This is a genomic window from Nostoc sp. T09 (genome assembly GCF_002154695.1).
Taxonomy (GTDB): domain Bacteria; phylum Cyanobacteriota; class Cyanobacteriia; order Cyanobacteriales; family Nostocaceae; genus Aulosira.
Genome location: NZ_MTAV01000078.1, coordinates 1 through 57671 on the forward strand (window position 1 = coordinate 1; position 57671 = coordinate 57671).

Here is a 57671-nt window from a genome sequence, read left to right on the forward strand (position 1 = left end):
ATAAACCGCCGTCACCCTGGAAGGGTGCGGCTAATTGAACAAAGCCCACCTGCGTGGGCTTAGAAAATTTAGCCCACGCAGGTGGGCTTTGTACGTTAGCCCCAGGCTTACAGCCTGTGGGCGGTCTTTTGGGTAAGCCAGAGAAGTTAAGTTGACACCAATGAGCAATGCTAAACCCTTACCCACGTGAGCTTTTGGGTACTCCTTGAAACTCAGGTCGCTGGGTTTTGCCTGTGTAGCCGCGATTTCCCATCGCCCGGTGTTTTTAATACATTACGGCAGATTATTTTTCACCCAATTATGAGCAATTTTAATTCCTCGGCTTTCCATTGTTTGGACAAATAAATCTGTTGGTAGTGCCGCTTCTACAGGTGCAACTCCTGGGTTTTTCAGTTTACCTTCGAGCAACAATTGGGCGATACTACCTGTGCCACAACCAGAAGCTAAAGCGGTATTTTCATGTATTAAATCTGCATAATAAAGGGCTGTTTTCCCATCTTTTTGCCCTGTGACTTCTGCACGCACTGCTACCCCAATTCCTGTAAAAGGATTGGTCACATCTGTCATAAAATGACTGACATGAGAGAGAAACTCAATCATAGCTCGACGCTGCATCAACCATTTAGGGAAAATATGCGCCGCTATCCAAGTCATGTGATTATAAAAGTCGGGTACTGAACCAAATTTTGTAATTACAGTTTTCACTGAAGGGAAAGAATGCGGCATGGTGAAAGTTTCTGGCATATCAAACCAGTAAACCCCAGTACGTCCATAGGGAGATGCAAAATTAATCATTTCCCTCTCACTATATGGTTTAACTACTTGCCAATTGCCATTAATCCAAGCTTCAAAAGGATATTGCAAACCTAAAAAAGTTGTCCGCATAACTGTGATGCCAGCACCACCAGAACCAGAGACTAAATAACTAAGATGAATTTTTTCTGGTTTGTCGAATTGCTCAACACATTGGCGTACCATGCTGTTAGAAATGCCTGGAAAAATTCCAGTGTTAATAATTGCCGTGACATGAGCAGCGGCAGCTTGTTCGTTATACTTTAAAGCCTTACTAGTATAAGAACGATGATCGCTGACATCTAGATAATTAACGCCTTGTTCAATGCAAATTTGTAAAACATTAGTGTCTCGGTAGTGAAAGGGACCAGCACAGTGGATGACTAAATCGGAATTAGCGATCGCCTCGCGCAGTTTGTCCACTTCTGCCAAGTCCAACACCAAAAACTGCACCTGCGTTCCTAAAGTCCAGTTGTTTTTAGTACTGAGCCACTTGGCATCTTCGTCCCCCTCAGCCACTGGGGAACGTCCGGTAATCGTAATTTGTGCTTGGGTGTGGGTGGCCAGATCCTGAGCAACACTGCTACCAATTCTCCCCCTGCCTCCAAGAATCAAAATGCGGTTTGTCATGAGTAATGCTGGTCAAAACTAGATTTATTGCACCAATTTTCAGTTCTGCTTGTCATCAGCAACAAGTAAGACCTTGCCTATGAAACAGGTAATAGTCGAGGATCTCGAAGAGAGGGGAGTGTAGGAAAGGGTGGAGAGTATGGGGAGAAATGGGACAAGAGGCAGAAGATATAACTATTTCTTCTTGACAAATGACCAATGACGAATGACAAATGACCCTCCAATCAATATATGGTTAACCCCCCAAAAATCGGGTGCCTTTATTATGAGAATTTTTGTAAAGTAAAGATAAGTAAAGAAAGTGCTTTAACCAAAATGGCTGCTTTAAGCTTAGAGGAAATTTCTGTTCAGCTAGAAAGTCCGAACCTGCGCGATCGCATGGTAGCTCTTGCCAATCTGCGCGATGTTGCGTCTGAAGATGCCGTACCTTTAATCAAAAAGGTATTGGATGACGAATCTCTGCAACTGCGATCGATGGCAATTTTTGCTTTGGGAATTAAACAGACACCAGAATGTTATTCAATTTTGGTAAAAATTTTAGAAAATGACCCAGATTATGGTATGCGTGCTGATGCTGCTGGGGCATTGGGATATCTAGGTGATGCCAGAGCCTTTGAGGTGCTAGCACGGGCGTTTTATGAAGATACTGATTGGCTAGTACGCTTTAGTGTGGCAGTTTCTCTAGGCAATATTAAAGATCCGCGTGCCCATGCCATTCTGATTCAAGCATTGGATAGTGAGGAAGTCATCTTACATCAAGCTGCGATCGCCGCGCTAGGAGAGATTAAAGACATTGAGTCTGTAGATATGATCTTGCGCTTTGCCCAGTCAGATGATTGGTTAGTGCGGCAACGTCTTGCAGAAGCCTTAGGTAATCTTCCTACTCCTAAGAGCGTCTCAGCCTTGAAATACCTAGAAAAAGATAGCCATGCTCACGTTGCTGAAGCAGCAAGAATTTCTCTTAAAAGGCTCGAAGCTATAGACAATCAAGCCTAAGCGCAAATCAAGGCTAACAAAGTATAAACTATAAAGGATGAATATCCCTACCGATTTACCAAGTTCTGACTTCATCCTTTAAACTTCAGACTGCTTTAGGCAACACCTCCTGCTACCTTTTAATAAGTGGGATTTTCAGAATTTTGATGCAGAGTAGTTTCAATCATGAATATAGAAGAGTTTTTTGAGTTGAGCGCTGGTAAATGGTTTTCCCATCGCACCAGTCATCATTTGGCTTTTAAGCAATCCGAAGACGGTAAGTCGGATATTACCATTGAGATGCTGCCAGCAGATCATCCAGAGGTAATCAAGCTGTGCCAACAGTACGAAATTAACCCCAGTGGTGCTTCCTGTGGTGCGAGAGTTACCTGGAACGGCACTATGGAATGGGATGAAGAAAAACACAGTGGCTCTACTGTGTTAGTTTCAGTACCTGATGAAGATAACCCCAACCAAGGCAAGTTACTGCGGGAAATGGGTTATGCCGAAAAAGCTCCAGTCGCCGGAAGCTATAAGATGGGCAGTGATGGTGCTTTGACACTAACTACAGAGTATGAAACTATGTGGTCTGAGGAACGCCTATGGTTTGCTAGCCCCAACTTGCGGATGCGAGTCAGTGTCCTGAAACGCTTCGGCGGCTTTAGTATGGCTTCCTTCACATCTGAGATTCGCATGGGTGGTGGTCCAGCAAATGTGAAAACATCAGAGGCGGCTAATACAGCATCAAGTTAGTTGTATTAACGGACTTGTAATTCAACAATATCCAAATGGTAGGGGCAAAATGTTATATTGTGCCCTTACCATTTGGTCTACTGATTTTTTATTAACTAAGCGATCGCATACAATAATCTATTACAGTGCAGCAGAAATAAACATACAATTCACAACAGCTAAAAAGCCTGAAATATAATTCTTTTAACTTTTGACTTCCAAAAAGCAGTACTAGCCCCTACCATAAAAAAAGAATGAACCCAGAGAGATTGGCAAGACTGCGGGATTTATGCCGGGATGAAGCGGCATTTGAACAAATCAAGCAGATCCTGGGCGATGAAGTCCTAAAATCAGAGCATAAAATCAATCAGGCAAATTTCCAGGTACAGCGGCAAAAAGCATTATTCCGTGTAGTTACCCGCCTGCGGGAACCAATAGACTTAGAAACTATTTTTCAAGCTACGGCTACTGAAGTGCGCCAACTTTTAGCCGCAGACCGAGTGGGTATGTTTCGCTTCTACCCAGATTCCGGTTGGAATGATGGGGAATTTGTTTCTGAGGATGTAGATCCTGCTTTTCCATCTGCCATAGCGCAAAGAATCCATGACCACTGCTTTGGGGAGCGGTTTGCAATCCATTATCAGCAGGGAAGAATTCAGGCAGTTGCAGATATTCACACTTACGGGCTGAGTGATTGTCACATTCAGGTTCTAGCTCAATTTGAAATCAGAGCTAACTTAGTGATACCCTTGTTACAAGGTAAGAATCTTTGGGGATTGCTGTGTATTAACCAATGTCGTGCTCCACGAGAATGGCAAGCCACAGAGATTGAGTTTGCTACCGAAATTGCCAGCCATCTAGCCGTAGCTCTCCAACATGCAGAACTTCTTGCCGATGTACAAGCAGAAGTAATAGAGCGTCAGCAGGCCGAACAAGCATTACATTCCTTAAACCAGGGAATGCAACGGGCAATGATTGAACTACAGGCAGTAAATAGAGAACTAGAAGCTTTTAGCTACTCCGTCTCTCACGATTTACGTGCCCCCTTACGCAGTATTGATGGCTTCAGCCAGGCTCTACTGGAAGACTACCAAGAGCAGCTAGACGAAACAGGACAAAACTACCTCCGGCGAATTCGGTTAGCTACTCAGCGAATGGGGCAATTGATCGATGATCTCCTGAATCTATCCCGGTTGATGCGTAGCGAGATGCAGCTAGAACCAGTAGATCTCAGTTTGTTAGCAAAAGTAATCTACGCAGAGCTACAGGAAAGTCAGCCAGAGCGACAGGTCGATTGTGTCATTGAACCAGGACTTATAGCTCAAGGAGATAGCCGACTGTTACAAATGATGTTGACGAACTTACTTGATAATGCCTGGAAATTTACCTCCAAGCACACCCAAGCTAAAATTGAGTTCGGCACAATGTCTCAAGAAAGCGGCATTCCCATCTACTTTGTTCGAGATGATGGTGCTGGCTTTGATATGGCCTACGCCAACAAGTTATTTGGCCCCTTCCAGCGGCTACACAGAATAGATGAATTTCCTGGAACTGGAATTGGGCTAGCCATAGTCCAAAGAATTGTGCATCGGCATGGTGGGCGAGTGTGGGCAGAAGGAGTTGTAGAACAGGGAGCTACTTTTTACTTTACATTAGTAGCAGATGAGGCTGGAGCATGAGCGTGAGCAATAAAATGATTTTACTGGTAGAAGACAATCCTGATGACGAAGCTTTAGCTATCCGAGCACTCAGGCGCAATCATATCAGTAATGAAATAGTAGTAGCTCGCGATGGTGTAGAAGCTCTTGATTACCTATTTGGCACTGGAGTTCATACTGGCCGGGATATCAACATTAAGCCCACTGTAATTTTGTTGGATCTTAAACTACCCCGCATCGATGGCATGGAAGTATTGCGTCGTTTGCGAGGAGACAAACGCACTAGCTTGCTACCTGTAGTGATCTTGACTACTTCCAGCGAAGAAAAAGATTTACTTAATAGTTACAGTTTGGGGTGCAACAGTTATATCCGCAAACCCGTAGATTTTATTCAATTTACGGAAGCAGTCCGACAGTTAGGAATGTACTGGTTACTAATGAACGAAGCACCGCCCATTTAGAGAGTTAGTCAAGATGCTCCCCCACCTGCGTGTTTTGATTGTTGAAGATTCGGAAGATGATACCCTCCTACTTGTTAGGGAGTTGCATCGCAGTGGCTATACTCTGAACTATGTTCGAGTCGATACCGCAGAGACAATGCAAGCAGCCCTAGATCAACAATCATGGGACATAGTGATTGCAGATTACAGTCTGCCTGCCTTCAGTGGTTTAGATGCCTTGAAACTCCTCCAAAGGCGAAAGCTGGATTTACCATTTATCATTGTCTCCGGTACTATTGGTGAAGATATTGCTGTCGCTGTCATGAAAGCTGGCGCTCATGACTATCTAATTAAAGGTAACCTCACCCGCCTTGTACCTGCGGTCGAACGAGAGTTGCGGGAAGCTGAAGAACGCTACAAACGGCATAGTGCAGAACAGGCTTTTCAAGAAAGCGAAGACCGCTTCCGCACACTCTGCTCCTCGGCTCCTCTGGCCATTTTCCAAACTGATTCCAAAGGGCGACTTACTTACAATAATCCGTTATGGTATGAAATTTCCGGCTTCAGCGAAGAGGAGAGTTTAGGCGACGGTTGGACTCAGGCAATTCACCCGGAAGATAGAACCAAGGTTTTTCAGGATTGGGAGCGGACAGTATCTGAACAAAGTACCTGGGTTCACGAATACAGACTCTTGACGCCCCAAGGTGAGGTCAGATGGGTGCGTGCGCTTGCCAGCCCGATGTACTCCACTGAAAGCCGATTTCTGGGTCATGTAGGGACAGTTGAAGACATTACCGATCGCAAACAAGCAGCACAGAAAATCTACGAACAAGCAGCGCTGTTGGATATTTCCATAGATGCGATCGCAGTTCGTGACCTAGAAAATCATTTTTTATTTTGGAATAAAGGTGCGGAGCGCCTTTATGGATGGACGACAGCAGAAGTTTTGGGCAGAAATGCTGCTCAATTTTTGTGTAAATATGCAGAAACTTCGCCACCGTTTCCGGAAATAAAGACAATATTAGCTAAGAATGGTAAATGGCAAGGCGAGTTACAGCAATTTACAAAATATGGTCAAGAAATCATCGTCGAAAGTCGCTGGTCACTGATGCGCGATGAAGCTGGTAACCCTAAATCTATTCTGACACTCACTACCGATATTACTCAAAAAAAGCAACTCGAAGAACAATTTCTCCGCGCTCAACGGCTGGAAAGTCTAGGTACTCTTGCAAGTGGTATTGCCCACGACTTCAACAATATCCTGACTCCCATTTTGGCAATTGCTCAACTGCTACCTCTCAAACTCCCCGACTTTGATGAGAGCACTGAGCAACTGCTGCGGATACTAGAAGGAAGCGCTAGGCGAGGAGCTGATTTAGTCCAGCAAATTCTGTCTTTTACACGAGGTGTGGAAGGCCGTCGTTCTATCGTCCAAGTGCGACATTTGCTTTCAGATGTGGCGCAGGTGGCTCAACGCACCTTCCCCAAATTTATTGAAACCAGAACTGACATCACCCCAGATCTGTGGACAGTTTTTGCAGATGCAACTCAACTTCATCAAGTGCTAATGAACCTATGTGTTAATGCTCGTGATGCAATGCCCGATGGCGGTATTCTGAGGATTAGTGCGGAAAACCTTTGCATTGACGAAAACTACGCTAGTATGCATGTCGATGCTCAAGAGGGTTTTTATGTTGTCATAACGATCGCTGATACTGGCACGGGTATTCCACCAGAAATTATGGGGCGGATTTTTGAACCCTTTTTTACTACCAAAGAAGTCGGCAAAGGAACAGGTCTAGGGCTTTCTACTGTCATGAGTATTATTAAAAGCCACAGTGGTTTTGTGACAGTTTACAGCGAGATAGGACAGGGAAGCTGTTTTAAGGTTTACTTACCGAGTAGAGAAGCTACCGAGACTAAAGCAGTTACCAATACAGAATTGCCAAGCGGTAATGGTGAATTGATTTTGGTAGTAGATGACGAAGTCTCAATTTGCCAGATCGCTAAGACTACCTTAGAAAGCCATAATTACAGGATTTTAACTGCGAGTGATGGTATTGGGGCCCTTGCACTTTACGCTCAGCATATGGATGACATCAGCGTAGTGTTAATAGACATGATGATGCCAGTCATGGATGGTGCTAGCACAATACTCATGTTGCAACGCATGAATCCAAAGACACAAATTATTGCCATGAGTGGAATCATGGCTTATGAGGCTGCTGCTCAAAAGAAGAGCCTTGGTATCCGAGAATTCTTGCCAAAACCCTTTACAGCCCAAGTACTACTTAATACGTTACATGAGGTTCTTTCGTAAGCAGGGGTGTAGGGGAGATGAGGGGAGAATAGCAATTTTACTAATGCCCAATGACAAATGACAAATGACTCTTAATACTATTCAAATTCATCAACTGTGGCAGGAATATGAGGCTTTGTATCGTGAGCAGTATTTCGCTCATACCACTTCATTAATGGAGTGGTGCTAATTCCATGCACAATCACAGAAACTACAATTGTAGTGTAAGTTATCCAAGCAATTTGCTCAGCGGTATCACCTTTTAAGCCATTACCAAATGCATAGGCAAGATAATATAAAGAACCAACACCACGAATGCCAAACCAGCCAAATAACCAGCGAGTTACTGGATTCAAAGTTCGACGATAGGAATTTAGAGGACGTTTGCCTATTGTACTAATCCAAACACCCACAGGTCGGATTACAAAGAATAACAACACTATCACCAACAAAGATTGAGCCGCATAATTGAGCATTGGCTGTAATAATAATATCGATCCCAATAGCAAAATTGTCCCGACTTCTAGGAGTTTTTCCAGTCGTTCAATAAATCCTAGTTGTGCAAGTGATTTGTCTGGATTATGGTAACTACGTTGAGTAACTAAACCAGCAACAAATACAGCCAAAAACCCATAGCCATTAACTATTTCTGTCAGAGAATAAGTCAAGAAAATAATGCTGATGGCGATAAAATCTTCCATTACATTATCGGCAGGACGTTGCTTTTGAATCTTTTTATCAAGCCAAACTACTGCTTTAGCAACAATAATTCCCATCACTATGCCAGCAGCGATCGCCCAAATTAAATCAACTAATAACCAACTTTTCAACCAATTATTCCAGTTGCTATCTTTTAGGGCATAAATCCCAAAATAAACGAAAGGGAATGCTAAAGCGTCATTCAAACCACCTTCCGAAGTTAAACCAAAGCGCAACTCATCTTGATCGTTGGTATCGGTTAGTTGAACTTCTGAGGCTAGAACTGGATCGGTCGGTGCAAGAATTGCTCCCAATAAAATAGCTGCACCCCAATCCAGTCCCAGAAATAATTTGCCTACAACAGCCAGAGCCAAAATTGAAATTGGCATCAAAAACCCGATGAGGCGAGCTGTAATATCCCAAATTCCTAATTTGAGAGGCCGCACTATTTTTAAGCCACAGCTAAATACAGAAGTAATTACTACAAGTTCGGTAATATGCTCTAGAACCTCAGCATTGAATACATCATTACGGCGCAATTGAATCAGCCCAAAGCCATAAGGACCTAATAAAATACCAACCACTAGATAGATGAGGGCGAAGGAAAGAGGTAAACGTGAAATCCATCCAGACCCTAATGTGACTATCAGCAAAAGTAGACCAATTACCAGCAGGTCAATAATATAAATATCTACCATAGATATGAGTATAAAAAATAAGTTTCGCATTGCAAGTTTAGTAGTATTGCTGATACAGCTAAATCACCCTTGGGTTGATTTTATTTTTCTAATTTTGCGTTTAGGGGTAGATTAATCTAGTTTTACCTTACTGGCTACTATTAGTTTTGCTTGAATTGCCATCGCAACTTAACCGACTCTCGTGCACATTCAGCAACGCAGAGATCCGCTAATTTATTTCAAAGCGAAATACCCTTAAATAGATAAGGATGAATTATAGTGATATACAAAATCCCAAATAGCAAAAATGTATTTCTCGTATTTTTTGGAAAATAACAACGCCTTTAATACCAAATGAGAAACTCGTTAACCCTAAATTTCAATGTTTTTTTAAAAATAAATATCACTTTTATTATATTTAACTATAAATACTGAAAACCCTACCACCGGACAAAGAGGAGGTAGGGATTAAATTATTCACAACCAAATTTTTTCAAAAATACTTAGGTATTCACGCTATCCACAGTCAATTTAACTTGGACAATTAGATCGTTGTAATCCCAATCGCTGCCTGCTCCTGTTACATCCTCAAAGCCAAAACAGTTATTGCCTAGTAAGCGGACATGATTGTTTTTGTCAGAATTTGCGCCTAAGAATGGACTGTAAACTGCAAAGTCATTAGAATTGCTACTTAAAATTGCCTCTACAGTGCTATTAGCAATCATAAAAGGTGCAAAGAGCCAACCTGATTCAAAACTGCCGGAGAAAGTAGCTTTACCTTGGTTATTCACCTTCAAGTCAATGCCGTCAACACGAGAGCGAAGCATAGCTTTAATGTAGCCTGCATCCCCTGGACGGAAATCAATTTTTCCGTCGTTATCACTATCAATGCCACCATTCTCATCATTTACTTTACAGAAGCCAACTAAGTTGTCGTAAGCAGCTTCTCTGTTAATGACAAACTCCGCTTTAACCTTAGTTTTGGTTTCCCGTAAATCGATGAGTTCACCTTGATGCTTTCCTTGAAGACCTATCCCTAGAGGTATGTCTTGATTAGTTTCTTTAAATTTCACCACTAAATCGCTACCATTAATAGATACACCCTTCCAAGTTAGAGAAAAGCCTTCAATTTCTGAGCTTTCCACTTTGACATTAGTGGCGGAGGAAAAGACTACCTCAGAGAAAGAGGTTTGTCCAGACAGCACAGCATCAGTGTTGCTGTTGCGTATCATATAAAATCTCAAGTTTGCACCTGAGTCGAATTCTAATAGCCTTGGTAGGTCAGCTGGATTAAAACCATCAGGTGCATTGGCAATAGCAGAGCAAACTACCTTTGCTCGCTTGAGCGCTACTTCTGCATAACCTGCTGCACCAGGAGCAATACCATCAATCGTACCTTGGGCATCGTCAACAATAAATACACCTATTTCGTTGACTACTTTAGAAGTGCTGCCTTCAATTTTGATTGAGATTTTTGCTTTATCACCTTTAACTTTACTTTTGACGGTAAAGATATTCTCCGTAATATTTATGAAATTGACAATCGTTGTTATTTGGTTAGTTGCAGACAACCCCAGTTCGTTAACATTAATAGCCAATTCCTTTTCAAAGGAGAGTCCTCCACTGTCAGTAGTGCGGACGCGGATATTGTAGTTAGTTTTAGTTATTGAAGATTTAATTTTAAGGCTATCTTCCTCGATCGTGAATGCATCATTATCAGTATCGCCAGTACCTTCAACTAAGGTATAAGTATACATGTCGTTTTTATCTGCATCAGTAGTGCTGAGGATACAGATAGCTTTTTCATCTTCACTAGTAGTATCATCTTCATCTTCGCTGATAGCACTAAATACTAAGTCTGTGGGAGCAGAGTTATAAACCAACACCGAGACTTTGCTACTATCAGCATTCGCTACTACTAAGTCAGGTTTTTCATCACTGTTCAAATCTCCCACAGCCGCGTAAGCCGAAGATGTTTCGACTGTGAAATCGGTAGCAGTACCAAAACCACCATTACCATCGTTCAACAGCACTGAGACGTTGTTGGCGGTCGCATTTTTTGCCACCACTAAGTCAAGTTTGCCGTCACCGTCTATATCTTCCAAGACGACAGAATTAGGACTTGTCCCGACTGTGAAATTGGTATAAGTGCCAAAACCACCATTACCATCATTCAACAGCACCGAGACATTGCTAGAAGCATAATTCGCCACTACCAAGTCGAGTTTGTTGTCACCATCTATGTCTCCGACTGCGATCGCATTCGGATTTGTCCCGACTGTGAAGTTGGCGGGAGTACCAAAGCCGCCACCACCATCGTTCAACAACACTGAAATGTTGTTGTCATCAGCGTTCGCTACTACAAAGTCAAGCTTGTTATCACCATTTATGTTTAACAATGCGATCGCATTCGGATTTGTCCCAACTGTGATATTTATGGGAGTATCAAAACCGCCACTACCATCGTTCAATAACACTGAAACGTTGTTGTCATCAGCGTTTGCTACTAGCAAGTCAAGTTTATTGTCACCGTCTATGTCTCCCACAGCAATGGAAGAAGGTTTTGTTCCGACTGTAAAGTTGATAGGAGTACCAAAACCGCCACTACCATCGTTCAATAACACTGAAACATTGTTGTCATCAGCGTTCGCTATCACCAAGTCAAACTTGCTATCACCATCTATGTCTTCTGAGGTAATGAAAACTGGATTGGTTCCAACTGCGAAGTTAATAGGAGTACCAAAGCCATCATTACCATCATTCAACAACACTGAAATGTTGTTATCAGCAGTGTTCGCTACCGCTAAGTCAAGTTTACCGTCTCCATCTAAGTCTTTCACTACCACAGAAGAGGGATTTGAACCGACAGGAAACTCGTTGGCGCTTGCAAATGATAGGCTCATGATTGTTTTATTGAATAGTGTTTTGGCTTCCTCACCCTGTTTCTTTTCAGATCGCAAGATAATTAACAAAAGTAATATTCTTCATTGAAATGTGAGGAATATACCATTCAGATTATTTCGGAAATCATGAAAAATGCCTCAGTAAAGACACTATAAACTCTATATTGTAGAAATTACGCAAGACAATAGCATTTTTCTCCGAAATAGAGAATTGCAGAGTTGTATGTAAATTGTGTTGCCAAAAAGTTTCTAGAGACTAATGACTGGTAGCAATTTGACTGTTGCTGTTATCAATAACACTAATATCTGGCTGTATCTGCATTGTGATGAGAATTATTATGCAGAGAATTGAGAGTGATATCTCTAGTCAAATAAACCTATTAAATGACTAATATTTTGCAGATTCAGACAATATATGATAACCCTCAAAAATACTTCAGCAAAAACCGAAACTACAAACCAAAATTGCGATACATTGCATTATTGTGACTTGTTACAACTCTATTTTTTACAATTGGTCATCGAAAACTTAGAAGATGGTATTTTAATTTTAAATGAGGCGGGAAATGTCTTTCATGCTAATGCATCTGCCTATCAAATATCTACTCAATTAAAGTCAGAATATGGTAAGGAAAAATTTATCCATCCAGTCATATCGCAGCTTTGCCAGTCTTTAATTGATCATCAAAGTTGGAATTCTGATAACCTAATGATTTTATCTGATGAAATTATAGTTAATCAGTCAAATATTTTTCGGATTCGGGTAAAATATCTGAGTTTTAAAATTACCCAGATACCTTATTTTTTAGTAACTATTGAAAATCGCTATGAAACTCTAAAAAATTTTGCGATCGCTGAAGTAAAAAAATATGAGTTGACACCACGAGAAGCAGAAATTTGGTCTCTATATAGAGGCAATTATAGCTATAAAGATATCGCTGCTAAACTGTACATTACCATCAATACTGTGAAGAAGCATATGAAAAATATCCATGCTAAACGACAAGCATATCTAAAAACACAGCAGCATTATCAAATATTCTAATTATTTGCTTTAGAGAATTTAAATGTAGATCCCTGGTACAAAATTTTCTTAGGTAATTTTATTGGAGGCTTAAGAGTTACCTAGCTCTTAAGAATTTTAATTCAAAATTGATATGAGCCACTAAAGGGAGCCGCAAACGCGCAAATTGGTGAGCATAAATTTAAACAATTGTACTGTTTGCTTTGATAATGTATGGGCATTTTTCATTTCAGCAGATTAGTGTGAATACACTAAATTTTGATTTTAGGAATTCCTAAACTTTTATTGATTTCCATTTAAGGATTTTTAGCAGGATTTTGGATGCGTATTAATGTATTGGAAATCTGTCGTTTCAAGTTATCATCACTTTGTATGTCTACAGTAATCTTATTGAATTGCTCAATAGTAAGACCGTTATCTTCTACTATTTTTTGAGAGCGTTGGCAGTAATTGACTGCAATATCTTGAGCTTTTTTTGGTAGACTACCAATGCTTTTAGAGTCATTACAAACTATCTTAGGAATTTCTCGCTCACCCATCAGTTTTTTAATTTCGTCAAAGGCTTGTTGACGTGCTGGCTCCATTGCTAATACGGCTTGAGCATAGCTAGTGATTTGATTAGCGTTAAGTGGTTGTGGGTTTTGAGCACTAGCTTTACCACTAACTATCAGAGCGCTGGCAACTAAACCAACAGTAGCGAGAGCACTGTAAGATAAACTTTGCGAAAGCATTTTTTGTAAGCTTCGTTGGAAAAACAAATCAGCCATTTTTTTCATATAGTGTGTGACACAGAACTACAGTAGGGATATGTTATTGGCTTTGAATTATTTTAGGAGTAAGAAGTTCCACAAACTCACCAATCCATGAAATTTTTATATAATCCATCAAATTTTTAGATTTGGTGTTAGCTTCCTCTGGACACTTGACAAAGTTCTATCACTTTCGTCTGGAGAGTGGCTATATCTGAATATCCTTGCTTAAGACTAACTTCTAACTCCAGCAACAGAGGTAAAGTGGAGATTAGTTGCTGTACAGAAAGTGATTTGACTTCTTGTTGTAAAAAGTAAATACGTTTAGGGTTACCTATCTCAGCAGCTTGAGCGATCGCTTGGGGATTTCGCTCACCACTTTCCATCATAATTTTTACCCATAACCAGGTGCGAAATTGACCAATCAATGTAGCAACTATCCGTAAACCAGGCTCAGAAGCATTGATCAGATCGCTTAAGGTCGTCAAAGCTTTAGCTGTGTCTCCAGTTCTTATTGCTGCTGCTAATTGTAAACTATTTTGGGTAGTATTCCTGACTAGCTTAGTAATTATATCAACATCTAAAGGCTGAGTACTACTAGCCGTATAGAGGCGCAACTTCTCCATTTCATTATAGAGAAGCCGTGTATCGTTACCTACAGATTCTGCTATTAGTTCTGCTGTCTTGGGTGTCAATTTTACGCCTACGGTTTGAGCAGCTTGATTCACAGCTTGTACAAGCAACTCGGTTTTCCAGGGTGGTATCAGCGGAAATTCTCGGAACTCCGTAGCATATTGCTTCAAGATTTTCGTTGATTTTAAGCGTTCATCGGGTTTGTTGCGACTGGTGATCAATAAAAATGAGTTCTCCGGAATTACAGGTAAGGTTCGCCCAAGTTCTGCTAACACATTATCTGGGCAATGTTGACACAGAGTAGTATTGACTAACCATACCAACCTTCCACCAGCACCAAAACTTGGTGTCATGACTTGATTTAACCCTTGAATCGCCGCATCAGGTTGATCTGGAAGCAAGGAAGTGTAGTTAAAACTTGTCCATTGGGGATCGAGGACGCGATCGCATAAAACAGCCACCGCTTTTTCTATAGCAAAATCATCTTCGCCCCAGTAAACATGAATGGGCATAGAAAAACCTCTGTTCTCCTCTTGTTTCACCCTACCACTACAAAGGAAATTGAGGGCTGAGAACTGACAACTAGATTTTTAATGGTCAACAGTCAAGGGTCAACATTAGTTCTTTTGTCCCCCTTGCCCTCCTTGTCCTCCTTGTCCCCCTTTCCCAATTTGGACTGGCTTTTTGCACTAATAGCGAATTCGAGGATCTACGTAAGCGTTTAAAATATCAATCAAAATACTAGCGCTAACAACGATCGCCCCGAAAAATACTAGTACTCCCTGTACTATTGGATAATCGCGATCGGAAATCGCTTGGTACAGTCGGTTGGCTAATCCAGGCCAAGAAAACGTTACCTCAGTTAGAATTGCTCCACCCAGCAGAGAAGCAAAGGTTAGCCCCAAAACTGTAATTACTGGAATTAGAGCATTTTTTAAAGCATGGGAAACTAAAATCTTACTTTCTGGAATACCTCTGGCTCTGGCAGCTTCTATATAATCTGCTTGTAGAGTTTGCTTTAAATTGACGCGCACAATCCGCTCAAAAATTCCACTCAGTAAAATACCTAGAGTCAAGCTAGGAAGGGCAATATGATGCAATGATGTTAAAAATTGGCTGAAGTTACCCGCAAGTAAGCTATCAATAGTATACAAACCAGTCATATGAGCCGGGGCTGGAAGATTTGGGGGAAACCTGTTGGAATTGGGAAACCAACCCAATTGTACCGAGAAAATTAACTGGAGAATCATTCCCGCCCAAAACATGGGAAGTGCATAGGTAATAATTCCAAATAAGCGCCCCCCTGCATCCACAGCTGTCCCAGGACGAGAAGCCGAAAGCGTCCCAACCAAAATTCCGACAATAAGTGCAACAGCCATACTACATACTGCTAACTCTACTGTCGCAGGAAAATATTGTCCAATTATGTCCCCGACATGCTGTCCCCGACTCGTCAAAGAGGTTCCCAAATCAAAGTGCAGCAAGTTTCCCAAATAATTTAAATACTGTAACCACAAAGGTAGGTCTAAACCGAGTTGTTTGCGCAATTCCGCCTTTGCACTTTCTGGCGCACGTCCACCTAAAATCGCATCTGCTGGATCTCCAGGTGTTGCTCTGAGTAACAGAAAGACAATGGTGATGATAGTAAATAGCTGAAGTGGGGCTAAGAGTAAACGGGAGGCAATGTAATATTGTAGTGCTTTGGATCGCGACATATATTATTGAGTCAAGAGTCATTGGGTTATTAGTCATTAGCCATCTACACAACTCAGGACAAATGACTAATGACTAAGGAAAAAAATTACTTTTTAATTGGCTTATAAACTAAATTTTGAGTGGGATCAAGTTGGACGTTGCTGACACCTTTTTGGGCAAAGACATAATCTTTGTTTTGCCATAAGGGAACGTAAGGCACATCATTCGTTACTTGGGTTTGAATCTGAGCAAATATCTGCTTCCGCGCTTCCGGATTTTGTTCTTTGCGTTGCCGATCAATTAGCTTATTGACAGCTTCGTTGTAATAGAAAGAACCTTGAGTTTGACTCCCGCCGTCTTCGCATCCTTTGGCAACAGAACCCTTCTGACAAGCCAAAAACGGTTGCACGTAATTATCAGGATCTAAAAAGTCTGGATACCAATCAAGCAAAGCCGCCGGATACAAACCTTTAGTAATCTCTTTATAAAAGGTAGCACCTTCGACAGTACTGACTTCAAATTGCAGTATGCCATCCATCTTCTGATCGACCAGTGATTTCAGTGTCTGCGCTACCAAACTGCGAGTTGCAGAACTAGCAGGATACCAAACTTGAACTTTTGCGGGATTGTCTTTAGAGAAACCAACGCTAGTTAATAGTTGTTTAGCCTTATCAAAGCTAGCATCACCATATTTATCTTTAAATAAAGGCTGAGAAACATCAAATGTAGTAGGAATCATGCTGTACAGTGCATCAGCTTGATTAAACAAAACTCGCTGATTTAAAAGTGGACGATCAATTAAAGAAGCGATCGCTTGTCTTACCTCTGGTTTATCCAAAGGTTTTTGATTCTGGTTCAACACCATGTAACTTACTACACTACCTTGAGCGCTAATCGCTTGCCAATCTCCTTTTTTTGCACCTTCTTCTAAGCTGCGAATTTGATCTGGTTGCAAAGAAAGGTAGGCTACATCCACTGCACCAGTGCGGAAGGCATTAAATAGATTTACCGGACTAGTTTGAATTTGGACGTTAATACCTTTATTAGCTGGTTTTTCTCCCCAATATTTATCAAACGCATCCAATCGCAATGAATCAGTACCATAAGCAGCTAATTTGTAAGGGCCAGTTCCCACAAATGTCTCTGGCTTAAATTTCCCCGCACCCAATTCATAAGCTTTCGGCGAAACTGGACAAACTCCAGAAAACGCCAGTAGTGAAGGAAAAGCCGCAAAAGGTTTTTTCAGTTTGATACTTAACTCGTACTCACCCGTAGCTTTCACCGAGTCTACAGTATCGGCTAGTAAGAAGGAGGGTTTGCCCTTATTTTCAATAAAGCGCTTGATAGTAAATGCCATCGCTTCCGCATTAAAGGGAGTTCCATCGTGAAAAACTACTCCCTGACGTAAAGGAATGGTGTAAGTTAAACCATCTGAACTGACTTTGGGTAATGCTGTCGCCAGTTGGGGCTTAATTTCTGTACTACCTGGCTCATAAGTATAGAGGCGATCGCTCATATTAAACACCAAACCCAACGATGCCAACTCATAAGCATCAGCAGGATCTAGAGTTCTCGGCTTTGCTGTCGTCCCTACAGTAATGCGACCATCACCTGTAGAAGTATTGGTAGAACTAGTTGATGTATTTGTCTGTGGACGAGAAGCGCAACTTACAACCAAAAATAAACATACGCAGAATAAGGAGAGGAATTGTGTCATCCGTCTCCATTTTCTAACCGATAAAGAAAACCAGCTCATAAAATTAAGATTATTAAGGTTAGCGGTGAGTCATTTTACTATAGGTTAGTTAATTTTCTCTAGAATAATCAGACTTCTACACCAACGATACATCAGTGATCCTTTATTAGTTGTTTGCCTAAATGCATAGGATATGGAAAGAGAATATTACCCATAGATTATGCTGGTGAGCATCGTAAAACTACCCCAGCTCGCCTCAACAGATAAATTTATTAACCGAAGCGTATTGCTAGTGGGGGGATGTGTTCTCCTATCCAAGCCAACCACAAAGGTTTTGACACCCTCAAGTTGCCAAGCTCATCAAGAGGCTCAACCCGAATCAGGGACATTGGGGGCGTAGCGGTTTGGCGAAAGTGTAAATTTGATCACAAGCTGATCTCGATCCGTCCTAGCTTGGGATGGTTTACTTCTATACTTTGAGTGACTTCACTTCATGTAGACGGTTGATTCAGTTTGAATTTATCACCATGTTTGCTGGGTCGCCCTTTCCCTGAATATACTGGCAGTGCGCTCAGTTGTAGGTATAATCATTAGGTGTAATTATGAATTAAATTTCATATGAACGATTATTTCTTACTAACCGCACACATAAATCTTCAACGTGATTGGATACACAGGATGGAAAGAAATCATGAGCACAATCCAAGAGTTTGAATGCGTAGAAAGACTGAAAGTACTGGCAGATCAAACCCGTCTATCCGTGTTAAAAATTCTGCTGCATAGTCCCATGCAAGTAGGGGAGATGAACAAGATTCTGGGTTTAGAACAAAGTCTGCTTTCTCATCATTTGCAAGTTCTGCGTCGCGCAAAATTTGTGGTTCGGGAACGCAATGGTAAAGCCTTTCTCTACCGCCTAGCTCCAGAGATGGAAGTAACTACAGGTAGCGCCCTGAACCTTGGCTGTTGTGTTCTCTCGTTTAATTAAAAATTTGGATTGAGATATAAATAGATGACGAAACGTCCAGAAATGATGATTCCTGTTGCTGTGGGATTGATTACTTGCTTGTGGTTGCAAGGTTGCTCTTCACCTCAGCAAAATGTAAATAACAATCCAGGTAAATCTCAAGGGAAACTAGTACTAACTGGCTCTAGTACCGTTGCGCCATTAGCAGCAGAAATTGGTAAACGCTTTGAATCTGCACATCCTGGTGTGCGAATTGATGTGCAATCAGGAGGATCTTCTCGTGGTATTACTGATGCTCGTCAAGGTGTGGCAGATGTTGGCATGGTTTCTCGTGCCTTAAAGCCGGATGAAAAAGATTTAACAGCATTTACTATTGCTCGTGATGGAGTAACGGTGATTTTGCACAAAAATAATCCCGTGAAATCTCTAACTGACAAGCAGGTTGTAGATATCTATACTGGCAAAGTAACAAACTGGAAGCAGGTGGGAGGTCAAGATGGAACGATTACTGTTGTGAATAAAGCCGAAGGCCGTTCCACTCTCGAATTGTTTACCCATTACTTCAAGCTGAAGAATACCGATATCAAAGCGCAAGTAGTAATTGGTGACAATGAACAGGGGATAAAAACTGTAGCTGGAAACCCCAACGCTATTGGCTATGTTTCTATCGGTTCGGCAGAAAATAGCGAGGCAAATAAAGTACCTATCAAACTCCTACCTGTAGATGCTATAGCAGCAACAACTGCCAATGTGCAGAATAACACCTTTCCCATTGCTCGCCCATTGAACTTGGTAACGAAAACCCAACCCCAAGGCCTAGCAAAAGAATTCATTGATTACGCACAATCACAACAGGTAAGTGACATTGTTAAAAAGCAAAACTTTGTCCTCGTCGCTAAATAGTGACCTGTGGTTAATTTGGATACTGCGGGGATTGGCAGCGATGGCGGGTGCGATCGCACTTTTAATTATTTTCTTTTTGATTCTCGAATCTCTACCAGTTCTTCAACGCGTGGGAATCACCCACTTTTTTAGCGACTCCTCCTGGAATCCAACTGCCGGATTTTATAACCTCCTGCCGATGCTGTGGGGAACGCTGCTAGCAATGTTTGGCTCGGTGCTAATTGCTACTCCTATCGGCATTCTCTCCGCAGTCTTTTGTCAATTTTACGCCCCACCCACATTAGCTAAAATCTACCGCAGCCTAATTGAATTACTAGCAGGAATCCCTTCTGTAGTCTATGGCTTTTGGGGATTAGTGGTGTTAGTTCCCCTAATTGGCAGAATACATCCGCCAGGGCCAAGCTTATTAGCTGGGATTGCCATTCTCACCATCATGATTTTGCCAACAATCGCACTGGTAGCCGATGCCAGTCTAGCGAAAGTCCCGTTATCTTATCACCAAGGATCTGCCGCCTTAGGATTATCGCGGTGGGCAACTATTTCTAAAGTGGTCTTTCCGGCTGCCAAATCGGGATTATTCACAGGCATGATTTTAGAAACAGGTCGTGCAATTGGCGAAACAATGGCAATTTTAATGGTGTGTGGCAATGTCGTACAAACACCTAAATCTCTGTTTGATCCGATTCGTACCCTCACAGCTAATATTGCTTTAGAAATGGCATACGCCACGGGAGATCACCGTTCTGCACTCTTTGTTAGCGGGTTGGTGTTGATGGGGCTGATTGTACTGTTAGTTGCTGTTGCTGAAGTGGTTAGTTATGAGTAAGTTTAGTGTTGTGGATGGTCGTCAAGTCAAGGGCGGGGAAACCCCGCGCCTACGGTAACATTCTTTCTTAAACCTTCTGCCCTCTGCCTTCTGCCTAAACCAGCCCACTATTGATCACCAAAAGCTGACAAGACCCAAAATTTTTCGCTCTCTTGTAGACACTTGTGTAACTTTGCCATAAAAATTGGCATACTAGTAAGGTTTTGATGCCTCTATTACAAGGAGAGAATACATGGAATTTATATGGACTGATTCTGGTGATAAGAATGCAGCTGAAAAAATGATTTGGAACGCACTCAAAGAAGCTTTAGCTCAAGATGAGGGGATTTGTTATCACCGCTATCCTATTTTTTCAGCTGACAGATCCAGAAGAGAACCAGATATTCTTTTACTTCATAAACATTGGGGATTATATGTTATTGAATGTAAGGGATGCAAAATTAATAATATTGAGAGAATTGATGGTCAAGTCTGGATAATGAATGATTGGCACTCTAGCCAAGAAACCCCCTATGCCCAAGCGGAAGACCAAATGTTTTCAGTAAGTAACAAATTTAAGAATGAAAGAGGGCTACGTAAGGGGAAAAGTGAACTAATTCAAGGACACGTATTTATCGGACTACCTTTTATATCTAAAACCGAATGGAGAGAAAAAGGACTGGATCTATCTCCAGCTTCTCCGCCTACCATTATCTTTGCAGATGATTTAGAAGCTGAAGCTTTGAGAAGAAGGTTACAGAATGTACCAGCAGAAGAAAAGCAAGAACCTATTACAGATGAACAATTTCAACTTGCAGTTAGTGTTCTTCAAGGCGCACCAACTTTACGCCGTGAACTTAGACCAGAAGCAAAGAAGCCTAACTCAAAAGCAGCTCTCCTCAGACAAGTTGAAGAACAGATGATGGCTCTTGATAAAGAGCAAGAAAGAGTTGCAATTCAAATCCCAAGTGGCCCTCAAAGAATTAGAGGTTTAGCCGGTTCGGGTAAAACTGTAGTTATGTGTATGAAAGCAGCTTGGATGCACCTAAAACACCCTGAGTGGACTATTGCCTATACTTTCTATACAAGAAGTCTGTATGCACAGATAAAAAGTCTTATAACCCGCTTTTATCGTTGGTGGACTGATGGAGATCCGGATTGGAGTAAAATTAAAATACTTCATGGCTGGGGTGGTCAAGACCTTCAAGGTTTGTATCGTTTAGTTGCGCATACAATGCGGCGAAACTCACGCACATACAGTGAGGCCAAGAATATTTATACTTATAAGCAATACAGTGAGATTTTAGGTAATTGTTGCAGAGAATTACGGGAAAGTGGTGATGAAGTTCCCCAATTGTTCGATGCCATTTTAATTGATGAAGCTCAAGACTTCCATTTTGAATTTTACAAATTGTGCCATAGTATTCTAAGAGAACCCAAGAGATTGATATGGGCATACGATGAGGTTCAAAGCTTGGAAAGTCTTGCTATTCCAACTACTGTTGAAATATTTGGAACTTATGCAGATGGCTCACCTATTGTGAACCTTGAAGGGAACTATCCAGATAGTGAAATAGATAAGGATTTAATTCTTTATCATTGCTATCGTACCCCTCGCCCAATTTTGGTCACTGCTCATATTTTTGGAATGGGTCTACTTAGACCACAAGGAGCTGTTCAGTTTATTCCAACATCTGGTGGATGGGAAGACATTGGATACGAAATAGTTTCTGGCAATTTTCAGCCTGGGCACAAAATTACTATTAGAAGACCAGAGGAAAACTCTCCTAACGCTCTAGAAAAGTTAACACAAGGACAAAACCTCATTCAATGCCAAAAATTTGAAACAACTGAACAAGAAATAAATTGGGTAGTAGAACAAATTTATAAAAATATATACGAAGATGAATTAAAGCCAGATGAAATCGTTGTTATTACTCTTGACCCACGGCGGATGGCTCAAGATTTTAACAGATTGCAAACACAGCTAACAAAACTAAAAATTGACTCTGCCAGAGTAGGACTTGATACGGACGGGTCAGTGTTTCGGAAATCAAATCATGTTACCTTAACTGGCATTTTTAGAGCAAAGGGAAATGAGGCTTCTGTAATTTATGTGATTGGCTTTGAGGAAGTTGGAGCCAACTCTAATCTAGTTGTTCAACAACGAAATCAAGCTTTTACCGCTATGACACGCGCGCGTGGTTGGTGTATCTTGACAGGTATAGGACAGATAGCTGCAATTTTATTTCGAGAAATTGAGGAAATACTTGCTAATTATCAGCAAATTGCTTTCACCGTTCCTCATCCACAAACCATTCAGCGAAATCTTGATAATTTAGAGTACGAAAAACGCCGTAACAGGATTAAAAAAGCCAAGGAGCTTGCTAATAAATTAGCGCAGGTTCTGGCTGAGATAGATGATCCTGAATTGAGAAAGGAAGTGATTGAGAAACTGGCAGGTAGCAACCTTGAAACTTGATTGGGAGGTTTGGTTAGCAACTAAAGCATTAAAAGCGTGAAAAATAATGACCCATGATTTTTTCAATGCCAAATCTCAAAGCTAAAATCAAAACTCTGAGCATTCCTCAAGATTGGCTACCAACAATGATTGTTTGGATGACTGCTGTGCTGGTAACTGCCATATTCCTGTGGATACTCAACGATATTTTCTGGCATGGCATCGGCCACTTATCTTGGCAGTTTATCACCACGGAACCTGTGAACGCTGGCAGAGAAGGAGGAATTGCACCGATTTTGGTTTCCACTCTGATGATTATGATGGTGTGTATGGCAGTTTCCATTCCTATTGGTGTGGGTACAGCCGTATTGCTGGCAGAATTCACTCCAATTGATAGTATCTTTGGAGGATTGGTGCGTCGCAGTTTAGATGTTTTAGCTGGTGTCCCTTCAATAGTCTTTGGGTTATTTGGTAACGTCTTCTTTTGCAAAATTCTCGGATTGGGATTTTCCATCCTGTCGGGAGGGCTAACCTTGGCGTGTATGGTGTTGCCAATCTTGATTCGCTCGACAGAAGAAGGATTTCGGGCTGTTCCCCAGGAGTATAGATTAGGAGCCGCATCTCTTGGTTTTTCCCGTACAACTACGCTATTTAAATTATTGTTACCCGCCGCTGTACCTGGTTTAGTGGTGGGATTAGTGCTGGGGATTGGCAGAGCGATCGCAGAAACTGCTGCTTTAATTTTTACTAGTGGCTATGTAGATAGAATGCCAGAATCATTATTAGATTCTGGACGTGCGCTTTCGATTCATATTTTTGATTTATCGATGAATGTGTCTGGTGGCGATGGTAATGCTTACGCCTCAGCATTGGTTTTACTTTTATTGCTGCTGTTAATTAATGGCACAGCAGCTTGGATTGCCGAAAATTGGTTGCACAGGAGAATTATTAACTGATGAAACTGCCAGAATCCGATCGCAACCCTACTGGAACTACTCAACCATTGATTCAAACAGAAAACTTGACGTTGCAATATGGGCAAAAAACAGCCTTTGCTAATGTTAATCTTGGCATCAATGCAGGTGAAATCGCTGCTTTAGTTGGTCCTTCCGGTTGTGGGAAAACCAGTTTTCTCAGTTGTCTCAATCGCTTGACTGATTTGATTCCCCAGTGTCGAGTCAAAGGACGAATTCAGATTGGTACTTTAGATGTGCTCAATACCAAGATAGATGCGATCGCGCTGCGGCGTAAAGTTGGCATGATCTTCCAAAAACCGAATCCTTTTCCTTTATCTATCTGGAAGAATCTGGAATTACCTTTGCGAGAACATGGGATCAAAAACCGCGAAAAAATTGATGCGATCGTAGAGACAACCCTCACCGATGTGGGATTGTGGGATGAAGTCAAAGACCGATTGCATACTTCGGCTTTAGCACTTTCCGGCGGACAACAGCAACGCTTATGCATAGCCAGAGCTTTAGGTTTGCAACCAGAAGTTTTACTATTGGATGAACCTTGTAGTGCTCTCGACCCGATTTCTAGTGGTGTGGTTGAAGATTTAATTACCAGCCTGCGGGGGCGTTATACCTTGCTAATTGTCACTCATAACCTCGCACAAGCCAAGCGAATTGCCGATCAAGTAGCCCTGTTTTGGGTACAGGATGGAATAGGTCAACTAATTGAATCGGGAACAGTAGCCCAAATCTTTGAATCACCTCAACATCCTCTAACAGCTGCTTATGTCACAGGTGCAAGGGGCTAAAATATCAACAATCCCAATTTTGTCCTCAGAAACAACAATGAACAATGTTCAAAGTGAAGATCTACCAATAGAGAACAAAAGACCATCAGTTCAAGAGGAATATTCTGCTGTAAAAAATGAACAGCAGCCCAAGGAAAATTCCCTATCAGCTCGCCCTTGGACAGGAATTAGGCAATATACAAATCAATTATCGCCAAAATTAGCTAACCCAGGATATATCAAAAGTGCGCGTCAAATATACGATCTTTTGAGTTCTGAATTAATCAATAATTATTCCGGCTGGTATGTTGCCATTGAACCCAATAGCGGTGATTATTTTCTCAATGCCATTAAAGCTTTAGCCCAACAGCAAGCGAGACAACAACATCCTTATAGACTAATTTGTACCTTCAAATTAATTGGCACAAGAGCATCGTAAAATAACTTGATTCTAGGAAAGTTTAGCAATCAAGGCAAGTTGATTTTTGAAATTGACCTCGTAGCATCCGACGGGCTAATTATCACAGTTGATACACTGCTCGATACAGGTTTTAGTGACTGGTTAGCAATTAATACCCAAGATGCTCTTGCCTTGGGATGGGAACTAGTGGATAGTGAAGAAACTCGTCTGACCGCTCTGAGAAAAGCCCAGTTTACGATTTACACTGGTACAGTTAGTTTAGATACTCAAGAATTTAATATTCCTGTAATTGTAGGAGATGAAATTGCAGAATTACTCCTGGGTATACCTTGGCTGTTTACCAGAAGATTAGTAGTTGATTTTCCACAAGGTTTATTAAATTTAGGGTAAAATTTCTGGTTCAGATTCTCTTACAGATAAAGTTACAGAATTGACTTTCTTCGCACTAGATGGTTCTAAAATAGGTTGCTGATTTGTAGCTGTATCACCCGCAGTAACCGTTTTGTTTGCTGCCAAGTTATCGCGCTGATTGATGAGATAGATACTAATTAAAGTTAGGCAAACTCCAATCCATTGCAAGGGACTCAGAACTTCTGAGAGGAAGAGATTACCGAATAGCAGAGCAAAAACTGGCGTCAGGAAGGTGAGAGAACTGAGACTGGTGAGATTGCCACTAGAAGCAAAGTAGAAAAATAATCCATAGGCGATCGCACTGCCAAATATTGTGGCATAACCTAAAGCCACCCAATCAGATGGTACAAGATTCTGCCATTGCTGGGATTCTACAACTGACGACATTCCCCATAATGGCAATCCACCGATAATCATGTGCCATCCCGTAGCAGCTACCGGATCGGCATGTCGACAAACAAACCGAATCAACACTGTTCCCACTGCCATTGACAGCGCTGCTAACAGCATTAACCACTCACCACTGGCAAATAACTGTTGCCAGTTACCAAGGGTGATATTTACACCTGAACCGAGAGCCTGAAAAATCCACTCATCAGGTAAGCCAATTAAACTGATCCCAGAAACCCCTAATCCTAGTCCCAGCCATCCCCAAACACCGATACGTTCCTGAAATAGCCACAACGATAGCAAGGCCACAGCCAAGGGTTGAGAATCAATCATCACAGATCCTAGCCCGGCACTAGTTCTCACTAATCCTTCTGCTAAGAAGCCTTGAAAAAGAGTTCCATCTACAAGCGCAAATAAGGCAATCCATAGCCATGCACCCCATCCCTTGGGTTGGGGTCTATCCATCAATGCTGCTGCTATGAGAATTAACACCCCAGCTGGTAGCAACCGAACTCCTGCCATAAATAATGGTGTGGTGTGGGGTATCACTCCTTTCATTGCCACCATTGCGGTACCCCACAAGAAAAAGGGGGCGATTAGCAGTAGAGGAGCGATGGGAAGACGAGATGCACTGAATTTCAGCTGCATGGGTTTGCTGATGCCTTGGGTTATTAGGTGCAAAAATTGCTTTACCTAATTTTACCTAAATATGTTGTTTTGTGAAGGAAAGAATACTTACTAGTAGCTAAATTGGCCTGATTATCACTGGTGTAACGAGCTGGGCATTGAAAAACTTCTAACATTTTCATTGTGAATTGCTTTTAACTGTGCCGTTTTCTGGTGGTTCAAACTTATAACCATAGCCCCGAACAGTTTTAATATACTCTGGCACATTGGTATCTAGTTCCATCTTTTTGCGTAGCTGACCAATATGCACATCAACTACTCGTCCATCTCCCACATAGTCACAACCCCAAATTTTTTGGATGAGCTGGGGGCGGCTCCAAGCTTGACCCGGATGGCTGGCCAGAAAATGTAAAATATTAAATTCTAGGGCGGTTAGTGATAGAGGTTTATCGTTAAGTGTCACTTCTCTTCCTTCTGGGTTAATTGCTAGCTGATGAAAGACGAGACGTTGTGTAGTTGAGGGGTTGATCGTGCGGACACGCCGCAATAAAGCTTGGATTCTCAGTTCTACTTCCGCTAGGCTAAAGGGTTTGCTCATAAAATCATCAGCACCTGCGCCCAGAATCTTGATTTTATCGGCTTCGTCAGTTCGGCTAGTCAGGATCATCACTAACACATTGGTACGACGTTGCATTTCTTGGCAGAGGTTATAGCCAGTAGTATCTGGCAAATTCCAATCCAAAATTACTAACTCTGGATTAAATTGCTCGAATAAATTCAGCGCTGTCTTCCCGTCGGCCGCAGACTCTATGTGATATTTTCGGCTTAAAAAACGATATATAAGATTGCGGACGCCATAGTCGTCATCTACAACAAGAATTTTGGGATTAGTAGCAGGAACCATCACCATAAATCTCTAGCCTATTGTTTATGTGGCAATTCGCTATGCGCCTTGAGAGCTTCTGTGTATGCTTTCAGACCTTTATCTTTGGGGAGAGTATCTCCTTTACTTCGGCTGCTGATATATCAACCTCATGATTATTTTAAAGTCGCTGCTGCTCACCAAGCATAACTACTGTATGACTTAGCTATACTTAATTTCTGAATAAATTTCTGGAAGCTTTGACTGTTATAGTTTTTCCTAAATCTATAGATTTTTTTATGGATTTGGTAATTTTATATTACTATCACGATTATCCTTGGATATGTGTTTTAAATTTGAGTATTGAATATGACACTCTTCTATAGTTACCTAGTAATTTATAATTATTCATCAATTAAAATTTTCTCAAAAACAAAGAGTTAGTTTAATAATCTGATTTCTCTATTTCTCAAAGTTACAACCAAAATTACAAAGTCAATATACTTATTAAAATTGTAATAAATTTTACTTTTATTTAACTGTTGTATTTATCTCCTATTTGTGTATTTGAAAATTTATCTTAGTAATTCTAAGTTTAAATAATAATAGGTAGAAATAGACAGTATTTAAGACTACAATTTTCCAAATAAGCTGATAAATCGCCAAATACTGTGGTGTCAGGTTCAAGCATGATTACAGGATAAACACGTCACCTCACAAAACTTGCTGTCAGCAAAAATTAGTATAAGCTCAGGCTTTACATAGCAGAAAATTGCCAATTTGTTCAGTGCTGAGCTAACGCCAGAAGGCAGTTCGACGTATTCGTTTCCCCAAAAAACACAGCGTTAAAGCTGATATTGCCAGGAATTCAAAATTTTTGGACTTGTTCTAAGTGGATTTTCAATAATAAATGAACTAGTCTATCCTAAGAGAGAGGTTAATAATCTTCATACCAGGGAAAGAGCAAATAACGCTATATTTTTCGATAAATTGCTGTTAATGTAATCAGCAAGAGATAATTATGTCTAACAATCTAGTAGATAATATCATTCCACAACAGCCACCCATAGAACCCCAATCTGATGTTCATGTACTTAAAGCTCGTTTAGAGTGGGGTGAACCAGCTTTCACAATACTTGATGTGCGCGATCGCGATACCTATAATGAAGGTCACATTATGGGTGCAATGTCAATGCCCACAGAGGACCTGGTAAATCGAGCAACATCATCTTTGGCTAAAAGCCGTGATATTTATATTTACGGTGCCAATGAAGATGAAACTAGCCAAGCTGTACAATCTCTTCGTTCTGCTGGGTTTGAGCATGTATCTCAGCTAAAAGGTGGTCTTGCTGCATGGAAGGCTATTGGTGGACCAACAGAAGGGATTGTGGAAGCACTCACTCCTCCTGGTCCTGGTGACTATAATGTTGTCTCTCGGATGCAAGAACACACAGAAACTCAGAAAAAACAAGTATAAATTAAACTTTTTCAGGAGTCATTAGTCAGGAGTCATTAGTCATTAATCTTGAGGTTACAATTAATGACTAATGACTCCTGTTTGAGCACAAATAATTAGTGTTCAAATAAATCCTTAAATTGCAATAAGTCTAAAGATACAATTGTTGGCAGAACTTGAAAACATTCTTGAGCAATTTGCCAACGTTCTTCTCTTTTTAGCATGGCAATCAGCTTCTGTTGCACGCTGAGTAAATAGCGAACATCGTTAGCAGCGTAACTTAGCTGTTCCACTGATAAATTATCGGCGTTACCCCAATCAGAACTTTGAGCACTTTTATCCAGCTCTACTTTTTCCAACTCTTGCACGACATCCTTCAATCCGTGACGATTTGTATAAGTACGAGCTAATTTACTAGCTATCTTGGTACAAAAAATAGGCTGAACGGTAATTCCTAGGTTGTAGCGCAAGGTAGCAATGTCAAAACGCGCAAAGTGAAATACTTTCAAGACATTTACAGCTTCCAAAAGTTTTTTTAAGTTTGGTGCTTCGGTTTGGCCTTTGGCGATGCGGATTGCAGTTACTTCACCCTCTTGGTTGCACAGTTGCACGAGACAAAGGCGATCGCGCTGCGGTAACAATCCCATTGTTTCTGTATCAACCGCGATCGCCTCTGATTTTAAATACTGGGATAGGGCAACGTCACTAAGGTCGCGATCGCTTACCTGAAAATCTTGTAATGTCATGAATCACTCAAGAATAAATGCAGTATCCAACAGAAGAAGTTTCTATTAGACACTACATTATTATTGTGCAAAAAAATCAGAAATTCTAGCCATTTTTAATTGCGGGGAGTACAGATTTTTTGTCAAGGCACAAAATTTTTGTAACTCTACCGCATATTGCATCCAAAGAATAACCGCTAAAAATCTAGTTTGTTTGCAAGAAAATTTGCGTGAGGTAGACTTCACCTTGTTTATTGGCAGCGACACCAATTCCTGTGAGGTTATACTTTCCTTTGATGTTTTTTAAATGACCGGGACTATTAAGCCAACCAGTAACAGCTTCTGATGCGGGATCGCTATATCCTTGGTTAAAAGCAACATTTTCTCCAGCACTGTTGTAGATAATTGGGAGAGCAGTTACTCGCTGTTTAAATCCCTGATGGCTAAATGGAACTTTACCATTAGCCATGTTTTGACTATGAATTCTTGCCTGCCGAGTGATAGTTGCATTGATGCTCAACTTTGACAAACCTTTAGAAACACGATATCGATTAATTTTGTCAAAAACTGATTTTTCTAGAGCAGTAGTGTTAAAAGCAGTAGTTGATGCTGCAACCTGATTTGAGGGAATCGATAACGGTTTATTATGAGTAGGTTTGTTTGTAGAACTGTGACCTGGCACAGGAACAGTTGTTAACCCACTGGCAAGGACAAGCGTACTTAAAGCTATGCCAAAAGCAGTTTGTCGGAACATGGAAATTACTTAAGTATAGAGTTATAAGACTTTTACTCTACCGTATTCTTCTAAGAAGAAATACTAGGATACTATTAAAGATTGATGAACTTAAAAAACTTTTGCAAATACTTTACAGTAAATATAAGTAATCACCTCCAAGATTAAATGCTAGGACAGATTCAATTGATCTCAAGATACGTTTGCTTATCCTCCTAATATGAAAATTCTTTGAATATTTCAAAAAGATAATGTAGTATCCCCTAGACAAATGTCACGGGCACTACATTTTTAATTAAAAAAATTGGCATACACATTTATGTATGCCAGTGATGTTACTAAGTATTTCCCTAAAAACTTAATTTATTGATGATTTTAATCTGAAGGGGTGACAAAGAAGTTATAAAGCAGACTGGACAAGAGTCATAGCCCGTAGACCTTGCTGAAAATAGGGCAGTTTGCTGGGCTTCAAACGCATCAATTCATGAGCTAAATCAGCCCAAAATTCCATTGCTCCTACCCATAACTGACCATACAAACCAATCCAGAAAGCACTATGTCGGCGGTGCAATCGTTGTAAATCCTTGAGACGGCCAACATATTTTTGTAGCCCAGAGGAGCGAGAATTACGACCAACTAAAACAGCACAAGTATAAGCAATAGCAATTAATAAAATCAGTGCTATCAAACGTTGACCATCAGCATAAGTAGATTCGAGATTATACCCCCCAGTCTTACAATCACGGAACATTGCTTCAATACCACTCCGTAACTTAAATGCTTTAATGGCATCTTTGAGACTATCAAGGTTAGTTAATAAAAACCAGCCAGCAGGCTCAACAACTCCACGATACTTACGTTTGTAATATCCAGCAAGATTAAACTTATCAAAGCCTTTTTGTTTAGTCGCTTGAATGCCCGTCAAGAAGAAGGAGATACCAGGATTTAACCCCAAAGATTGTAAGCGTTGGTGTGATTGGTTTTCTTGCCGAATATAGGTGCCTTGTTTCTGACGTAATACAAAGTCAATGCCCTTGCTATGTAACCAATTTGCTAGTTTTATACTGTGGAATTCTCTATCTCCCAGTACCAGCATTTGATATCCCTTAAATAACTGCAATAGTGGCCGAATTAATTTTTTCTGTTCTGCCAAATTGCTACATCCTTTTTTAGGTAACAATAGCCAGTACACAGGTATTGCTCTTTTTTGTTCAATTAAACTAATAACAAATACATTTTGTGAACGCCATTGGGTTCTATCAATCGCAAATATTAGCCGTTTATCTCCTACTTTAAGACTATTTTTTACCCATCGTTTGAGCAGGGGAAACCACAGATATGGAATCGACAACTGCGGTAGCAGTAAAAATCTTTGTATACTCCGCCGCCGGCTTTCAAATCTTATCGGTTGTGGAAATACTGTTGCTAGTTTCTCAATCGTCACTGTTTTATGAAATTGCAATAGCATCAGCAAGATTTCTAGCATCTTGTACTGCGCGGGTGTTAGTAGATTTTGAAAGCAGTTTTGGTAGAATTTAGGTAACATTATCATTTGATAGGTCTTGTTGAGAATACCTGACCTATCTTTTTTTACCCCAAAACGGTCACACTTCTCTATTTTCTTGGTTTCAGCCGCTTTGTCACCCCTTCAGGATTTTAATTAAAAGTTATTGGTAATTTCCCTTATCCCTTTTGTCTTCCTCTCACAGGTGTAGTTTTTTCATTTAAGGGTGAGTTAGAACTCTCATTTGAACGCAGCCTCTCTTATTCCCTTTCTAACTTTGTTAAAGCCTATATCCGCCAAGAGGCAATACTATTTTTGATCGTGCTGAATTCCATCATGAATCCATGAGATAGATGTATTATCTGTCCTCATAGTTCATCAAATATAAATTTTCTCTGCAAAAGTCTCAGTAATTCCATCTAGCTTTAGTTGAGACTGCTAAGACGGATACAAATTATTTTTGAAACCCGTAAGTATAAATAAGTAGCACTTGCGATAAGTTATCAATTGGATTGGCGATCGCAAGCATTTAGGACGGTTTTGGGAACTGGAAGGAGAAAATGACCAATCCCCAATCTCCAATTCCCAGTTCAACCAACTAGGCAGGATTTAAAAACTTAGCTACAGTTTGTACATCCTTATCACCACGTCCGGAGCAGTTAATCACAATGCGGGGGCTACCAGTAAGTTGGGGGCAAAGGGTTTCTAAGTAGGCGATCGCATGAGATGTTTCCAGTGCTGGGATAATTCCTTCTAACTGGGACAATCGTTTAAATGCTGCCAAAGCATCGGCATCTGTCACACTGTAATACTCAGCGCGAGCAGCATCTTTCAAATAGCTGTGTTCCGGGCCTACACCGGGATAATCTAACCCCGCACTAATTGAGTGGGCTTCAATTACTTGCCCATCTTCATCTTGCAGCAGATAACTCATCGCTCCGTGCAAAACACCAACCTGTCCTTTTGTCAAGGTTGCTGCGTGTTTATTAGTATTGACGCCTTCTCCCGCCGCCTCAATTCCAATTAACCGTACAGACGGCTCATTGATAAACTCATAGAATAGCCCCATTGCATTGGAACCACCACCCACACAAGCCATGAGAATATCTGGCAAACCGCCCCATTTTTCTTGGGCTTGGGCGCGAGTTTCTTGCCCAATCACGGCATGGAAATCACGTACCATCATTGGGTAAGGATGGGGACCCGCTACCGAACCCAGGATGTAGTGAGTTGTTTCTACATTTGTCACCCAATCCCGGATAGCCTCAGAAGTGGCATCCTTGAGAGTTCCGGTTCCCGCAGCCACAGGACGCACTTCGGCTCCCATTAATTTCATCCGGAACACATTCAAAGCTTGGCGTTCCATATCATGAACGCCCATATAAATTATGCACTCCAGCCCAAAACGAGCGCAGACAGTAGCCGTGGCTACTCCATGTTGTCCAGCACCAGTTTCTGCAATAATCCGCTGCTTACCCATGCGCTTTGCCAACAACACTTGACCAAGGGCATTATTAATTTTGTGAGCGCCAGTGTGGTTTAAATCTTCTCGTTTTAAATAAATTTGCGGGCCAGTACCATCTGGGCGAGCATAGTGAGCAGTCAGACGTTCCGCAAAATACAAAGGCGTAGCACGTCCTACATAGTCTCGTAGCAGTTGTTGGAGTTCTGTTAGAAATTCAGGCTCATTGCGATATTGCTGATAAGCTGTTTCTAGTTCAGCAAGCGCAGGCATCAATGTTTCCGGGACGTACTTACCGCCAAAGCGTCCAAAGCGTCCTTGTGTATCGGGAACTTGAGCAGTAGATTGGGAACTTGGAGAGATGGGTGTGGTAGTCACGGACTGATTTCTATGACGGGACGAACTTAATTATAGAAAAGTCTGAGCCGTATAGGATACGAAGTGCGATCGCAAAACCTAGGCATTTACTCTAGAATCCCTATCCAAGTTGACACTTTAGCCTTAACCCTTGACCCTAGACTCTTAATTAAAGTTTATGTCTTCTTCCAATTCTTCCGACAAACGTTTTATCTATCGCGAATTTGGCAACGATAACTCGCCTGCTTTGGAAAGACCCAATCTCGAATTACCACCGCAACAGCAAAATCTCAAAGTGCAAGCTACCCGCAAAGGACGTAAAGGTAAAACTGTCACTGTAATTAGTGGTTTTCAGTCTAAACCCGAAACCTTAGACGATTTAGTCAAACAGCTAAAAACCCAATGCGGTACGGGTGGCACAGTTAAAGAAAATGAAATTGAAATTCAAGGCGATCATAAGCAAAAAATTGTCGAGATTTTGACTAAGCTTGGTTATAAAGCCAAAATCAGTGGCGGTTAGTGACTAAATTTGCCTGGAACCACGAGCAGCACTGAGCAAATGAGCTAATGTTATCTTTGAGATGTTCAAAGATATCTGAGCAGTTTTAAATTAATTCATTAAAAGTCTGCTCACTATTAAGATTAACAGGAGGTTTACATGGATTTAATTCGTCTTTTAGCTGCCATTTTTCTACCGCCTTTAGGTGTATTTTTGCAAGTAGGTATAGGCAAAGATTTTTGGATTAATATCATCTTGACCTTTTTCGGTTATCTTCCCGGAATTATTCACGCAGTTTGGGTAATTGCTAGGAAATAATTGTTCAAAAAGTTCACATTGGATGTGCGATCGGCAATTAAATATATTGATGCCGATCGCTCTTGGTATAATCGTAGGCCTCTGAAACGCCAGTTCAGTATGTGCGCTCCAGACTGCTCTAATTTTAGAAAAGCTTACGATCGCGGTGATAAACTAGCCGCTGGTTTTGAACGCTGCTGCTGGTACAAGTTGAGAACTTTTTGGACATAGGTAGCAGTGAAGCCGCTATCACAGCCTTTATAACTTCCAGTCATCCACCAACAAGCTACGCCGCGCACAGCCGCAGTTTCATTATTTTTGGTAGCTAGAAACTGCTGGTTTAACTCACGGCGCGTGATACAAGACACAACATAGCGTGCTGTCACGGGGCTGTTTTCAAACTGTGTCGGTGTAAGTTCTTTTTTGAGACAATATTTTGACCACCCTTTGAGGGTTTCTGGTTTTACTTGCCATTGGCTATAAAATCCATCGTTTTGAGAGCCTGTTTGCGGTGCAGCTTGTCGCAGCGCCTCTACCATCGCCGCAACTTGGGCATCAGAAATTTGCTGTTGTGCTTGAACTAACAATGGCGACAGTCCTAAGCTGACAACAACTCCGCCAAGTAGTAATCCTATGAAGTTTTTTCTCATAACTTTGGACTTATTCTAGAGACCAAAATGTAGCATACTACGTCTTTACATTTGTTAATAAGATGAGGCGATCGCTATTTAGGTTTTGCTAAAAGTTAATGAGCGCTCTGCTTGGTTAAGAGCGTAAAATTTTTCATCAGTTAAATTTTAGAATACCAATAACTTGTATTTATCAGTTTGAAAAAAATGAGTATTTGCTACTATCATGCGGAATGCATAGAGTAGAAGTAGAAGCTTGATATATATTTAACGGATGGATTTATTTATATGCTTAATCATTTAAGAGAAATTCGTTATCAACAAGGTTGTCGAGATCGCGATGCTGGGTTTTTGCCCAAAATGCAGGATTCTATTTATTTAGAGGCTTATCTCCAGGGGAGACCGGAAGGATTAGATGGCATCATTCAATATTTCCCTTCAATTGAGGCATACATGAAATGGAAACTTAAAAATCTGGGACATTCACTGTTTTGAAACTTTATAGATGCACACAATTTATCTACCTATTGATGCGAGACGTTGATTTAGTAGATCATAAACCTATTACTAAAGCAGAGAGAACAGATGCGTGCGATCGCTTCCACAATAACTTCAGTTGTGCTGGAGTATGTGCGTGTTGGTGGGATCAACTACACTACCAATGTATTGTGCAACCCTTTATATACAGTCTATTCCACGACTCCTAACAAAAACTCAGCAAATGCAGCAATAATTAGATCAACGGCTAAGAAAATTGCAGTAGCACCGACCATACTATCAGCTTCAAGAATTTATTTAGGTTTTTGACCAGTCACAATGCTCCAATAGCCAAAAGTTGGTAGAACTTGAATATCAACAAAACCAGCCTCTGCCAGCATAGTAGATAGTTCCAACCCAGAATATTGCTGTCCTCCGGCACACCAAAGGAGCATGATTAGGTTATATGCTGCTGTAGAAAGTGGTTGTGTCCGCTCATCATTAAATAGCCATTCATGAATAATCAAGCGTCCACCAGGCTTCAAACTATCAAAGCTTTTTTTTGTCAAGAAGCGGCATTGATCGGGCGTCCAATCATGGTAAATCAGAGAATAAAAATGTAAATCAGCTTCAGGGAAAGAGTCTTTCCACATATTGCCAACCTGGGTACCGATTCGACTTTGTAACCCCTGTTGCATCACAAACTCTTGCGCCACTTCACATATAGGTGCTAAGTCTAAAACAGTAGCTTTGAGATCTGGATACTTTGAGGTTGCACCAATAGAATGAGCACCAGAACCACCAGCAATATCTAGCATCTGTCTATAGCCACTCAGGTTGATAGTTTCAGGCCATGCTAAAGCAGCAGAAATGCTGGCAGAGTGCATTGCTCGTGTAAAACTCCTTGCTATTTCATCTTTTTGTTCGTGAACCTCAAAAATATCCTCACCATTGTAAACTTGTGTTTTATCCGACAAAATAGCTTTTTTAATGCCCTCATAAGAGAATGAAGCTGCATTAGCAATCATTAGATCAAAATAGCCACAAAAAGAAGTTGGGCTAGTTTCCAGTAAGTACTCACGAGCTACAGTGGTAAGACTATAGTAGTTATTTTTAAATTCAATCAATCCCAAAGATGTACATATAGATAAAACTGCACTAGCAGACCGATTGGTAAGGTTGAGGCTTTCGCAAATATTTTCTAGAGTAAGCTCCTTACCTGCCAAGAGTGAGAACAGTTTTAGCTCATGGGCCGCCAGGACAGTTGGATATGTGTGTAAACCAATAATCACATCCCAAACTGGCTTACCGTCTGTTTTAGGTCTGCTCATAGAGCTAAATAAGAGAGGTTGAGCAATTTTTTGGATCATTTTGTTTGAGAAATTTAATAAATTAACTATTAAACACGAACACCTTCAATCACGCTTACTAAAGCCTCTGTTCTAAAAATATGCGTTAGCTGAAAACCCGCTTTAGCAAATAACTTTTGATATTCATTAGCAGTACGTTCCTTGCCCGAATATCCCACTAGCATTTCAATATCAAGAAATTTGCCATAGAAAGGTGTATTACCATCAGGAATTACCATCTCAACAACTAACAACTTACCATCTTCAGACATAGCTTTATGGCAATTTCTGAGGATTTTAACTGAACCTTCGTCATCCCAATCATGAATAATATGCTTAAGGATGTATGCATCTCCTCCTGTCGGTACAGAATCAAAGAAATCACCTGCAACAAGTTCACACCTTTTGTAAACAGTTTTATTTTTAAAGAGTGGAGTAGCTTTTTCAATCACTGAAGGTTGATCAAAAAGTACACCCTGAATTCCTGGATTTGTCTCAAGTATCCCACTTAGTAAACTGCCCTGTCCACCACCAATATCAACAATTTTCCGAATTGATGAAAAATCGTAGTTAGTAACAATTTGAGAATTAACAATTTGGGTAAGACCACTTAAAGCTAACTGAAAAGTCTGGCCGGCTTCTGGCTTTTGGTTATAATACTCAAACGGCCCCATCCCAAAAACATGATCAAAAGCAGGTTTACCTGTTTGTACACTGTGAAGTAACTCTCCCCAAGGCTGCCAATGGTGTTCTCCACCTACCATCATTGCCCAAGCACGCATCGAACCAGGAACATCGCTACGTAGCGATTGCCCTAAAGGTGTTAATTCAAATAAATCATGCTCAACTTCTTGAAAAATTCCTATACTGGCAAGGGCACGGAGAATTCGGTAGAGAGCAGAAGCATTAGTAGCAGTTTCATTTGCTAATTCTTGACTGCTCTTTGCTGCATTTTTGAGTAAATCCGCTATTCCTAACTTGGCAGCAACATGAATTGTTTGGGTTACTCGATAACTAGTAATTAAATTTAGCATCTCTAAAGATGCCAGATTGACAGAGGGTAATGTTGATTTATCTTCTTGAAAAACCATATTTATATCACTGGTAGAAGCAATAATCTAAGTATTTTGCTGCTTATTGCAAGCGATCTTTTAAATGGTCGGCAACACGTAAGGCATTAGCAATAATAGTTAATGCTGGATTAACTGCTGCGCTAGAAACGAAGAAACTAGCATCAACTACATAAAGATTATCTAGTTCATGGGCTTTGCAGTTAATATCAAGTGCTGAAGTCTGGGAATCATTGCCAAAGCGGATTGTACCGCATTGATGGTTGATACCTGCTAGAGAAACTTTTTTACCAACATATAATGAAGAAGGTATGAGATAATCTTCACATCCAATTTGGCTTAACATACCTTCAAATTTGTTAATTAACTGTTTATGTGCTGTTAAGTTATTAACAGCATATCTCAGAGTAATCTCTCCTTTACTATTTAAAGTCACCCGATTGTCTGGTTCTGGTAAATCTTCTGTTACCAAGCAGAAATCAATCCCATTTTTAGCAATAGTATCTTCTGTAATTCCTAGCATTGAAGGCAGTAATTCAGCTTCTAGTAGCTCTGGAGTAGATTTGCCAAGTAATTGAATATTACCCATAGGGTATTTCCAATCATCAGTGCCAAAGTAAAAGTCGTTTAATCCAAAAGTTTTTTGAAATACTGTAGGATTAGGTTCACGAGAAATTGCGATAAAGGAAGAATTAGTGTGGCGCATATAGTGACGACCTACAACACCCGAACCATTAGCTAAACCATGAGGATGTTTCTCGTTTGCCGAGCGTAATAATAATGCCGCTGAGTTAATAGCACCACAGGCAACTACTACAATGGCAGCTGAATACTCCTCTAAAATACCGTTGCGTTCTACATGGATTTTGGTCACTTCACGACCAGAAGCATTGGTTTCTAAGCGCTGTACAAATGCATCAGTAATCAGCGTCACATTAGCATTTTGTAATGCTGGTTGCACGCAAACAGTATGAGCATCAGCTTTAGCTGCTAATAAGCAAGGAAATCCACCACAAGTATTGCAGCGAATGCAAGAGCTAGTTTGTAAATCTGCTTCGTTTAGCATGATTCCCAATGGTAAAGGAAATGGTTGATAGCCAAGCTGACAGAAATCATCAAAAAGTTTTTGTATCCGAGGTTCATGGCTTACCATCGGATATGGATAAGGCGAACTCGCAGGTGGTTCTGTAGGGTCAACACCACGCAGTCCATGTACGTGATAAAGATACTCAGCTTGCGTATAATAAGGCTCAAAGTCTTCATAGCTGAGTGGCCAAGCTAGGGAAATACCATCGTGATGTACGAGTTTACCAAAATCTTCGGCACGAAAGCGCATTAAGGCTGAACCGTAAAACTTAGTGTTGCCACCAACACAGTAGTTAGTAGGTGAACTATGAGCCTGACCTTTCTCGTCGTACCAGGTTTCTTGAGATCTATATTTCTTATCAATGAAAACTGCACGGGTATCCCAATTATCTTTTTCTCGTGGCAAGTATCCACCTCGTTCTATCAGTAATATATCCTTACCCAGAAGAGATAAAGCGTAAGCAAGTGTCCCGCCACCTGCACCTGTACCAATAATAATTACATCAAAATGCTTTACTTGTGGCATGAAGTCTGAGCTACTAAAGTTTTAGAAAATGTTTATAAACTTTGTCAGGTAAATATGTACAGAAAGAAGCATCTAAGTAAAAATTGTGAGGAGTTTAAGGAGGCTTTTTAGACCTTTGATTTCATACTAAAAATAACTATTTGTCATGCCTTTATATAGCCTTAACTTGCTACAAGATACTTAGAATTACGCATATTAGTAGTTAAAGAATGTAAGATTTGCACAATTTTTATTCCCATTTCGGCTGAGTAAGGATTTTCTGCTTTACCTTGAAAATAGCTCAGAGTTTTCTGAAAATGTAGCATCATTGTGTCATCACAAATAGGAGCAATAATTTTTTCTATCTTGCCATTTTTACTAACATAAACTGCTCCCTGACAACGATTGAAATAATTAATAGGCTCTAAAAAACCTACAACGCAATATTGATCGTTGTGACAATCACTTCCATGTAAAGCAAGCATTCTATATTTAGATTCTTGATCTTGATGAGGAATGTCATCAGTAAAAAATAGAGGATAGTTATATTTGATTTTACCCATCATGGAAGTATATAATTCTATTTCTACTCCTGAAGATGATTTATAGCGAATGTAAGCACTGCCTTGATTATCTAGATACTGCTGAGAATCTTGAAAAACAAAATCATTAAATTCAGTTTCCAAAATATTATGGGGCATATCTTCTGCAAGCAGAGCAGATACAAGTGCTACCATGTGAGAACCTTCATAGCCTAGAGCTCCTAGGTCGTTGTCGATAAATCGACCTTTTATGAAATCTAATTCTCGGTTTTTGGTAAATTCAACAACTATTTTTTTGGGAGTAATATGCAAATCTTGAATAGCACTTTTCTTCACAATATCTTTAATAATGGATGAGGCATAATTCTCATTTACTGTGATTTTCCCCTGAAAATCTAACAATTTTTTCTTAAAATCGGATATTTCTGAAAATAAACAGATAGGCTTTTCTACAAGAATATTTGCTTTTGGCGCAACTTTGATAATCTCTTTTACTATTTCAAAGTGTTGGTCTGTACTAACGCAAATGTCCCAAAAACCTGGGTTAAGTTTTGCTGCTTCTAAGCAGGTATTAAATACTATAAATCCCTTTTGTTGGGCCTGTAATGCTTTTTGCTCATTTGTTTCAACAATAGCAACGGTTTTAACCCCATACTCTTGCATTTTGCTTTCATGTATTTGAGCAACACGACCGTATCCCACCCTGATACATGTAATTTCTTGCATAATTTGTTTGGTGACTTAATTTTTCCAAAGCTCAACAGAATTGAACAGAAACTGCTGTTACAATAAGCATTCAAGACAATGTATGAAAATTCATAACTGGAAATTTTATAAAAATGCATATTTTCATTGGGTCTTAGTTACGAGCTAACTAAGACACTATTTTGGGTTTTCACAATGTTTGCATTAGAATGCAGAATTATAAGATACTCCAATACAATTTCGATACGAAGGGCCGAAAAACTGGCGTTGCTTAATATGAGTATTAAATTTAAAAATTTAATCTCTCAGACTCTTATTCTCTGCGCCTCTGCATGAGGCTAATTAATACTTGCAATCAGCAACGCCTAAAACATAGTTATATGTTGGTTGCGATTGAAGTATTTATGAATAATTAATTTAACAAGAATTTCTACATCAATATAGTTGCATACAGATTTTTATAAGTCAACAGAATTTTTTAATATTCTTTGAATAGGTAGGAACCTTTGCTCATTCTTAAAAGGGATATTGTTGTGTGAGCGTGGGAGGTTTACTGAATATATAGATGAAGGGCTACCTTTTAGGCACACCATGCTGTTTTAATCTATAGATTATTTTCTAAGCATTTATGCTCAGTTATTTACTTTTAAGTAATGAAGTAATAACCAAGTAAGTCAGCAAATATTACTTACTAAATTCCTGTAATTATTACTAAGCAAAGATTTTAAGAGCCATGATCGCGCATTTCAAAAATGGGAATGCCAACAAAAGAGGTAGAAAGTATTGAAGGCGTGAATAAATCGCCGTCATAGCTTTTGGGGATGGTTGCGTCGGTTATGGCGTTGGGTATGTGGTTGGCTTCGGCGTTGATTTTTTTGTCTCGCGCAGAGACGCAAAGAAGATTTGAGACAGGGTTTTATTGTTGCAACAGCTAATAATAAAACTATTTTGACTTTTGTGCGGCGATACTAGCCATTTTTCTAGGGTAGATTCTCCCCAATTTTCCGATGCCAGGTATCAGCAAAACAAGGCAGGATATGAGCATCTCAGAAAATTTGTGGAGAAATTGAATGTCTTCGTTACTAGAATTGTCTAACAGTTTAGCCGATACCGTAGAACAAGCTGGAAGTGCTGTGGTTGCAGTGAATGCTGGTACACGCATCTCCCCAAGTGGGATTCTCTGGCGTCATGGTATCGTTGTTACTTCCGATGAGTCGCTTCAGCGTTATGACGAAATCACCGTCACTTTATCAGATGGGCGTTCTGTCGCTGCTACACATTTGGGGCATGACTCTAGCACTGATATAGCTGTTTTCCAACTCCCAGATGTAGAAACCCCTGTGGCGAAAATTGGCGATGCGACAACACTGAAAGTCGGTAATTTAGTACTAGGAATAGCTAGAAGCAACGAAGGCGAGTTGCGGGCGGCTATGGGTGCTGTGAGTGCGATCAGTGGTGCTTGGCGGAGTATGAGTGGTGGTAATATCGACCAATTCATCCGCCCAGATATTAACCTTTACCCAGGCTTTGCAGGTGGTCCGCTTGTAGATGCGGCTGGTTATGTGGTAGGCATGAACACATCAGGAAGGCGCGGTACAGCTTTAACTATTCCAGCGGCTACAGTCAATCGTGTAATCGATCAATTGATAGCAAAAGGACACATTGCCCGGGGTTATCTAGGTGTGGGAATGCAACCTGTACGCTTGCCGGATAACCTTAAAACAGCGTTGAATTTAACTGCTGCTACTGGTGTGATTGTTGTCAATGTCGAGTCTGCTGGCCCAGCGGACAATGCAGGTGTGCAGCTTGGGGATGTGTTGGTCACATTCGATGGCACAACTGTGAGTGATACAGCTGATGTGATGGCGCTGCTTAATAGTAGCGATCGCGTCGGTAAAACTGTTCCCATGCAAGTAGTGCGGGGTGGAGTGTTAGTTGAGTTAGCGATCGCAGTTGGCGAACGACCATTTGAGCAGTCCCCACGTCCAGAACGTGCGGAAAAAGCCAATGATTTCTCTCATCACAGAAGAGGGAGACATGGTAGGAGAGGTTCATCCCATTCACGTTAACTAATTAAGGCAGAAGGAAGCAGGCTGTGTTTCGACTACGCTCAACAACCGGGCAGAAGGGAATATGACTACAAAAATTACATACCTCACCGATGAATTGGCAACTTTAGCTGCTAAGTTACGCCACAGCACGGTCAAAGTTCAAAGCAATTCTCAAGGAGTTGGTTCTGGTGTAATCTGGCAAAATGATGGGTTAATTATCACCAACGCTCATGTTGCAATTAACAACAAAGCAAAGGTGGAATTGGCCGATGGACGAGTGTTTGATGCTGTGCGCACCCACTTCGACCCACAGCAAGATTTAGCTGCTCTGAAAATTACTGCCACTGACTTAAACACTGCAACTATTGGTGATTCTGATGCACTGCGTGTAGGTGAGTTAGTCTTGGCGGTGGGTAATCCGTTTGCTGATACTGGAGCAGTTACCGCAGGGATTATCCATACTCGTCATCAGGGAGCAGTTATGGCAGATATCCGACTGTATCCTGGCAATTCTGGGGGACCGCTAGCCGACTGTCTCGGTCGAGTTGTAGGGATTAACACAATGGTTGTTAACGGTTTGGCTGTAGCCATCCCCAGTTTAGCTGTGAATCGCTTTCTGCTTGCTCCTAGTCGTCCGCAACTGGGAGTAACATTGCAACCTGTGCTAATAGGTCAACGCAACTTTGGTTTATTAGTGTTGTCTGTCCTTGGTGACAGTGCGGCTGCGAAGGCTGGTGTAAAAATTGGTGATGTCTTAATTGGCGTATCGGGTCAATTATTCACTAAAAGCGATGACCTGGGCAAATATCTGCAACAAAGCCAAGATCGGGAATCATTACCGTTACAACTCTGGCGTGGCGGTCAGCAACTTGTTGTTTATGTTGAATTGCAGAGTGGGAAAACTGCGGTGGAGGCAACATGATCCGGGTGATGGTAGTTGCTACTTCTCCTGTGGTGCGAGCAGGTTTATCAGCTGTTGTGAATAGCAATTCCCAGATGAATGTTGTCGGGAGTGCATCCAACTTGGATACCTTGATCGGGGAAGTTGGGCAATTACAACCTGATGTAGTGCTGCTAGATTTAGGTAGCAATTCGCAATCATCAATCTGGGAAAAATTGCTACTTTTTCAAGAGGAGCAATACCCTGTAGGATTTCTTGTGATTGCAGAGGAACCAGAAAGCATCAATTTAGAAACGGCTATACGTTCTAGTGTTCGGGGTATATTACCTGGTGACAGTACAGAGTCAGAAATTATCGCTGCTGTCATAGCGATCGCAGATGGTTTAGTAGTGCTACATCCGGATTTTTTGGAGTTACTGCCGATGCGGGAAAAAGTAGTGGCTCCTGCCGTACAAACTCTGACACCAAGAGAAATTGAAGTATTAGAAATGCTCGGTTCTGGTTTAGGTAATAAAGCGATCGCTAAACACTTGCAGATTTCTGAGCATACTGTAAAGTTTCATATCTCATCTATTTTCCAAAAGCTTGCTGTCTCTACGCGTACTGAGGCTGTAACTGTTGGTGTCAGGCTGGGTTTGATTATGCTCTAATAATTAAGAAGTTTGTAGTAAAAACTTTAGTCCTGTTATTGAGGACTAAAGTCCTTACTACGAGAGATTTTTATTAAGCTTAATTACTCGGCTAATGATTGACCAGCTTTGCTCAGTAATTTACCTAGCTTTTTAAGTGGTCCTTTAAATCCTCTTGCTGCTTCAGCACCAGCTTGTTCGGTTTGTTCGCTTAGTTTCGTCAGCACTTGTGCAAAGTCTGCACCTTTAGCAGTTTTGCGCTTCAACAGTTGCTTAAGTTCTTTCAATCCATTGGCGATTTCTTGGAGATTTTCATTCTCAGACTTGTGCAGTAAGGTGTACCACGTATCGATTGCACCTTGCGCTGCTTCTGGCTCAATCTCTGTCAAGTCTCCTTCAAGAGTTTCTAACAACGAGTCTATTTGTTCAATTTGCTCGCGGTCTTCTTGTTTACCCAAGGAAACACCGATTTTGCTGAGTTGCTTACCCAATCTCTGCAAAGGAGTTTTCAGTTCCTTATCAGCCTCAGAACCCAAGTCGCTAGTTTGTTCGCCAATTTCGATGAGTACTTCTCCAATCTCATGACCTGTGGCTTTACCACTTTTCACAAGTTGCTTGAGGTTTTTGAGACTATTAGCAATTTCTTTGATTTCTGGTTCTTTGGCTTTGTGCAAAGAACTATACCACTGGTCAATTAAACTAACAGCAGCTTCATTATCTAGAGAAGTTAAATCTCCCTCCAGAGCCTCAAAAAGTGAATCTAGCTCCAAGTTATTGTTTTCATTGGTTTTTGTTGCTGTTGTACCTTCTTTTTTAGAGGCAGTTTCACTTTGTTTGTTCTTGCTTCCTTGTTGAGAAGTCATCTGTAAATTCCGTAACTCGCTATGTACAGGTAACACTTTATAAAGTTTCTGAAAGCTTTCCCTCATTCTCAAGAGTCAATATTCTGCCACTTGTATATAGACCCTGGGATAGAAACTACTTCCCAAGATGATGCGCTAAGAATTTGCGGAAATTTTTTTGAAGAGATGGCTTTACTGTTTGGGCAGAAGGGAAGCATTCTATGAAAAAGATTGATTTACATAAACCAAGAGAACTGAAGTAGTACTTTCTACTTTTCCCAACCTTCTCGAAAATAATTTAGCTAATAGCCATAGGGTTTTAATCTATGGCTATTAATAGCAATTATCACAACACCTATTTCTTCAAAAAGCGCTGACGCATACGAGATATAAAAGTATTTATCTCCGGTATCTTCAGCCATGAGGCAAAGATAGCAAAAACACCAATTCCTACTAAGCCAGCAATAGATAACTCTAACAGCAGAATCAGTAAATTTTCTTTACCTAACACCTGGCGACAACCTACCAAAGCAGCATAGCTAGCCACTCCAGACACTATGCTACCAGCAGTTAAACCGATAATTGGCAGACTCCACTCACGCCAAGGTAAACCATTGAGTTTGCGATCGAGCAACCATAACAGCATTAACAAGGAGCTACAATTAACGCCTACTGTTGCTAATACCAAACCAGGAGCGCCAAAAGGTTTAACGAAAAACCAATCTAGTACAATATTCAAAATGATATTAAAAGTACTAATGCGAAAAGGTGTTTGACCGTCGCCCAAAGCATAAAATACCCTGACTAAAACATCACGCCCTAAATAAGCAAACATCCCAATACCATAAGCAATCAGTAACGAAGAAACTAGCTCTGTAGCCTCTTGCTTGAAAGCACCGCGCTCATACACTACTTGGACGATGGGGACAGATAAAGCTACCATCAACGCTCCTAGAGGTAGCATAGTAAAGGCAGTTAGTAGCAATCCTTGGCGAATGCGTAATTTGAGATCGTGCCAATTTTCTGGAGCAGCAAGTTTGGCAAACATCGGTAATAGGGGCAACAAAATAATATTAGAAATAATCCCTAAAGGAGTTTGCACTAGAAGATTGGCATAGTTAAATCCAGCCGCTGCACCGGGAATAGGACTGGCAAAGTAAAGATCTGTGGCAACATTAATTGGCATCATTCCAGAAGAAATGGTTGCCGGAGTCATAATTTTAATTACTTCTTGAACGCCAGGAGATTTAAAATCAAACCGCAGCTTTAATGTGCCTAACCCTAACCGCCATTGCACAATTAACTGCACCAACCATTGGAGAATCGCTCCTGCTAGAGTTCCCCAAGCTAACATCATGCCACCGATGTAAGCATATTCTGGCAGAATAATGTCTTTGCCATATTGCAGAGCTAAAATTCCAATGCCTGCAACAACGGTAATACTGGATAGTAATGGGCTAATGGAGAGTAACCAATACTGATTGGCCGCATTGAGCGTACCAAAGCCAATACCGATTAAACCAGAAAATAAAGCCATTGGAGCCATGATGCGGATCTGTTGAATAGCGATCGCTCTGGTGGTTTCTTTTAAACCATGACCGACGAAATCTACAATCGTATCCGCAAACACAACTTGCGCCACCGTCACTAGTAACAGCACTCCAGCAACTAAGGTTGTCACTGTTTCCACAAGAGGCGCTGCTTCTTCTTGCTTGCGCTTGGCTAATACACTAACAATGGCACTGTGTAATGGTCCATTTACACCGCCGAGTAAGATTAATAAAAAACCAGGAATAATGTAGGCATAACTATAGGCAGTGGCAGCAGCACCAACACCAAAAGCCGCAGCGATCGCTTGCTGCCGTACTAAACCAAAGATTTTACTAATTAAGGTAGCTACGGCAACAATGCCAGCAATTCCAGCGAAAGAACGAGAAGGTTTTTGGTCTTGTTTGGTCACGAATAATACCCGAAAACTCTTACTGAGTCGATATCTGAAAACATTAACCTGAAATTGTAGAGTGTGTCAGGCAAATTTTCACTCATCAACAATTAAATATTGTCGAACAAACGGATCAACTTGATTATAAAACTCGCGCATCTCAGGTAGTGATACCAATTTTGGATTTTAGATTTTGGATTAAAAGCCAAAGTGATACAAAACTCGCTAAGAATTGCCCTAGAACACCCACACTCTACTAAACGCGAAGTACTCTAAGGTGTTTGCGTGGGTGTCGATGTCGGTGTCGGTGTCGGCGTAGTTGTTGGTGATGGTGATGGCGTTGTTGTCACCGTAGGTGTAGGTGTAGGTATAGGAGTTTCGGTGACAGTTGGTGTCGGCGAGGGTGGGGCAGGCGTTTGGGCTACAATGCTCAGTTGATAATCTGCTGCTTGTGATGCTGTGGAAACAACAACAAATTCATAAAATCCATTTTCAGGTAGTTTGGTTGACAAACTGCGTTTAGTAGAATCTTCCAAAAATGTGATTTTGCCAGAAGGCGAATAAATTGACAGCAAAACTTTAGAATTGGCTTTGAGATTTACTTCTAAAGATTGCTCTTTGGCAAGTCCAGCAATAAAAACTTTGCCATTACCAGGGCTGAGAGTACCACTGACTGTTTTACTTGTAGCACCTTGGTCAAAGACGATTTTTTGAAAAGCACTACCAGCCAAAATCGCACTCAGTTTGTCGCTGACAAACCCGTACCATACTTGTCCAATGGGTTGATTGGCAAAATCCTTGTTACGCTGGGTGGGAAATGCGGCGAAGAAAGCAGCATCTCCCAGATCGTATAAAGAACGACTACCGACATTAATTTGGTTAACTTCAACTTTCCAGCGATCGCGTTCTGCTGATGTGTAAGTTCCAAGTTGCTGACGTGCTTTTGTACTGAGTAGTGCCAGTTTGTCTAATACTTCTGCTGCTTCTTGATCCCATTTTGCTCGCAAACTTTCATCTTCGGGGCGATCGCTGAGAGTCCGTCCTTTTAAACTGGGATTTTTTTCCCAGAAGAGTTGATTTACCAAGTTAATATAAAAGTTATAATCTATACCCAACTGTTGACGGCGAGCGCTCAATCTGTCTTTGCGTTGCTGTTCTGCTGGGGAATACTGAGGTGCGGTAGTGGTGGGAGTAGGTGTTGGTGAGGGTGAAATTCCGCCATCGTCTCCACCAGAACGTGATTGAATTACATTATTTATTCCCCACAAGCCTACTCCTGCAATTCCCGCCGTTACTAGTACAACTAGGAAGGTTTTGGTTGGTGTCCAAGAATTTATGGGTTGAGGCGGAGGGGGAGCGATCGCAACTGGGGGAGATGGATAACGGGGGGAAGCGATCGCAATAGTTTCAGATGTGGTGGGAGGAGTCGGAGCTTGAGTAGGCGCTTGCGTAGGTACATGACCTACAGTCTCTGGCTGGTTGAGCGCTTCTAGAACTTGGCGCACCGATTGGTAGCGATCGCCCGGTCTTGGCGATAGCATTTTATTTAATATTTGCCCCAAAGCTGGACTCAAAGTAACTTCTTGTTGCCATTGCCAACTGAGAGTGTAAGTATCAATTAATTCTTGCGGCTGCTTTCCTGTCAGTAAAACTAACATGGTTGCCGCTAAAGCATATAAGTCGCTGTGGGGAGATACCAAACCAGTTTGCATCTGTTCTGGAGGTGCAAATCCCACCTTACCAAGTAGAGTTGGAGCTGGTGGCGCTCCAACTACACCAGGTTCGTAATATTGAGAAGCTACCGTTGCTACTACTTGTTTGACACCGCCAAAATCGATTAATACTGGTAGTTGATCGAGCTTGCGGAGAATTAAATTGTCTGGAGAAATATCCCGATGAATTACTCCTAGAGAGTGGATATAGTCCAAAACAGGAAGAATTTGCTGTAATAACTGCCTGATTTCCGCCTCTGTAAACCGCGAACCTTGCAGTCGGCGGGTATTTAATAAAGAGTTGTAAGTTTGCCCTTCCACATAATCTTGCACCAAAAACAGGTATTCCTTACCATCCAAGTTGATGCGGAAATTTTCGCGAAAGCGCGGAATTTGGGGATGTTGCAACTTGTAGAGAACACTAGCTTCTCGCTGAAACAGTTCTTCAGCTTTTTGTAAAACGTAAGCTGTTTGAACTTGGGGAGAAAATTCTTTTAAAACACAAAGTTCGCGGAAACGGTTGATATCTTCAGCTAAATAAGTCCGCCCAAAACCACCTTGCCCAATTTGACGCACAATTAAATAGCGATCGCCTAAAATTTGGCCTGGTTGGATACTGTAACTTACAGGCGTATCTAATAATTTCTCACCGCAATTCAGGCAAAAGCGACTACCTGCGGGATTTTCGTGTTTTTTGGAGCAATAGACAGGATGCATATTAATTAGTTAATAGTCATTAGTCATTTGTCATTAGTCAAGGGTCAAAAGTTTTCTTCCTTGTCCCCCTTGTCCCCCTTGTCTCCCTTGTCCCTTGTCTCCCCTGCTCCCCATCTCCCTTGCTCCTTAGTTGCCAGATTGTACCTTACTTACTTGATCGGCTGCGATCGCATACCAAATCTGACCGTAAGTTTGTTGATTCAGTTTCCCATGCGGCTGCCCGGGAAACAAGCGATCAAATTTTTCGTATGTATCTTTTGTTAATTGGTTTAGCGTATATTTACCAAACTGTCCAGATTGTGCTTGTCGCCTCCAGGTATCATAATCTCTCTGAGAGTAGCTTCCTAGTTTACGACGAGCCGCTGGGCTAAGATTAGCCTGTTCCAATTTCTGTAACAAGTTTTCGGCAATAACAGACCATTCGTCCCGTAATCCTGCATCTTCTGCTTTGGAGGTAAGGCTGCGTCCTTGTAATTCTGGTTTTTGTGTATAAAACAAATTATCTACCATACGGATGAAAAATCCCTCCGGAATTTCCAGTTGTTGGCGGCGACTTAAAATTTGGGTGATGCGACTTGTTCCTTTGTCGCTAACTGGTTTACTTGTAGGAATTGATATTGATGGGATTTTTGGTAGAGAAATTGTCGATACACCGCGAATAATACCATTTACCACAGCAAAACTACCTGCGCCAATTAAAACTACTACAGCCGTTCCCCCCAAACTGACAGCAAAAGGACGCATCCAAGCAGGAAGAGGTATTTTGTTAGCTATCAATTGCGTCTTACTGTGGATTTTACTGATAATTTGATGAGTCTGTTTGCGTCCTGGGGCAACCACCATTGTTTTGATTTTGGTAATGTAAGGATTTGGGGGTTGAGTAGAGATTGTTGACGGTAGCTCCTTCAAAACTTGATTAGCACTTTGGTAGCGAGCATTAGGTTGATAAGCCAACATCTTTTTTAAGACTGCTTCAAGTTTGGTACTGATTTTTATTTCTTTTCCCCAAAGCCAAATTCCTTGGTAACTGTCATAAAGCGCTTGCGGTTCCTTACCTGTTAGCAGCACCAAAGCTGTTACCGCTAAAGAATATAAATCGCTATTAAAAAAAACTTTACCTTGGCGTAGTTGCTCCTCGGGAGCATAGCCTTTTTTCCCCAACAAAGTATGATTTACAGCCAACTGGGTAAACCAAAAACCTTGAGAAGCCGGTAATTGCTTCACGCCACCAAAGTCAATCAATACTGGTAGATTATCAGAACGCCGCCAAATCAAATTCTCGGGAGAGATGTCGCGGTGAACTACATCTTTAGAATGCAGGTATGACAGTACAGGTAGGATTTTTTCCAATAATGCCAGTACTTCTTCTTCACTAAAAGTCTGCCCTTGACTTTGACGCTGTTCTAATAACTGACGATAATTATCACCATCTATATAGTCTTGTACTAAAAAGAAAAAATCTCTACCCCCTAACTTTTCTTGTAGCGAGGCGTGAAACTGGGGGATTTGGGAATGTTGGAGTTTTTTGAGCACATTTGCTTCTCGCTCAAATAACTCTTTAGCTTTTTGTAAATCTTGCTGTTCTTGTACTTGAGGTGCAAATTCTTTCAATACGCATTGTTGGCTGGATTTATTTTTATCCTCTGCCAAATAAGTACGACCAAAACCACCCTGACCTAATTGACGTATAATTCGGTAGCGTTTATCCACAAGCTGCCCTACAGAAAGAGGCAAGGGTTCACCGCAGTGAGTACAAAAACGGTTACTGCCATTATTTACGTGTTGTTTAGTGCAATAGACCTGCATGGCGGTGAAGGATAAACTAGGTTTTTAGAAATTGCTACAAGAGCTAAAGTTCCATTTACAGAAATTTTTGCAATTTTTACCTTTGTCTAGCAACAGACTTTAGCATTATTACTGACCTCGCTCGTCCTCGGAATCTAGTCTTAGATTATTCTTATTGTGCCAATTTTGAATACTTTGGGTATGCTGAACAATTTGAGTTGGGAAGATAATTTTTCGATATAGTGACTACTCGATCGCAATTTGCCGCATTCTGGGAAAAAGTATTATGAACTGGAAATCACAACAGCAAAGAGCAATTACAGCGTTTGGTGATTTTTTGTCTACCCCTCTAGAAACGCTACTACAACAGCATCTAGAAACTTCAACGGCATCAGCAGCTTTGGCTTTATTTCATGATGTGGCTGCTAATGTCCCAGCTTATAAAGCTTTTCTGGCAGAACAGAAAATCGATCCGGCGGCTATCCAGAGTTTAGCGGATTTTCAAAATTTACCAGCGATCGCCAAAGATAATTATATCTCGCGTTATCCTTTAGCTGATTTGTGCCGCAATGGGCAGTTATCAGAATGCGACATGATAGCGGCTTCCTCCGGTTCTACAGGTAAACCCACATTTTGGCCCCGTTTCTTCGCAGATGAACTCCAAATTGCTACACGCTTTGAGCAGATTTTTCACGATAGTTTTTATGCAGATACCAGACGCACTTTAGCAGTGATTTGCTTTACTTTGGGTACATGGGTAGGTGGAATGTTTACTACCAATTGCTGTCGCTATCTTGCCAGCAAAGGTTACCCGATTACTGTCATTACTCCTGGTAATAATAAAGCAGAAATATTGCGTGCGGTACAGGAACTTGGTTTAGGATTTGACCAAGTTGTCTTGTTGGGATACCCGCCTTTTCTCAAAGATGTAATTGATACAGGAATTGCTCGTGGTGTGCAGTGGCAGCAATATCATATCAAGTTAGTGATGGCGGGAGAGGTATTTAGTGAAGAATGGCGGAGTTTGGTTGGTGAAAGGATGGGTTCGCAAAATCCTTGCTACGACTTTGCATCACTTTATGGAACTGCTGATGCGGGTGTATTGGGTAATGAAACACCTTTAAGTATCTGCATTCGCCGTTTTTTAGCACAACATCCTGATGCAGCTAGAGCTTTATTTGGGGAATCTCGCTTACCAACACTGGTACAGTACGATCCCATCAGTCGGTTTTTTGAAGTGCAGGATGGCACATTGCTGTTTTCAGGAAACAATGGCATCCCCTTGGTACGTTACAACATCTTAGATACAGGCGGGATCGTTAGTTACGATGCCATGCTTCAGTTTTTGGCAGAATGGGGATTCGACCCACTCAAAGATGAACATATCTGCGTTGACACTCAGCCCACTAGAGGAATTCGTCCACTACCTTTTGTTTATATCTTCGGACGTTCTAACTTTACAGTTTCTTACTTTGGTGCAAATATCTATCCAGAAAATGTGACGGTAGGACTAGAGCGATCGCCAATTCCCGAATGGGTAACAGGTAAATTTGTTTTACAAGTCAAAGAAGATGCAGACAAGAACCGATTATTATCTGTAGTTGTGGAGTTAGCACCTGGGGTAGAAGCAAGCGAAGATAAAAGAGTTGCGATCGCATCTTCGATTCTCTCGCAACTTCTACGTCTGAATAGCGAATTTGCTAACTACGTTCCAAGAGAATATCAAATGCCACAGATTGCCTTAGCTCCATCTGGTGATGCAGAATATTTTCCCATTGGGGTGAAGCATCGTTATACCCGCAAGTAGCAGGTACGCACCTGCACGCTACATCCAAGCGGATATCTGAGTGGATAATTTTATCTTCCACCTGGGATGTAGTCTGTATTAGACGTGGTTTTAACCATTAGGTAGTGTTTCGTATTCTGTCTCTGTAGGAAACTGTACTAAGGATTGCAAATAAAGTCTTAGGTCGCTCAAGCCACGAGTTACTTAAGCTTTGTAATTTCCGCCAGTTCCCGAGTTAAAGGATTTTTAATGACTAATTGGATAGAAATCTCTGCTGAATACTCTGGCAAATCAGGAAAATTATCAGCAACACGAGGACGTTGGCAACGTTACTTTTTTCTGGGTTTAGCAACCAATTTAGTCTTTTGGGCTTCAGCTTTTCTTTATTTAAAAGTTACACCACCAACCTATACCAGTTCTTCAGCTATTAATCTGCCAGGAGCATGGACAAATGCCAATGTTAATTTACCAAACATTGGTCAAGCTAATTATGAAAATGTGTCTCCATACGCTGCTCTTTCTACTCAAGATCCAAGAGAAATTTATAAATTTATTGCTGAAAGCGAACCTGTATTGAAGGCAGCAGCATCTCAGCTTAATATGTCTTTAGAAGAGTTTGGCAACCCTCGGCTCAAGCTAATAGTTAATACTTCGCTCATGAGCGTGGAGTTCCAAGCCGCCAGTCCCGAGAAAGCTCGAATTAAATCTATAGCTTTTTATCAAGCATTGCAAGCAAGACTCAATGAGCTTAGAAATCAAGAAGCGAGTCAAAGAGATATAGGTTACCAAAGCGCCCTGACTTCTTCACAAAAAAAATTGGCAATCGTTCAGAAGCGTCTTTCAAATTACAAAGCAAGTTCAGGTTTGAGTTCTGACAATCAAATTACTGACCTGACAACCAACATTGAACAGCTACGTAGACAAAGAGCCGAAATACTCGCTCAACAACAACAGGCTAGTACTCGTCTGGCACAATTATCGGCCAATTTAAAACTATCTGCTGGACAAGCTACAGATGCTTTTACCCTTCAAAGCGACCAGATATTTCAACAGAACTTAAAAAACTATAGTGATGCTAGCGCTGCTGTAGTTGTTTTAGAATCCAAATTTTTGCCTAACCATCCTACACTAGTAACAGAGAAAGCCAAGCGAGACGCTGCTCAACAGGCTTTGCTAGACCGAGGTCAGTCTCTTTTAGGACGACCAGTCAGTTTGGCAACTCTAAAGCAGTTAAACCTTAGTAGCAACAACTTTAGTAACACTGCTCCTCGAGACACTCTTTTCCAAGAACTAGTTAAAGTTCAAGCAGACCAAAAGGGACTCACAACCCAAGCTCAAGCACTGGACCAACAGATTGCCCAACTTGAGAGTAGACTCAAGATTTTAACACAGCAACAGACCACCTTGGATTCCCTGAAGCGAGATACGCAAATTGCTGAAGCAGTCTTTTCCTCCACTTTGACCAGACTGGATATTAGCAAGTCGAATACATTTGGCTCTTATCCACTTATTCAGCTTGTTTCACAGCCCACCTTACCCAAGAATCCGAGTTCACCAAATAAGAAATTGGTATTACTAGGCGCAGCTTCAGGTTCTCTTTTTGTATCCCTTGGGCTAGTGTTACTTTGGTGGCGCGAACGTAAAAATTCTATATCTGATAAAACTGTGAATACATAGAAAAAGATATTGGGATAATGAAACCTCAAAACTTTGAAGAACGTCTGATTTGGTATTGTATAATCGGCACCTATGGATTTTATTTTGCTGGTCTCTTTTTTGTTGTAAATTTTACATTAGGCTGGATACTATTTTTTTTCCTATGTAAGCGACTTTGGAACCAAACAAAGCATACTCCTCTTGAAAAAAGAATCAACGTTCCTTGGATACATTGGCTATGGCTTGTCTGTATCATCGTTATAGCAATTGCTAGGTTTGTAGGTAGCATTAACAACGATCTGGACACCAATCAAACTATTAGAGGAATAATAAGCTGGTCTACAGATTGGGCATTGATAGCACTATTTCTCTTAGCCGGTTGTCTCAAGATTCGACCGCAGTTAATTTATCGATCTGTCTGTATATTGTGCCTTCAAAGTTTGATTTTAATTCCGTTTTTTTATTCAGCTTTGATATTACATTTACCTGCACACCTCTATTTTTCCCCTATAGAAAGGCTATTACAGAACGGAGAGGTTTTTTATAGCGTAAATCTTTACGCCATTGAATATGGGACTAATGAGACACGTCTATTTCTATTCGCCCCTTGGGGACCTGCCCTTGGTCTGATTGGGAATGTCTACTTCTTCCTTGCCCTTGCAGAGCCTAGCAAAAAGTGGCGCGGGATTGGTGTAGTAGGCTCCCTGGCTATGACTGTTGTCTCGGTTTCTCGGTTGTCTTTGATAGCTATTCCGATAGTGTTCTTAATAGTTTTGTTTCTATCAAAAATTACTAAGCCTACAACGCAAATTGTAATAGGGGTAGCTAGCTTTTTGTTCGGTATTTTTAGCACAGTAATTCTCGGTGCTGCGAGAGAAGGTAAGGACAAGTTTTATAGTGCTAGACCAGACTCTTCACGAGTGCATCATGCCTTAGCCGAAATAGCCTCAGAACGGTGGAAAGAGACTCCCATATGGGGTCACGGTGCTCCGGAGGTACCAGGACCCCAGATAGTGGCAGGAATGCCCATTGGCTCTCACCATACCTGGTTGGGTCTGTTGTTTATAAATGGGCTAGTTGGCTTTACTGCTTTTTTAGTGCCAATGGTATTAACATTTATAAGTTTGGCTATCAAGGCATACAAAAGCGCAACTGCCAGAGTAGCATTGTCTTTTTTTCTGATTCTATTTCTCTTTACATTTAATGATAGTCAACAGACTTTGGCTCATTTATACTGGCCTGGTTTAATCATCATGGCAATTGCACTCAAAGGAGAAGTTCAAAATACCAGTAATCGTCAAGTTAGTAATCTTGAAAATACTTATATATAGAGGTCGATTTTACAGTAAACAGATGTGTTATCTTTTAAGGACGACCTAATGATAATTAATAAGCTTAAGCATAAATTATCCAATCAATTTATTCGTAATCTAGGTTCGCTAGGGGGGGCGGAGTTAGCGAATCGTATTTTCCGCTTGGCAACAACAGTAACGTTAGCTCGTCTACTAAGTCCTTACGATTATGGTCTAGCAGCAGTTGTTCTCACCACAAGAGATTTTGCAGATGTTTTTAGCCTGAAAGCTGGGATTGGAGCTAAACTTATTCAAGCTGATGAACGGGATGTAGAAGTTCTATCTAATACATCGTACTGGCTTAATTGGATTTTATGCGGAACACTTTTTATTATTCAGTGTATCGCTGCCTTTCCTATTGCTTGGTTTTATGGAAATACGCAAGTCATTTTGCCTATTTGTATAGTTGCCACCGTCTACTTAATGTTGCCAACTTATATGATTCAATGTGCATTGATTCAGCGAGAGAATCGATTAAATGTATTAGCACTATGTACTGCTACCCAATCCCTACTTAGCAATCTTCTTACCATAGGTTTGGCATTATTAGGTCTGGGAATGTGGGCTATAGTATTACCGATTGTCTTGACATCTCCAGTGTGGATTGTCATCAATCGTATGAACCATCCTTGGAGGGTTAATAAGCCCTTTACTCTTTATCGATGGCAGGAAATCGCTAATTTTGCTAAAAACGTTCTTGGAAGTGAACTACTCAATAAGCTAAGAAGTAACTTAGATTACTTATTAGTCGGGCGTTTTCTTGGAATTGATGCCCTAGGACTTTACTATTTTGCCTTTAATGCTGGGCTAGGGATAAGCCTCAATGTTATGAATTCATTTATTTGGGCGATGTACCCTCATCTTTGTTCAGCTCGTGGAGACCTAAAGCAGCTTAAAACTCGATTTTTTAGTGGTTTCAAAACGATTGCTTTGGTTATAGTTCCACTAGTTCTTCTACAGTCGAGTTTAGCACCCTTTTATGTGCCAATTGTTTTTGGGCAAAAGTGGTTGACGGCAATTCCAATATTAGTATTGATATGTCTTTCAGCGCTACCACGTCCCTTTGCTATCGCTGCTTCTCTACTACTCCAAGCTAAGGATAAAACCCATATCAACCTTTACTGGGATTTGATTTTCACTGTAATATTTGCAATTTCCTTACTGGTTGCTGTGAAATGGGGAATATTTTGGGTAGCCGCAGCAGTACTGATTACTCATGGGCTAGCCCTGCCTCTGTTTACTATTTGGACTATTAGATATGTTTTCGGTAAAAAATTGCCTTCACCAATTTGAATAATTCTACTTTTAATCAGTAGAAAATTTAAGTAGCCTTGAGTTTAGGCGAGATTAACTTGAGCAAAAAACTAACAACAAATATAACTGTTTCTAATACATTAAGGTGAATTCCTGTGCCAACTATATCCATCATCATCCCTGCCTATAACGCTGAACAGACTATCTTAGAGACCATCAACTCTGTTCAACAACAAACATTTTCAGATTTTGAAATAATAGTAATTAATGATGGTTCAACTGATCGAACTTTAGAAATACTTGATACGATCGCAGATTCCCGTCTCAAGATTTTTTCCTATAATAACGGTGGTTTACCAGTAGCTCGTAATCGTGGAATTGCTCATGCCACTGGAGAATTTATTGCATTCCTTGATGCCGACGATTTATGGACACCTGATAAGTTAGAACTGCAACTTGCA

The 57671-nt window shown here is 40.9% G+C and carries 48 protein-coding genes (1 of these 48 running past the window's edge); 26 read left to right on the plus strand and 22 right to left on the minus strand.

The window, feature by feature from the left end:
* Positions 1-273: 273 nt before the first annotated feature.
* Positions 274-1422, minus strand: coding sequence for a saccharopine dehydrogenase family protein (locus BV372_RS16365; RefSeq protein WP_086687557.1), 1149 nt, complete (start codon positions 1420-1422; stop codon positions 274-276).
* A gap of 315 nt (positions 1423-1737) precedes the next feature.
* Here BV372_RS16365 and BV372_RS16370 point away from each other — a divergent pair, with 315 nt between their 5' ends.
* The 5 genes from BV372_RS16370 (at position 1738) to BV372_RS16390 (ending at position 7547) form a co-directional block, all read left to right on the plus strand.
* Positions 1738-2418 (plus strand): HEAT repeat domain-containing protein, encoded by a 681-nt coding sequence (locus tag BV372_RS16370; RefSeq protein ID WP_086687558.1) that lies wholly within the window; start codon positions 1738-1740, stop codon positions 2416-2418.
* Positions 2419-2583: 165 nt separating this feature from the next.
* Complete coding sequence (locus BV372_RS16375; protein WP_086687559.1) at positions 2584-3150, plus strand: phycobiliprotein lyase; 567 nt, start codon at positions 2584-2586, stop codon at positions 3148-3150.
* Positions 3151-3383: 233 nt separating this feature from the next.
* Positions 3384-4808: a GAF domain-containing protein gene (locus tag BV372_RS16380; protein WP_086687560.1), complete on the plus strand. Its 1425-nt coding sequence runs from the start codon at positions 3384-3386 to the stop codon at positions 4806-4808.
* Entirely contained in the window at positions 4805-5248 is a 444-nt protein-coding gene (locus BV372_RS16385) for a response regulator (protein WP_086687561.1), read from the plus strand. The genes BV372_RS16380 and BV372_RS16385 overlap by 4 nt, the downstream gene beginning before the upstream one ends.
* Before the next feature lie 13 nt (positions 5249-5261).
* Positions 5262-7547 (plus strand): PAS domain S-box protein, encoded by a 2286-nt coding sequence (locus BV372_RS16390; RefSeq protein WP_086687562.1) that lies wholly within the window; start codon positions 5262-5264, stop codon positions 7545-7547.
* 77 nt (positions 7548-7624) lie between these two features.
* On the opposite strand, the gene BV372_RS16395 is transcribed toward BV372_RS16390, so the two are convergent.
* Together BV372_RS16395 and BV372_RS16400 are read right to left on the minus strand one after the other, a co-directional pair.
* Positions 7625-8923, minus strand: coding sequence for a sodium:proton antiporter (locus BV372_RS16395; protein ID WP_086687563.1), 1299 nt, complete (start codon positions 8921-8923; stop codon positions 7625-7627).
* Positions 8924-9405: 482 nt separating this feature from the next.
* Complete coding sequence (locus BV372_RS16400) at positions 9406-11805, minus strand: FG-GAP-like repeat-containing protein (RefSeq protein ID WP_143845157.1); 2400 nt, start codon at positions 11803-11805, stop codon at positions 9406-9408.
* 415 nt (positions 11806-12220) lie between these two features.
* Between BV372_RS16400 and BV372_RS16405 the strand changes: the two genes are divergently transcribed.
* Complete coding sequence (locus BV372_RS16405; protein WP_086687565.1) at positions 12221-12850, plus strand: helix-turn-helix transcriptional regulator; 630 nt, start codon at positions 12221-12223, stop codon at positions 12848-12850.
* A gap of 275 nt (positions 12851-13125) precedes the next feature.
* Here the strand turns inward: BV372_RS16405 and BV372_RS16410 are convergent, their stop codons facing one another.
* The 4 genes from BV372_RS16410 to BV372_RS16425 form a co-directional block, all read right to left on the minus strand.
* Entirely contained in the window at positions 13126-13605 is a 480-nt protein-coding gene (locus BV372_RS16410; RefSeq protein ID WP_086687566.1) for a DUF4168 domain-containing protein, read from the minus strand.
* A 128-nt stretch (positions 13606-13733) separates the two neighbouring features.
* A complete protein-coding gene (gene holA / locus BV372_RS16415) occupies positions 13734-14723 on the minus strand; it encodes a DNA polymerase III subunit delta (protein ID WP_086687567.1) in 990 nt (329 codons plus the stop codon).
* A gap of 177 nt (positions 14724-14900) precedes the next feature.
* Positions 14901-15926, minus strand: coding sequence for an ABC transporter permease (locus BV372_RS16420; RefSeq protein WP_086687568.1), 1026 nt, complete (start codon positions 15924-15926; stop codon positions 14901-14903).
* Between the two features lie 86 nt (positions 15927-16012).
* On the minus strand, positions 16013-17662 hold the full coding sequence (locus BV372_RS16425) for an ABC transporter substrate-binding protein (RefSeq protein ID WP_086687569.1): 1650 nt from the start codon (positions 17660-17662) through the stop codon (positions 16013-16015).
* A gap of 631 nt (positions 17663-18293) precedes the next feature.
* Here BV372_RS16425 and BV372_RS16430 point away from each other — a divergent pair.
* From BV372_RS16430 to BV372_RS16465, 8 genes are all read left to right on the plus strand, one after another.
* A complete protein-coding gene (locus tag BV372_RS16430; RefSeq protein WP_086687570.1) occupies positions 18294-18587 on the plus strand; it encodes a helix-turn-helix transcriptional regulator in 294 nt (97 codons plus the stop codon).
* A gap of 24 nt (positions 18588-18611) precedes the next feature.
* Complete coding sequence (locus tag BV372_RS16435) at positions 18612-19469, plus strand: phosphate ABC transporter substrate-binding protein (protein WP_086687571.1); 858 nt, start codon at positions 18612-18614, stop codon at positions 19467-19469.
* On the plus strand, positions 19426-20295 hold the full coding sequence (gene pstC / locus BV372_RS16440; RefSeq protein WP_218776735.1) for a phosphate ABC transporter permease subunit PstC: 870 nt from the start codon (positions 19426-19428) through the stop codon (positions 20293-20295). Before BV372_RS16435 ends, pstC begins: the two co-directional genes overlap by 44 nt.
* 232 nt (positions 20296-20527) lie before the next feature.
* Complete coding sequence (locus BV372_RS16445; protein WP_086687573.1) at positions 20528-22756, plus strand: NERD domain-containing protein; 2229 nt, start codon at positions 20528-20530, stop codon at positions 22754-22756.
* Between the two features lie 65 nt (positions 22757-22821).
* Complete coding sequence (gene pstA / locus BV372_RS16450; protein WP_086687655.1) at positions 22822-23691, plus strand: phosphate ABC transporter permease PstA; 870 nt, start codon at positions 22822-22824, stop codon at positions 23689-23691.
* Positions 23691-24497 (plus strand): phosphate ABC transporter ATP-binding protein, encoded by an 807-nt coding sequence (locus BV372_RS16455; protein ID WP_086687574.1) that lies wholly within the window; start codon positions 23691-23693, stop codon positions 24495-24497. Before pstA ends, BV372_RS16455 begins: the two co-directional genes overlap by 1 nt.
* A 37-nt stretch (positions 24498-24534) precedes the next feature.
* Positions 24535-24915 (plus strand): hypothetical protein, encoded by a 381-nt coding sequence (locus tag BV372_RS16460; protein ID WP_086687575.1) that lies wholly within the window; start codon positions 24535-24537, stop codon positions 24913-24915.
* A gap of 6 nt (positions 24916-24921) precedes the next feature.
* Entirely contained in the window at positions 24922-25287 is a 366-nt protein-coding gene (locus BV372_RS16465; protein WP_086687576.1) for an aspartyl protease, read from the plus strand.
* On the opposite strand, the gene BV372_RS16470 is transcribed toward BV372_RS16465, so the two are convergent.
* Both BV372_RS16470 and BV372_RS16475 read right to left on the minus strand, forming a co-directional pair.
* Entirely contained in the window at positions 25279-26346 is a 1068-nt protein-coding gene (locus BV372_RS16470) for a DMT family transporter (protein ID WP_086687577.1), read from the minus strand. The two genes, BV372_RS16465 and BV372_RS16470, sit on opposite strands and share 9 nt — an antisense overlap.
* A 157-nt stretch (positions 26347-26503) precedes the next feature.
* A complete protein-coding gene (locus BV372_RS16475; RefSeq protein WP_086687578.1) occupies positions 26504-27235 on the minus strand; it encodes a response regulator transcription factor in 732 nt (243 codons plus the stop codon).
* A 973-nt stretch (positions 27236-28208) separates the two neighbouring features.
* Here BV372_RS16475 and BV372_RS16480 point away from each other — a divergent pair.
* Entirely contained in the window at positions 28209-28664 is a 456-nt protein-coding gene (locus BV372_RS16480) for a rhodanese-like domain-containing protein (RefSeq protein ID WP_086687579.1), read from the plus strand.
* A 95-nt stretch (positions 28665-28759) separates the two neighbouring features.
* Here the strand turns inward: BV372_RS16480 and BV372_RS16485 are convergent, their stop codons facing one another.
* The 4 genes from BV372_RS16485 to trpB form a co-directional block, all read right to left on the minus strand.
* A complete protein-coding gene (locus BV372_RS16485) occupies positions 28760-29389 on the minus strand; it encodes a ribonuclease H-like domain-containing protein (RefSeq protein WP_086687580.1) in 630 nt (209 codons plus the stop codon).
* A 184-nt stretch (positions 29390-29573) separates the two neighbouring features.
* Entirely contained in the window at positions 29574-30122 is a 549-nt protein-coding gene (locus BV372_RS16490) for a CAP domain-containing protein (protein WP_086687581.1), read from the minus strand.
* A 379-nt stretch (positions 30123-30501) separates the two neighbouring features.
* Positions 30502-31587 (minus strand): IS4 family transposase, encoded by a 1086-nt coding sequence (locus tag BV372_RS16495; protein WP_256973265.1) that lies wholly within the window; start codon positions 31585-31587, stop codon positions 30502-30504.
* A 616-nt stretch (positions 31588-32203) separates the two neighbouring features.
* The gene (gene trpB, locus BV372_RS16500; RefSeq protein WP_086687583.1) at positions 32204-33445 is read right to left on the minus strand and encodes a tryptophan synthase subunit beta; all 1242 of its coding nucleotides are present in this window, start codon (positions 33443-33445) and stop codon (positions 32204-32206) included.
* Positions 33446-33602: 157 nt separating this feature from the next.
* Here trpB and BV372_RS16505 point away from each other — a divergent pair, with 157 nt between their 5' ends.
* Positions 33603-33944 carry a translation initiation factor gene (locus BV372_RS16505; RefSeq protein WP_086687584.1) on the plus strand — a complete coding sequence of 114 codons (342 nt, stop codon included), beginning with the start codon at positions 33603-33605 and terminating at the stop codon, positions 33942-33944.
* 138 nt (positions 33945-34082) lie between these two features.
* Entirely contained in the window at positions 34083-34241 is a 159-nt protein-coding gene (locus tag BV372_RS16510; protein WP_086687585.1) for a YqaE/Pmp3 family membrane protein, read from the plus strand.
* 134 nt (positions 34242-34375) lie between these two features.
* Here the strand turns inward: BV372_RS16510 and BV372_RS16515 are convergent, their stop codons facing one another.
* Positions 34376-34870 (minus strand): hypothetical protein, encoded by a 495-nt coding sequence (locus BV372_RS16515; RefSeq protein ID WP_179198120.1) that lies wholly within the window; start codon positions 34868-34870, stop codon positions 34376-34378.
* 267 nt (positions 34871-35137) lie between these two features.
* Between BV372_RS16515 and BV372_RS16520 the strand changes: the two genes are divergently transcribed.
* Positions 35138-35344 carry a hypothetical protein gene (locus tag BV372_RS16520; RefSeq protein WP_086687586.1) on the plus strand — a complete coding sequence of 69 codons (207 nt, stop codon included), beginning with the start codon at positions 35138-35140 and terminating at the stop codon, positions 35342-35344.
* 296 nt (positions 35345-35640) lie between these two features.
* Here the strand turns inward: BV372_RS16520 and BV372_RS16530 are convergent, their stop codons facing one another.
* The 4 genes from BV372_RS16530 to BV372_RS16545 form a co-directional block, all read right to left on the minus strand.
* A complete protein-coding gene (locus tag BV372_RS16530; RefSeq protein WP_256973266.1) occupies positions 35641-36657 on the minus strand; it encodes an acetylserotonin O-methyltransferase in 1017 nt (338 codons plus the stop codon).
* Between the two features lie 68 nt (positions 36658-36725).
* The gene (locus BV372_RS16535) at positions 36726-37766 is read right to left on the minus strand and encodes a methyltransferase (protein WP_086687589.1); all 1041 of its coding nucleotides are present in this window, start codon (positions 37764-37766) and stop codon (positions 36726-36728) included.
* 43 nt (positions 37767-37809) lie between these two features.
* A complete protein-coding gene (locus tag BV372_RS16540) occupies positions 37810-39357 on the minus strand; it encodes a GMC oxidoreductase (protein WP_086687590.1) in 1548 nt (515 codons plus the stop codon).
* 161 nt (positions 39358-39518) lie between these two features.
* A complete protein-coding gene (locus tag BV372_RS16545; RefSeq protein ID WP_086687591.1) occupies positions 39519-40604 on the minus strand; it encodes a Gfo/Idh/MocA family oxidoreductase in 1086 nt (361 codons plus the stop codon).
* A 1049-nt stretch (positions 40605-41653) separates the two neighbouring features.
* On the opposite strand from BV372_RS16545, the gene BV372_RS16550 reads away from it, so the two are divergent.
* The 3 genes from BV372_RS16550 to BV372_RS16560 all read left to right on the plus strand — a co-directional run bounded on the left by BV372_RS16550 (position 41654) and on the right by BV372_RS16560 (position 44185).
* Complete coding sequence (locus BV372_RS16550) at positions 41654-42652, plus strand: S1C family serine protease (protein ID WP_086687592.1); 999 nt, start codon at positions 41654-41656, stop codon at positions 42650-42652.
* A 64-nt stretch (positions 42653-42716) separates the two neighbouring features.
* The gene (locus tag BV372_RS16555) at positions 42717-43556 is read left to right on the plus strand and encodes a S1C family serine protease (protein ID WP_086687593.1); all 840 of its coding nucleotides are present in this window, start codon (positions 42717-42719) and stop codon (positions 43554-43556) included.
* Positions 43553-44185, plus strand: coding sequence for a response regulator transcription factor (locus BV372_RS16560; RefSeq protein WP_086687594.1), 633 nt, complete (start codon positions 43553-43555; stop codon positions 44183-44185). The genes BV372_RS16555 and BV372_RS16560 overlap by 4 nt, the downstream gene beginning before the upstream one ends.
* 83 nt (positions 44186-44268) lie before the next feature.
* Here the strand turns inward: BV372_RS16560 and BV372_RS16565 are convergent, their stop codons facing one another.
* From BV372_RS16565 to BV372_RS16580, 4 genes are all read right to left on the minus strand, one after another.
* Entirely contained in the window at positions 44269-45027 is a 759-nt protein-coding gene (locus BV372_RS16565) for a hypothetical protein (protein ID WP_256973267.1), read from the minus strand.
* 334 nt (positions 45028-45361) lie between these two features.
* On the minus strand, positions 45362-46966 hold the full coding sequence (gene murJ / locus BV372_RS16570) for a murein biosynthesis integral membrane protein MurJ (protein ID WP_086687596.1): 1605 nt from the start codon (positions 46964-46966) through the stop codon (positions 45362-45364).
* Positions 46967-47220: 254 nt separating this feature from the next.
* Positions 47221-49377: a serine/threonine-protein kinase gene (locus BV372_RS16575; RefSeq protein WP_086687597.1), complete on the minus strand. Its 2157-nt coding sequence runs from the start codon at positions 49375-49377 to the stop codon at positions 47221-47223.
* Positions 49378-49503: 126 nt separating this feature from the next.
* Complete coding sequence (locus BV372_RS16580) at positions 49504-51183, minus strand: serine/threonine-protein kinase (RefSeq protein WP_086687598.1); 1680 nt, start codon at positions 51181-51183, stop codon at positions 49504-49506.
* A gap of 265 nt (positions 51184-51448) precedes the next feature.
* Between BV372_RS16580 and BV372_RS16585 the strand changes: the two genes are divergently transcribed.
* The 5 genes from BV372_RS16585 to BV372_RS16605 all read left to right on the plus strand — a co-directional run.
* Positions 51449-52969, plus strand: a complete 1521-nt coding sequence (locus tag BV372_RS16585) for a phenylacetate--CoA ligase family protein (RefSeq protein ID WP_086687599.1) — start codon at positions 51449-51451, stop codon at positions 52967-52969.
* A gap of 228 nt (positions 52970-53197) precedes the next feature.
* Positions 53198-54625 carry a hypothetical protein gene (locus tag BV372_RS16590; protein WP_086687600.1) on the plus strand — a complete coding sequence of 476 codons (1428 nt, stop codon included), beginning with the start codon at positions 53198-53200 and terminating at the stop codon, positions 54623-54625.
* 17 nt (positions 54626-54642) lie between these two features.
* Entirely contained in the window at positions 54643-55935 is a 1293-nt protein-coding gene (locus tag BV372_RS38390; protein WP_086687601.1) for an O-antigen ligase, read from the plus strand.
* Positions 55936-55983: 48 nt separating this feature from the next.
* Complete coding sequence (locus BV372_RS16600) at positions 55984-57249, plus strand: lipopolysaccharide biosynthesis protein (RefSeq protein WP_086687602.1); 1266 nt, start codon at positions 55984-55986, stop codon at positions 57247-57249.
* 116 nt (positions 57250-57365) lie between these two features.
* Positions 57366-57671 carry the start of a glycosyltransferase family A protein gene (locus BV372_RS16605; RefSeq protein WP_086687603.1) on the plus strand. It continues 684 nt past the right edge of the window, so the window shows 306 of its 990 coding nt (coding positions 1-306); it begins with the start codon at positions 57366-57368; the stop codon falls past the right edge of the window.

Bases quoted from the DNA above. Each gene is read 5' to 3' on its own strand.
- BV372_RS16550 (WP_086687592.1), top strand. From the start codon at position 41,654: ATGTCTTCGTTACTAGAATTGTCTAACAGTTTAGCCGATACCGTAGAA.
- BV372_RS16565 (WP_256973267.1), bottom strand. From the start codon at position 45,027: ATGACTTCTCAACAAGGAAGCAAGAACAAACAAAGTGAAACTGCCTCT.
- BV372_RS16515 (WP_179198120.1), bottom strand. From the start codon at position 34,870: ATGAGAAAAAACTTCATAGGATTACTACTTGGCGGAGTTGTTGTCAGC.
- BV372_RS16495 (WP_256973265.1), bottom strand. From the start codon at position 31,587: ATGCTAGAAATCTTGCTGATGCTATTGCAATTTCATAAAACAGTGACG.
- BV372_RS16425 (WP_086687569.1), bottom strand. From the start codon at position 17,662: ATGAGCTGGTTTTCTTTATCGGTTAGAAAATGGAGACGGATGACACAA.
- BV372_RS16540 (WP_086687590.1), bottom strand. From the start codon at position 39,357: ATGCCACAAGTAAAGCATTTTGATGTAATTATTATTGGTACAGGTGCA.
- BV372_RS16545 (WP_086687591.1), bottom strand. From the start codon at position 40,604: ATGCAAGAAATTACATGTATCAGGGTGGGATACGGTCGTGTTGCTCAA.
- BV372_RS16575 (WP_086687597.1), bottom strand. From the start codon at position 49,377: ATGCATCCTGTCTATTGCTCCAAAAAACACGAAAATCCCGCAGGTAGT.
- BV372_RS16445 (WP_086687573.1), top strand. From the start codon at position 20,528: ATGGAATTTATATGGACTGATTCTGGTGATAAGAATGCAGCTGAAAAA.
- BV372_RS16585 (WP_086687599.1), top strand. From the start codon at position 51,449: ATGAACTGGAAATCACAACAGCAAAGAGCAATTACAGCGTTTGGTGAT.
- BV372_RS16490 (WP_086687581.1), bottom strand. From the start codon at position 30,122: ATGTTCCGACAAACTGCTTTTGGCATAGCTTTAAGTACGCTTGTCCTT.
- BV372_RS16400 (WP_143845157.1), bottom strand. From the start codon at position 11,805: ATGAGCCTATCATTTGCAAGCGCCAACGAGTTTCCTGTCGGTTCAAAT.
- BV372_RS16580 (WP_086687598.1), bottom strand. From the start codon at position 51,183: ATGCAGGTCTATTGCACTAAACAACACGTAAATAATGGCAGTAACCGT.
- BV372_RS16405 (WP_086687565.1), top strand. From the start codon at position 12,221: ATGATAACCCTCAAAAATACTTCAGCAAAAACCGAAACTACAAACCAA.
- BV372_RS16385 (WP_086687561.1), top strand. From the start codon at position 4,805: ATGAGCGTGAGCAATAAAATGATTTTACTGGTAGAAGACAATCCTGAT.
- BV372_RS16555 (WP_086687593.1), top strand. From the start codon at position 42,717: ATGACTACAAAAATTACATACCTCACCGATGAATTGGCAACTTTAGCT.
- BV372_RS16375 (WP_086687559.1), top strand. From the start codon at position 2,584: ATGAATATAGAAGAGTTTTTTGAGTTGAGCGCTGGTAAATGGTTTTCC.
- BV372_RS16475 (WP_086687578.1), bottom strand. From the start codon at position 27,235: ATGGTGATGGTTCCTGCTACTAATCCCAAAATTCTTGTTGTAGATGAC.
- BV372_RS16380 (WP_086687560.1), top strand. From the start codon at position 3,384: ATGAACCCAGAGAGATTGGCAAGACTGCGGGATTTATGCCGGGATGAA.
- BV372_RS16460 (WP_086687575.1), top strand. From the start codon at position 24,535: ATGAACAATGTTCAAAGTGAAGATCTACCAATAGAGAACAAAAGACCA.
- BV372_RS16590 (WP_086687600.1), top strand. From the start codon at position 53,198: ATGACTAATTGGATAGAAATCTCTGCTGAATACTCTGGCAAATCAGGA.
- BV372_RS16370 (WP_086687558.1), top strand. From the start codon at position 1,738: ATGGCTGCTTTAAGCTTAGAGGAAATTTCTGTTCAGCTAGAAAGTCCG.
- BV372_RS16535 (WP_086687589.1), bottom strand. From the start codon at position 37,766: ATGGTTTTTCAAGAAGATAAATCAACATTACCCTCTGTCAATCTGGCA.
- BV372_RS16435 (WP_086687571.1), top strand. From the start codon at position 18,612: ATGACGAAACGTCCAGAAATGATGATTCCTGTTGCTGTGGGATTGATT.
- BV372_RS16600 (WP_086687602.1), top strand. From the start codon at position 55,984: ATGATAATTAATAAGCTTAAGCATAAATTATCCAATCAATTTATTCGT.
- BV372_RS38390 (WP_086687601.1), top strand. From the start codon at position 54,643: ATGAAACCTCAAAACTTTGAAGAACGTCTGATTTGGTATTGTATAATC.
- BV372_RS16420 (WP_086687568.1), bottom strand. From the start codon at position 15,926: ATGTCGCGATCCAAAGCACTACAATATTACATTGCCTCCCGTTTACTC.
- BV372_RS16530 (WP_256973266.1), bottom strand. From the start codon at position 36,657: ATGAGCAGACCTAAAACAGACGGTAAGCCAGTTTGGGATGTGATTATT.
- BV372_RS16470 (WP_086687577.1), bottom strand. From the start codon at position 26,346: ATGCAGCTGAAATTCAGTGCATCTCGTCTTCCCATCGCTCCTCTACTG.
- BV372_RS16485 (WP_086687580.1), bottom strand. From the start codon at position 29,389: ATGACATTACAAGATTTTCAGGTAAGCGATCGCGACCTTAGTGACGTT.
- BV372_RS16520 (WP_086687586.1), top strand. From the start codon at position 35,138: ATGCTTAATCATTTAAGAGAAATTCGTTATCAACAAGGTTGTCGAGAT.
- BV372_RS16365 (WP_086687557.1), bottom strand. From the start codon at position 1,422: ATGACAAACCGCATTTTGATTCTTGGAGGCAGGGGGAGAATTGGTAGC.
- BV372_RS16510 (WP_086687585.1), top strand. From the start codon at position 34,083: ATGGATTTAATTCGTCTTTTAGCTGCCATTTTTCTACCGCCTTTAGGT.
- BV372_RS16455 (WP_086687574.1), top strand. From the start codon at position 23,691: ATGAAACTGCCAGAATCCGATCGCAACCCTACTGGAACTACTCAACCA.
- BV372_RS16390 (WP_086687562.1), top strand. From the start codon at position 5,262: ATGCTCCCCCACCTGCGTGTTTTGATTGTTGAAGATTCGGAAGATGAT.
- BV372_RS16560 (WP_086687594.1), top strand. From the start codon at position 43,553: ATGATCCGGGTGATGGTAGTTGCTACTTCTCCTGTGGTGCGAGCAGGT.
- holA (WP_086687567.1), bottom strand. From the start codon at position 14,723: ATGCCCATTCATGTTTACTGGGGCGAAGATGATTTTGCTATAGAAAAA.
- BV372_RS16410 (WP_086687566.1), bottom strand. From the start codon at position 13,605: ATGAAAAAAATGGCTGATTTGTTTTTCCAACGAAGCTTACAAAAAATG.
- BV372_RS16395 (WP_086687563.1), bottom strand. From the start codon at position 8,923: ATGGTAGATATTTATATTATTGACCTGCTGGTAATTGGTCTACTTTTG.
- pstA (WP_086687655.1), top strand. From the start codon at position 22,822: ATGCCAAATCTCAAAGCTAAAATCAAAACTCTGAGCATTCCTCAAGAT.
- BV372_RS16480 (WP_086687579.1), top strand. From the start codon at position 28,209: ATGTCTAACAATCTAGTAGATAATATCATTCCACAACAGCCACCCATA.
- BV372_RS16505 (WP_086687584.1), top strand. From the start codon at position 33,603: ATGTCTTCTTCCAATTCTTCCGACAAACGTTTTATCTATCGCGAATTT.
- BV372_RS16430 (WP_086687570.1), top strand. From the start codon at position 18,294: ATGAGCACAATCCAAGAGTTTGAATGCGTAGAAAGACTGAAAGTACTG.